Origin of the sequence: Halorussus pelagicus (assembly GCF_004087835.1) — an archaeon.
In the GTDB taxonomy this organism is placed as follows: domain Archaea; phylum Halobacteriota; class Halobacteria; order Halobacteriales; family Haladaptataceae; genus Halorussus; species Halorussus pelagicus.
Genome location: NZ_CP035119.1, coordinates 1623465 through 1681135, shown reverse-complemented (window position 1 = coordinate 1681135; position 57671 = coordinate 1623465). Strand labels below are relative to the sequence as shown.

Here is a 57671-nt window from a genome sequence, read left to right as displayed (position 1 = left end):
GGCGACGGCCGATTCGACCTTCGAGGCATCGACCGAGTGAGCGCGGACCGCCCCGCTCTGGGTGACGAACAGTAGTCTGACCAACTCGACGTTCTCGTCCCGGCATCGCTCGGCGACCGCGGAGGTTCCTGACATTGATTTCCCGTACTGCGAAAGAGATTTAGGTGGGCCTAAAAAATTTCGAAGCGTGAAGTCCCTCAGCGATTCCGACCGAACGGAAGCGCTCCTCATTTATAGTCTTTAGGTTAGCCTAAATTATAAAAATCGGGACGGATGGAAATACTTTTCAATTTTTAGGTCGGCCTAAAAGTTGTGACGCGACGAACTCCACCTCACGCACGTCGAGACGCACGGACGACGAACCGCGCCGAACCGCGCCTCGGGGCGACCCGAATCCCGCTGGGAGGCGGTTCGAGATGACCCGACCCGAGGCGTCGAACGAGCGACTGCTCGACCAGCAGGCCGACAGAGAGTCGAACGCGCGGAGCTATCCGCGATACCTCCCGATGGCGATCCGGGAGGCGAAGGGCGTCGAAGTCACCGACATGGAGGGAAACACCTACTACGACTGTCTGGCCGGAGCCGGGACCCTCCACCTCGGGCACAACCACCCCGTCGTGGTCGAGGCCATCGAGGACGCGATGGCGGCCGACCGGCCGATGCACACCCTCGACATCACGACGCCGGTCAAGGAAGCGTTCGTGGACACACTCTACGACAGCCTTCCCGACGAGTTCGCCGACTCCGCGAAGATTCAGTTCTGTAGCCCCGCGGGCACCGACGCGGTGGAGGCCGCGCTCAAACTCACCAAGACCGCGACGGGCAACCGCTCGGTCCTCGCGTTCCGCGGGGGCTACCACGGCATGACCTACGGTTCGCTCGGCCTGATGGGCGACACGGACCCCAAGGAGGAAATTTCGGGGACGATGGGCGACGTTCACCACCTGCCGTACCCCTACTCGTATCGGTGTCCGTTCGGCGTCGGCGAGGACGGCCACGAGGTCGCCGCAGAGTACGTCGAGCGCCTGCTGGCCGACCCCGAGCGCGGGTTCACTGACCCCGCCGCGATGGTCCTCGAACCCGTGCAGGGCGAGGGCGGGTCCGTCGCACCGCCCGCCGAGTGGCTTCAAGAGATGCGCCGCATCACGCGCGAACACGACGTACCGCTGGTCGTGGACGAGATTCAGTCGGGGCTGGGCAGGACCGGCGAACTCTACGACTTCCAGCGCGCCGGCATCACGCCCGACGTGGTGACGCTCTCGAAGGCGGTCGGCGGCGGTCTCCCGCTGGCGGTCACGCTCTACGACGAGGACTTAGACGAGTGGGAGTCGGGAGCACACACCGGCACCTTCCGAGGCAACCAGCTAGCGATGGCCGCCGGGAAAGCGACCATCGAGTATATCGTCGAAGAGGACCTGCCGAGCCACGCCGAGGAGATGGGCGCGCGCCTCCGGGACCACCTCGACGCCGCGGCCGAGGAGTTCGCCGCGGTCGGCGACGTTCGGGGCCGAGGGCTGATGCTCGGGATCGAAATGGTCGATAGCGCGGCCGAACCGGACGCTCTCGGCTCGCACCCGCCGGACCCCGACCTCGCCGAGGCGATTCAGTCGGCGTGTTTCGACCGCGGTCTCATCGTGGAGCGGGGCGGCCGCGAGGGCGCGACCGTCCGGTTTCTGCCGCCGCTGATAGTGTCGGCCGAGCAAATCGAGGACATCGGTCGCATCTTCCGGGAGTCGGTCCGGGCCGCCGTCTCGGACGAGACCGGCGGGTCGCCATGACGAGCGCGGACGAGTTGTTTCTCGGCACCGACGCCGGGAACGACGCCTACCGCGAGGCCGTCGAACGGGCCAGCGAAGCGGTCGTGGAGGCGTTCGCGGAGAACGCGACCCCCTACTCCGGGGAGAGTTCCGCGAGCCACGCCGACCGACTCTCGGCGGTCGAATGTCTTCCCGACGAAGGGCAGGGTCTCGACGCGACGCTGAACGGAGTCGCCGACCGCGTCCTGTCGCGCTCGGTCGGCGTCTCCGACCCGAAATGCGTCGCCCATCTCCACTGCCCGCCGCTGGTGCCCGCCTTGGCGGCCGAGACCGCGCTCGCGGCGACCAACCAGTCGCTGGACTCGTGGGACCAGAGTCCCGCCGCGACCCACGTCGAGCGCCGGATGGTCGAACAGCTCTGCGAGTTGTTCGGCTACGGTCCCGGCGGCGACGGCGTGTTCACCAGTGGCGGCACCCAGTCGAACTTTCAGGCGCTATTGCTGGCCCGCAACTGGTTCGCCCGCGAGCGGTACGGTCGCCGGGTAAAAGAGACGGGCTTGCCCCACCGTGCCAAGGCCATGCGTATCCTCTGCTCGGAGGCCGCCCACTTCACCGCCGAGCAGGCCGCCGCCCACCTCGGTCTCGGGGAGAACGCGGTCGTGACCGTCCCAACCGACGACGGATACCGGATGGACCCCGACGCGCTGGACGCGACGCTCGCGGACCTCCGGGAGCGCGACGAGGACCCGTTCGCGCTGGTCGGGACCGCCGGAACGACCGACTTCGGGAGCATCGACCCGCTCGACGCGCTTGCGGACCGCGCCGCGGAACACGGTCTCTGGTTCCATGTGGACGCGGCCTACGGCGGGGCGCTCGCGCTCTCGCCGACCCACCGCGAGAAGCTTGCCGGAATCGAGCGCGCCGACTCGCTGGCGGTCGATTTCCACAAGCTGTTCTACCAGCCCATCAGTTGCGGCGCGCTCCTGCTCGGAGACGGCGACCGCTTCGACCTCATCGAGCGGTCGGCCGAGTATCTCAACCCCGAGGAGGGCGACCTCGACGCGCCGAACCTCGTCTCGAAGTCGGTCCAGACCACCCGCCGGTTCGACGCGCTCAAACCCTACGTCACGTTCCGGGCGCTCGGCCGGGAACGACTCGCCGAACTGGTCGAGTCCACGCTCGACCTCGCCGACGACGCGGCCGCCATGCTCGCCGACGCGCCGGATTTCGAGGTGCTGAACGACCCGACGCTCAACGCGGTCGTCTTCCGGTATCGCCCCGAGGGCGTCGGCGACGAGCGCGCAGGGCGACTCAACGCCGCGATACGTGAGGCGTTGCTCCGGAGCGGCGACGCCGTGGTCGGCCGCACCGAGGTCGAGGGGACGACCAGTCTGAAACTCACGCTGTTGAACCCCAAGACGACGGTCGGCGACGTTGGCGACGTACTGGACGCGGTGCGGAATCGCGCGCGAACTATCACGGCCGCGGAGGCGACGCTTCAAGGATGAGACCCCGACGACCCAGCGACGACACGGAACCATGACCAGACGCCAAGCCCCACCTCGACCGGACGGACCGCCGCCGATTAGCCACGCGGAGTTGACCGACGCCGAGCGGACTGCGACGGCGGCGGGCGCGTACTACGCCGAACAGCACGACCTCGGCACGCCGGGCGACGAGGCGTATCTCCACGCGGTCGCGTCGGCCCGGCAGGCCATCTGCTTCCGAGTCCTCGGCGGACTGGCCCGCGAGACCCCCGACGGCGCGCCGACGCCGATAACGGTCGGGACCGACGACCCGACGCTCCCGGACGGTCCCGGTAGCCTGCTGGCGTCGATGGACTGGCCAACGCTCCGCCGCCGCGTTCCCGACCTCGGCGACGCCGAGCAAGTGTTACTCGTCCCGTTTCCGGCGTCCGACGCGCTGGTCGCGGTCCCCGTGGTCGCGCGCCGCGCGTTCGACCGATTCCGGTTCGGGGACTGGGCGGTCCGGTGCGGTCCCGACTCCGCGACTCCGGTGGGGTCGCCGGATACGCTCGTCACGATGCTCGACCGCGAGGGGTTCTTCCCGACGCCGACGGCGGCCGAGGAGTGTCGCGCGAACCTCGGGGATAGCGCGGCCAACCTCGCGCTCGCCACGCTCGCCCGGCGCGTTCTGTGGCAGGGGTTCGACGGCGCGCCGCGCCCGACCGACGCGCCCGACTGTCCGGCGGCGGAAGCGAGCGCCCCGTTCGACCGACTCACCGTGAGCGGCCACCCGCTCCATCCCGGAGCGAAGACCCGCCGGAACCTCTCGCCGACCGACGCGCTCTCGTTCGCGCCCGAGTTCACCGACGAGATTCCGCTCCGGTTCGTCGCCGTCCGGCGGGACCGCGCCCGCGAGGAGTCGGTCGGCGACCTGACGCTGACCGACCGACTGTACGAGCAGTTCTCCGGTCTCCGGGCGGCGGTTGCCGACGCCGTGCCCGATTCCGTCGGCGAGTACGCCGTCGTCGTCGTCCACCCGTGGCAGTTCCGGACCGTCGTCCACGACCGATACGCCGACGCGCGCCGCGCCGGAGTCGTCGTTCCGGTGTCGGACTACACTCGGCCAGCGACGCCGTTGCTCTCGCTCCGGACCGTGTCGCCCCACACGTCGGGGACGAGCGGGGAGACGCCGCCGCACCTCAAACTGGCACTGAACGTGCTGACGACCAGTTCCGTCCGAACGCTCTCGCCGCAGGCCGCGATAACCGGACCGCGAGCGTCGGCGCTACTGCGCTCGCTCTGCGAGCGCGAATCGTTCCGCTCGTTCGGCGTCCTCCAGGAACTCGCCTCGACGTGTTACCACCCGCCGGACGGTCCGCACGTCGAGGGAGACGGCTACGACGACGTTCGCAACCTCTCGGCGCTGGTCCGTCAGCGCCCGACGACGCACGAGTTGGTGAGCGACGACGAGGCGGTCGTGACGGCCGCGAGCCTACTGGCGCGCCCGCCGGACGGCGAGCAGTCGGTGCTGTCGGCGATGCTGGACGCCTACGCCTCCCAAACCGGTCACACCGAGCGACCGGCAGCGGTCGAGTCGTTCCTCCGGGAGTACCTCGACGCCGTCGTTCCGGGACCGCTCTCGCTGCTCGTGAAATACGGCGTCGGACTCGAAGCGCACCTCCAGAACAACTACGTGGTCTTTGACGAGGGGCGTCCGACCGCCTCGCTGATGAGCGACTTCGGGGCGGTCCGGATACACCAACCGCGACTCGCAGACAGGGAAATCGAACCCTATCCGGGGTCGGAGGTGTACGCCGACGACCCGGCGGTCGTCCGCGGGGAACTCTGGAACACGCTGGTCCAGCACCACCTCGGCGAGCTAATCGGGCGACTGTCGGAGACCGAACCCGTCGCCGCAGGGGACTGCTGGTCGCTGGTCCGCGAGCGGTGCGAGCGCGTCTTCGAGCGACTCGCCGCGGACGACAGCGTGCCCGAGTCGCGCGTTCGGTCGGACCGCGAGTCGCTGTTCGCCGACCGAATCGGACACATGTCGATGACCGAGACGTGGTTCCGCGACGAAGACAACTACCGACGGACGACGGTGCAGAATCCGCTGGCGACCGACGGCGCTCGGTGAGCAGTCTCGCCGTCTGCCCGACCCGCGACTGTAAAAAATAGAGGGGGAAACTTACCGCGAGGCGTCTCTCAGCGTCCGTCTTCCAGTTCGGCGATTCGGTCGTTCGCGCCTGAGATGTCCGCCAGCGACTCGCCGTCGTACAGGCGCTCGATGAGTTCGGCTTCCGCACCGTCGCCCCGCGCGTAGCGCCCGACGGTCTCGTCGATTTCTTCGCGCGGGACGAACACCACTCCGTCGTCGTTGCCGATGGCGACATCTCCCGGCCGGACCACCGCGCCGCCGACCTGCACCGGGACGTTAACGTCGCCGCCCAAACTCTCGCTCAGGCGCTGGACCGTTCTGTTGGTCCGCGCCCGCGCGAAGACGGGGAACCCGACCTCGGTTATCTCGGCGGTGTCGGTCACGGCACCGTCGATGACGACGCCTCTCGCGCCGTTAGCGACGGCCGCGTGGGTCGTGACCGCACCCCACGGTGCGTTCGTCTCGTGGCCGCCCATCTCGATGACGAGAACATCGGTCGGCCCGGCCAGTTCGATTGCTTTGTGTACCATCGTCCCATCGACCGGCGGAATCCTGACGGTCACCGCCGTTCCGACCAGTTCACCCGACGGAGCGGTGCCCATGAACTGAATCTCCGGCGAGGAGTGGCCGAAGTGTTTGTGATGGCCGAGTTCGTTCGGGTCAACTCGCTCTAGGGCGCGCAACTGCTCGTCGTCGGGGCGGTCGATGTCGCCAATCATCGGTCCTCCCTCCCGCTGGCCGCGTCGAGTCGCGTCACGAGCGGGTTGTCGATATCGACGTAGACCGACTCGTTTTCGAGGTCGAAGGCCAACTCGTCGCGGCCCTCGAACCGGGTGAGGAGGTTCGCCTTGCAGGGAATCCGACGGCGTTCGAGGAGCGCCGAGACGAGCGACGACTCGGGCGGTTCGTACTCCGCGAGCGACGACAGTTCCGCCCGGAGGTCTTCGAGGAGCGCCGTCTCGTCGGTGAGTCCCGCGACGCCGAGGGCGTTCACAACGCCGAAGGCGTTGTTGACGACGGTGTAGTACCGAATACACTCGTCGGCCACGTCGTCGGCACAGACCATATCGACCTGCTCGCGGAGTCCGGGGACCCACTCCTCGACTCGGTCGTATCTCGACTCGGGGAAGTAGAACCCCTCGTTGTCCCGGTAGTAGCCCGCAGTCGGCCAGCCGTCGCTGTCGAGTTCGACCAGCGTGTTCTGCTGGTGGGCCTCGAACCCGACGCCGAGTTCGAAGTACGACCAGAGCGTCGGGCGGAGTGTCACCGCGAGATACTTCCGGAACCACTCGCGGGCCGCCTCTTCTTCCGGTCGGCCCTCGTCGGCGGCGAGTCGCCGGACGACGCGCGCGAGCAGGGAGGGACCGTCCGGTCGGTCCTGACAGAGCGCCGCGACGGGCGCGACTCGCTCGGCGTCCGCGCCGCGGAAGGGGTTCTCGCGCAGGACCGTCTCGAACCCGGACTCGGAATCCTCCCCGATGTCGAGCGCGAGCGCCGCCGGGTCCTCCACGATGGTGAACCGCGGGAACCGCTCGGCCAGCAGGTCGCCGAACTCGGCGTCCACGAGGCGGGAGGCGAGGACGCCCTGACGGAGTTCCGCCCGCTTGGTCGTGCGCTCGGAGTTGGTAATCTGGACCGCGAGCGACCCCTTGACCATGAAGGGCGCGTCCGGACTCCAGAGCGTCCGAACCGAGGAAGTCGGGTAGAACGTCGGCCCGAACTGCCCGAGGTCGTCGAGGCGACCGGACTTCAGCGCCGCCTCGACGTGCGGTTCGGCGGCGAGGTAGTCGGCCTGCCACGGGTGGGTCGGGACGAGGACCCGACCCGCGTTGAGCGCGTCGGCGGCCTCCGGCGGCAGGTCGGCGTCACTCTCGCGGAGCGCGGACGCGACCCACTCGGCGGCGCTCTCCGGACGCGCCGACAGGTCGGTGACGACGGCCGGGTCCGCGGCGAAGTACCGCAGGCGGAACTCGCCGCCGAGTTCGGGAGCGTAGGTCGGCACCTCGTGGTCGGCGACTCCCTCGCGGCTCTTGGGCGTCGGGTGCATCTGGTGGCCGTAGACCAGCGACTGCTCGGTCTCGATGAACTCGGGTGCGAGGTCGGCGGGAATGTCCCACTCGCGGTCCCGGACGAACCGCTCGGTGGCCCGACGGGACGCGAAGACCCGCCGGAGCAGGTCGGTCCCCTCCGTCAGGTCCGCGCCCGGCGTTCCAAGCGCGAGTTCGCGGCGCACGAGCGCCGCGAGCGTCCCGGCGTCGAGCGAGGTCGGCGACTCCCCGTCGAGGGTGTACGCGGGAAGTTCGAAGAGGTGGCGTCCGGTCGCCGACCGGTACCGGAGCGGGGCGACCACCGTCGCGTCCTGTTCGGGAAGTTCGAGTCGGACGACACCGTCCGGCGCGTCGATACCGGACGGTGCGGTCGCTTCGTACGTTCCGGCGTCGGTCTCGCGCAGGTAACAGTTCAAAACAGCGTGGAGCGTCGCCGACTCGGCGTGTTCGGCGGGCGTCTCGCAGTATTCGCCCACGGTCGTCATTCGGCGGTCACCTCCGCCGTCGAGCGGTTGTCTCTCGCGGTCGGTCCTCCGAGCGCGGGCGAACCCCGCCGGTCGTCTACAGTGGCACGCATGGTACATTTCTTTAGGCTAGCCTAAAACTTAATAAGTAGCGTGATTTAGGACAGCCTAAATAGAGATTCGGACGGGGTTCCCGTTCCCGACGGGAGCGGGTTTATCCCACCCGTACTGTCGCCAGAGTCCAGATTTACAAGCTCTCGCCCCGATTTAGCCCGTCGCTTGGAAAACGGTCGCGCCGTGTATCGAGTCTCGAACCGAAGAATTATATACTTTTAGGCTAGCCAAAAAACCAATGGCAGGGCAATCGCAACACCGCGAGTGGTGCCGAATCGGACCGCATGGACAATCGTCGGCGTCGCCGGAGGCGTAGCATGGACCGCGTTGATGGAGTTACGGACGCGCTCCGCGAGGAAATCTGGACGGACGTGCAGAAAGACCTCCTCCAGAAAGTGTTCGCGGAGTTCATGTTCGAGGACGTACTCGTCCCCGCAAAGATCGATACCGTCCCGGCCGACGACGACGAACCCGACGACAGGTGGAACCGCTATCACCTCCGATTGAGCGACGAGGTGGAGTATCGGTTCGACGCCCAATCGCGGCCCCTCGACAGTTATCGAGTTCGGCGCGAGTCGATACATCGCCGCGAGAACCGCGGGGACTGGCGTCGCGCCACCGACCCGGTTCAGTTCCTGCTCGACGCCCGCGAGTACATCGGGGTCGCCGAATCGACCGCCGCCCACCTCGTCCGAGAGTTCGACAACACGCTCGTCGCGAACGCCCACATCCGCGCCCGAAAGACCGAGCGAACCGACGAATCGCTTCTCTCGCTCCCCTACGCGAGCATCGAGGGGGAGATGGAGGGCCACCCGTGGTACACCTACAACAAGGGCCGGGTCGGGTTCGACTACGAGGACTACCGCCAGTACGCTCCCGAGTCCAAGCAATCCCAACAGTTGTCGTGGGTCGCGGCGCGCAAGGACAGGGCGGTGTTCTCGTCGGTCGGCGGACTCGACCGCGAGCGGTTCCTCCGGGCGGAACTCGGCGACGACTACGACCGGTTCCAGGACCGACTCGCCGACGACGGACTCGACCCGGCGAACTACCACCTCCTGCCGGTTCACGACTGGCAGTGGAACGACAGCATCGTCCAACTGTTCGCCGAGGACATCGCCACGGACGCGCTCGTTCCGCTCGGAACCGCATCGGACGACTACCTCCCACAGCAGTCGATACGGACCTTCTCGAACGTCACGAACTCGGACAAACACCACGTAAAACTGCCGATACGGGTGTTGAACACGAACGTCTACCGGGGCATCTTGGGCGAGCAGGCCGAGGCCGCGCCGGGCGTGACCGAGTTCGTCAAATCGGTTCGAGACGACGACGCGTTCCTGCGCGACGACCTCGGGGTGTTGCTCCCCGGCGAGGTCGCCAGCGTCAACTACGAGCATCCGAAACTCAGCCAGTTAGAGAACGCGCCGTATCAGTACCACGAACTGCTGGCCTGCGTCTGGCGCGAGAGCGTCACGTCGCTCCTCCCGTCGGGCGAACCGCTGACGCTCGCGGCGCTCTACCACGAGGACTTCGACGGGACGCCGGTCGTCTCGAAACTCGTGGAGCGCTCGGGCCTGTCGCTGGAGGCGTGGCTCGACGAACTGCTGTCGGTCCTGCTCGAACCGATTCTCCACTACCTCTACAAGTACGGCGTGGTGTTCATGCCCCACGGCACGAACGTCGTCCTCGTCCACGAGGACGGACTGCCGGTGCGGGTCGCCATCAAGGACTTCGTGGACGAGGTGGGCATCGTGGACCGGGACTTCCCCGAACTGCTCGAACACCTCCCGACGGACCTGCGCGACGACGACCGGTACAAACACCACATCCTCCACCGGAGTCCGCCGCCCGCCCTCGCGGTCCGCATCGTCGGCACGCTGTTCGTCGGCGTCTTCCGGTACGTCGCCGACCTGCTGGCGCGCCACCACGGCTACGACGAGACGCGGTTCTGGCGGCAGGTCCGGTCGGCCGTCGAGTCGTACCACGACCGGTTCCCGGAACTGTCCGAGCGCTTCGAGCTGTTCGACCTGTTCAAGCCGCGGTTCACCAACTACTGTCTCAACCGCAACCGGATGGTCGATTACGGCTACGACGACACCAGCACGCGACCGAAAGTCCGGAGCCACGGCTCGATTGCCAACCCGCTCCACGAAGTCGGCGAGGAGTGAGTTCGACCGCACCGACCTGCGAGCGTCTGTTTCGGAAGCGTTCGCCCTCAATCGGAACGCTTTTCAATTTTTAGGTCGGCCTAAAAGATATGTCCCGAGAAAGAGACGGAAAACACGTATCGACGCGACGACAGTACCTGACGTACGGCGCTCTCGTCGGGAGCGGGCTGCTCGCGGGCTGTAGCGGCACGACAGACTCTGAGGACGAGTCCACCACGACCGGTGCGAGCGAGACGACCGCGACGCAGACGACGACCGAACCGGAGACGACGACCGAGGACACCAGTTACTCCGTGTCGATGGCACCGACCGGAGCCGTGACGTTCGAGTCGGTTCCGGAGACGTGGGTTCCCTACGGCGGAGACTACGCCGACATGGGCGTCGCGCTGGGGCAGGCCGACGGGATGACCGGCATCGGACAGTCCGGCGAATACTACACCGACGTGTACGACGAGTTGCCCGGCGTGAGCGTTGACGACGAGCGCATCGCGTCGAACGATTTGGTCGAGTCGGACATGTCGAAAGAGCTGTTCTACGAGATGGACAGCGACGTTCACGTCATCGACACCGGGATGCTGAGAAACTGGTTCGACTGGAGCCAGTCCGACATCGAGGAAATCAGCGGCAAGGTCGGGCCGTTCCTCGGAAACATGATTTTCCGGCGGTCCGACAGTTGGCACGACTACCGGTTCTACACGCTCTATCAGGCGTTCGAGAAGATGGCCGAACTGTTTCAGGAGCGAGAGCGCTACGAGGCGTTCGAGCGGCTTCACGAGGAGTTCGTCGGGAAGATTCAGTCCCGGATGCCGCCAGCGGACGAGCGCCCGAGCGTGTTCCTCACCTACGAGGGCACCGACGAACCCGAATCGTTCTCGCCGTATCGGCTCACCGACAAGGGCACGAGCAAGAAACAGTGGCGGGACCTCGGCGTCGCTGACGCGCTGTCGGGTACCGGCATCGAGAATCTTAGCACGGAAAACCGGAGCGAACTCGACTACGAGAACCTGCTCGAAATCGACCCGGACGTGCTGTTGATTCGGGGCCACGAGGGCAAATCCGCCTCGGAATTCCGCGATACCGTCCTCGGCTACATGGAGGACCACCCCGTCGGCAAGGAGCTAACGGCCGTCCAGAACGGCCGGGTCTACCGCGGCGGCTACCTCCGTCAGGGACCGATTCACAACCTCTTCCTGACCGAGCGCGCGGCCAAGCAACTCTACCCCGACGAGTTCGGCGCGGTGACGGGAGACAACGAGTTGTTCGACCGCCAGCGCGTCGCCGACATCGTCAACGGCGACATCTAACGGAGAGGACGATGCAGTTCTCACGCTCGGACGCGACCCCTCCCGGCGAGTCGTCGTTTTCGCCGCGAGACTCGCGCTCGAACCGATGCCGATGGAAATCGCCACATGAGTTCTGACTACGGCGACGAGGACGGCTCGCCCCTCGATTTCGAGCAGGCAAACGTCTCGCGGCCGCTGAGTCGCCTCTGCGTACGCTACGGCCGACCGAAGGCCCGCTGGCTCGCGGTCGGGTTGCTCGCCAGCGTCGTCTCGCACGGCGCGGCACTGGTCGTTCCGTTCGTCCTCGGGACGACCATCGACGCCGTGTTCAACCAGCAGGCGGCCTATGCGCTCCCGCTCGTCCCTCAGTCGTGGCTCCCGACGAGCGCCCACGGCCAGTTCCGACTTTCGGCGACGCTCGTCGGCGGCGCGCTCGTCCTCTCGGCGCTGTCGGCGTGGGTGCGGGGCTTCGCCATGAACTACTTCGCCCACGATGTCATGCTCGACATCCGGACCGACGCCTACGAGAAGCTCACTGACCTCGATATGTCGTTCTTCGACGACGCCGAGACGGGCGAACTCATGTCGATACTCAACAACGACACGACGAATCTGGAGCTGTTCCTCGACAACGCGCTCCGGGAGAGCGTCAGAATCGGCGTGATGGTCCTCGGCATCACGGGGCTGTTGGTGTATCTCAACCGACAGCTCGCGGCGATCACCCTCGCCGTCGTCCCGCTGTTGGCCGGGTTTACGTGGTGGTTCGTCCGCGCGGTCGAACCGCGCTACGCGACGTGGCGGACCGAAGTCGGGAACCTGAACACGAGACTGGAGAACGCACTCAGCGGAAGCCAGTTGGTCAAGACGGCCACGACCGAGGAGTACGAGCGCGAGCAAGTCGAGCGCGTCTCGCAGGACCTGTTCGACGCCGCGATGGACGCCATCAGACTGAGCGTCTTCTACCGGCCGGGGATGCGACTCCTGACCGGACTGCTCCTGTTCGTGACGTTCGTCGTCGGCGGTCTCTGGGTGTTCTCCGGTCCGCCGTTCCCGTTCGGCGGCGAACTCACCGTGGGCGACTTCGTGGTGTTCATCCTGCTCACCCAGCGACTCGTCACGCCGCTCGCGCAACTCTCGAACATCGTCGATTGGTACGAGAACGCGAAGGCGTCGGCCGCGCGAATCGGCGGCCTACTGGACGCTCCGGTCGGCGTTCGAGAGTCGCCGTCAGCGACCGCCCTCGAATCGGTGGACGGTCGAATCGAGTACGACGGCGTTTCGTTCGCGTACGACGACGAGCAAGTGCTTCGAGACGTGACGTTCGGCGTCGAACCGGGCCAGAAGGTCGCCATCGTCGGTCCGAGCGGGTCCGGAAAATCGACCGCCGCGAAACTCCTCGTGCGACTCTACGAAGCCGACGGCGGCGCGGTCCGCGTTGACGGGTCCGAGGTCGGCGACGTGACCCTCGACAGTCTCAGAGACGCCGTCGGCTACGTCAGCCAAGAGACGTTCCTCTTCGACGGCACCATCGCGGACAACATCAGATACGGGCAGTTCGACGCGAGCGACCAAGCGGTCCGGGACGCTGCCCGCGCCGCCGAAGCCCACGAGTTCATCGAGAGTCTCCCGGACGGGTACGAGACGCAGGTCGGCGAGCGCGGCGTCAAACTCTCAGGCGGCCAGCGCCAGCGAATCGCGCTCGCCCGAGTCATCCTACAGGACCCCGAAATTCTGGTTCTGGACGAGGCGACCGCGAGCGTTGACACCGAGACCGAACTCTCGATTCAGCGCTCGCTGGACGAGATCACCGCCGACCGGACGGCCGTCGTCATCGCACACCGCCTCTCGACGGTCAGGGACGCCGACGAAATTCTCGTCTTGGACGACGGAGAGATCGTCGAGCGAGGCGACCACGACGCGCTCCTCGAACGGGACGGACTGTACGCGACGCTGTGGTCGGTGCAGGCGGGTCGAAACGTCGAGTCGCCGCCGGACCTCGCGGGACCGTAGCGGAGTCGAGGCGACTTCGACGGAACACCCTTCGGGAGGAAACGTCCAGAAGACAGTTTTTGGGACGACCGAGACCGAGAATCCTTACGTCGGAGAATCGAGCGACCGCGCTACAGCGACCGCTTGGGGACGATTTCGGGGTCGGGCGTGTACGTCACCGCGGCGTCCACCTCGAACACGTCCGCGAGCAGTTGCTCGGTGACGACTTCGCGGGGCGGTCCCCAGTCGTAGGGTTCGCCGTCGTGGAGCGCGACGAGGTTGTCGGCGAAGCGCGCGGCCTGCGCGATGTCGTGGAGGACAACCGCGACCGTGACGTTCTCCTCCTCGTTGAGCGTCCGGACGACCTCCATCACGCGAAGTTGGTGGTGGAGGTCGAGGAACGTCGTCGGTTCGTCCAACAGGAGCACGTCGGTGTCCTGCGCGAGGACCATCGCAATCCACGCGAGTTGCTTCTGGCCGCCGCTCAGGCTACCGACCTCCTCGTCGCGGAGGTCCTCGACGCCCGCGAGTTCGATGGCGCGCTCGACGGCTTCGTGGTCTGCCTCGCTTACCGCGTCGAAGAACTCTCGATGGGGGTACCGACCGTGATACACGAGGTCTTCGACCGTGATGCTCCCCGGCGCGTCGTTCTCCTGAGAGAGCAGGCCGAGTTCGCGGGCCAGTTCCTTGTCGCCGTACTGGTGAATCTCGCGGCCGTCGAGGACGACCGTTCCGCGGTCGGGGTCGAGGTGATTCGAGAGCGCTTTCAGCATCGTACTCTTGCCCGACCCGTTCGGGCCGACGAGCGCCGTAATCTCTCCCTCGGGCACGTCGATGCGGTCGCACTCTACGACGGGTTCGTCGGTACCCGGATATCCGAGTGCGAGGTCTTCGGCGTGGAGCACGCTCGCCGAGGTTGACTTCCGGTCGGAGTCCCCGCCGTCGAAGACCTGTCTTTCGGCCCGTTGTCCGGTCTCGCGGTCTTCCGAGTCGATTTCCGGGGTCATCGGGCACCACCGTGTTTTGTCGTCCCGTCGGTCATGAATAAGCGAGAGTTTAGGTAGCCCTAAACAAAAGATTTTGCATTCAGGTCAGGGATTGTTCAGATTAGCTGGTTTATTGACTGGAACGGGCGTTTTACCCCTGTGAAGACACGCTCGACACCGACTCAGATTTCGTGCGTAATCGACTGAAATCGGAGGTCTGCCTCGAAGAGTGCGACCCGTAGCCACGGTGGACCATCAGCGAGAAACACCGCGTCACCGACGCGGTGGCTGTCCGACAGGTAACTCGCGGGAGCGCGTCGGTCGCCGACCGACGCGCTCCGGGCGCTCAGTCGGCGTAGAACGCGCTCAAAACGTCTTCGAGGTCAATCTCCTCCGCGGCGTCGGGCGTCGGAATCGGTTCCATCGCGTCGGCGTCGTCGGACGACCGGCGTTCGTCGGTATCAAGCGGTGAGTCTCCGGATTCGCGTAGCGAGGACTGGTCGCTCGTCACGGTTTGACTCCGTTGGAACGGTTCCGGCTCGTCTCACTTCAGAGTATCGCGTAATTAGTGATGCGGTGATGCGTAACAATCCGTGACGGACCCACCGACCGAGCCGATTCTGCGACATCACCGAAAGTCAGGCTTCCGGCCTCTCAGACGTTGGCGACCTGCTTCAGCACGTCCGGGGCCTCCTCCAGCGCGTCGTCCAGTTTCTCGGCGTCCGGGCCGCCGCCCTGCGCGAAGTCCGGCGGGCCGCCGCCCCCGCCGCCGACCTTTCGCGCGAGTTCGCCGACCACTTCGCCAGCGTTGACGCCGATGCCGTCAGGCACCGCGACGACGAAGGTCGCGCCGTCCGCGCCGCTTCCGATGACCGCGATTTTGCCCTCCTCGACGAGCGCGTTGGCGGTCGCTCGGAGTTCGTCCATGTCGCCGTCGAGGCGCTGGACCACCGCGGTCGCGTCGCCGACTTCGACCTCCTCGCCGCCTCCGCCGCCGGAGGCGCGGGCCTCGGCGAGTTGCTCTTTGAGGTCCTCTATCTGCTTGCCGCGGCCCTTCCACTCCTCGAAGAACCGTTCGGCGGTCTCGGGGACCTCCTCGGGAACCACGTCCAGCACGTCCGCGGCGTCGGACAGCGCTCGCTCGGTGCGCTGGGTCGCCTCGATGGCGGCCTCGCCCGCCGCGAAGGTGAGGCGTTCGACGCCGTCCTGCACGCGCTCGGTGTTCAGAATCTTGATGGTGCCCACGTCGCCCGTGCGCCGGACGTGGGTGCCGCCGCAGGCCTGCACGTCCTCGGAGACGTGAATGAGTCGGATGTTCTGGCCCGCGGGGATGCCGCCCTGATAGAGATCGAAGCCGTACTCCTCTTCGGCCTCGTGGCGGTTGGGCCACTCCTGTTGGACCGACGTGTTTTCCATCACGAGTTCGTTGGCGACCATCTCTATCTCCTCGCGGGTCTCGCGGTCGATGCGGTCGTAGTGGCGCACGTCGATGCGCGAGCTATCGATGCCCTTCTGGGCACCCGCCTGCCGGATGTGGTCGCCCAACACCTCGCGGGCCGCGTGGACGACGAGGTGGGTCGCGGTGTGGTGGCGCATCAACCGACGGCGACGCGCGCGGTCTATCTTCCCGCGGACGATGTCGCCCTTACCGACCGGTTCGTCGGTCCGGTGGAGGATGACGCCGTTTTCAGTCTGCACGTCGCTGACCTTCACGCTCGCCTCGTCGGTGGTCAGGGTCCCGTGGTCGGCGGGTTGGCCGCCGCCTTCGGGGTAGAACATCGTCTGGTCGAGAACGATATCGTACATCGTCTCACCGTCCTCGTCCTCGCGCTCGAACACGTCGAGGACGACGGCCTCGAAGTCGGTGCCGTACTGGTCCTCGTAGAACTGGCGCTCGGTCTCCGGCAGGTCGGCGAGTCTGTCGTCGGTCTCCTCCTCTTCCTCGACGGCCTGCCCGGAGTCGTGGCGGGAGGCGACGACGCTGTAGAAGTCGTCGGGTACCTCGACGCCGGTCCCGAACTCCGCGGCGATCTCCTCGACCATGTCCGGTTGGATGCCGTGGGAGTCGTAGAGTTCGACCAGTTCGTCGGTCGGAATCGGGTCGCCCTTTTCGGCGTACTCCTCGGCGAGCCGTTCGACCCGGCGACCGCCCTGTTCGAGCGTCTCGCGGTACTTCTCGACCTCGGTACGAACGATGTCCCGAACCGTGTCGCGGTTCTCGTACTCCAGTCGCTCGGCCTGCATGTCTACGAGTTCGTCGAGCGGCGCGTCCACGCCGACGCTGTCACAGAGGCGCTTGGTCCGCCGGAGAACCATCCGGGCGAGATAGCCCGTGCCGACGTTGCTCGGGACGATGCCGTCGCCGAGCATGTACGCCAGCGTCCGGCAGTGGTCCGCGATGGCGTAGATGTCTTCGAGGGGTTCGAGCAGGGTCTCTAACTCCGCGGTCGAAACGTCCAACTCGCGAGCGATGTTGTCGCGGGCGGCCTCCATATCCTCGGCCTCGTCGATGTCCATGTGGCCCGCCAGTTTCGACGCGCGGTGGACGAGCGTCTCTTCCTCCTCGGAGTGGTCGATGCCCGCGTTCTCCTTGAGGAACGAAATCATCTCGGGGTATATCGCCTCGTAGACGGTCGGCGTGCCCTGCGACATCCACGTCCAGCGTTCGAGACCGTAACCGGTGTCCACGATGTAGGTGTCCATCTTGGAGTACCGGTTGCCGTCCTTCATCTCGTAGTCGCCGTCGGGGTCCTGCTCCATCGACATGAAGACCAGCGTGGCAAGTTCCGCGCCCTTGTAGATGACCTCGATGGCGGGTCCGGCGTTGCCGCCGCCGACCCACGGGTCCTCGATGTACGTGATTTCGTCCAAGTCCGCGCCCATCGACTCGAAGAACTCGTCGCAATACTGGACCGTCTCGTCCTTCCAGTAGACCTCGCCCTGATAGGCGTACTGGTCGGGGTCTTCGAGGTCCTCGCGGGCGTTAAACGCGTGGTGGGCCATCATCTCGAAGGCCATCGTGTGTCGGCCCGTCTTGCCCACGTTGTCGATGTCCTGCATCCGGATGCAGGGCTGGCTAATCGTCAGCGGATTCGCGGGCGGCGGCGTCTCGCCGGAGGTGACGAGCGGCTGGAAGTCGTAGATTGACGCCTGCGTGAGTAGCACGTCGTCGCGCCAACGGTTCGCGGCCACGGGATAGGGGTCGATGCGCTCGTGGTCGTTCTCCTCGAAGAACGAGAGGAACGCCTCGCGCATCTCTTCGAGGGTGTACTCCTCGGCGAATCCGGGGTCGTCGATGAACTGGTAGGTCTCGCAGGGCGGTTCGCCGCACGTCGTTCGGTCGGGGTCGCGCGTCCAGAAGAAGTCACCGCACTCGGTACACTCCTTCCTGACGAATCCCTCCTCCTCGAAATAATCGAGGCGGTACTCCGCTTCGAGTTCGCTCATTATTATCCCTAATTCGCTAACGAACGGGTAAAACAGTTCCGCAAATCTACTATACTCCGGCGTTTCGAGTCGTCGGGAAAGCCCCCGCCTCGTCGGGCGTTTCGGCTCCCCGTGACGGCAAACGGCGAACGGTACCGCGTCGAAACGAACCAGCCGCTCCGAGCACGAGTTTCCGCCACAAACGCTTATGACTCCGCTCGTCGATATCCCGTTTTATGAGCAGCAGGGGTGCCGACGAAACCGACGACGGGAGAGTGACGCCAGCACCGGTCGAGAAGGCCTTGCGGACGGTTACGCCGTCTTTCCGGGGGCGACCGGACGCCGAGATGACCACCATCGGAATCGCGTACGGACTGGGGCTGGTCGTCCTGCTGATTCCGCTCCTGCCGTTCATCGTGGTCGTCTGGGTCGTCTCGAAAATCACGGGCTTTCTCGCCCGCAAAGCGCCGACCAACCGCGTTCCCTGACCGCCGACGGGACGGTCAGGCCGAAAAGACTACGCGGGTCGGTGCGCCAGTTTTCTCGACTCGTCGCGCTACGCGCTCACTGCGTTCCGGTGCCGATGAGGTCGAAGGGGTAGCCGTTGTCGTTCTCGTCGGCGTGTTCGTAGACGACGTGGGCCGCCGCAACGTCTTGGATGGCGAGACCGGTGCTGTCGAAGACGGTGATGCCGTCGTCGTCGGTCCGACCGTCGATGTCACCGACCACGATGTCGCCGACTTCGCCGTAAATGTCGTCGTCGGATAAGACGCCCTCGTGGTAGGGGACGTTGATTTCGCCCGAGTGGGTCGTCTGGGCGTGGTCGTCGATGACCAGTTTCGAGTCGAGCAGAATCTCGTCGGCGAGTTCGTGCTTGCCCTCGGCGTCGGCACCCATCGCGTTGACGTGGGTGTGTTCGCCGATGTCCTCGCGCGTCACGATGGGGTCCTCAACTGGCGTGACCGTCGAAAGCACGTCGCACTGGGCGGCCTCCTCGATGGAGCCAGCGCGCACGTCGAAGTCGTCCTCGAAATACTCGATGAAGTCGGCGACGCGCTCCTCGTCCAAGTCGCTGACGACGACTTCCTCGATGGGTCGGACCTCCGAGATGGCTTCGAGTTGGGTGTACGACTGGACGCCAGCGCCGATGACGCCCATCGTCGTCGCGTCCTCGACGGCGAGGTAGTCGGTGGCGACCGCGGCGGCCGCGCCGGTGCGCTTCATCGTGAGTTCGGTGCCGTCCATGATGGCCAGCGGGAAAGCGGTCTCGGGGTTCGAGTAGACCATCGTGCCCATCACGGTCGGCAGGTCGAAGTTCTCGGGGTTGTCCGGGTGGACGTTAACCCACTTGATACCGGCGGCGTCCCAGTCGTCGGCTTCGAGGTAGGCGGGCATCGACCGGAAGTCCCCGTTGTACTGGGGCAGGTCGATGTACGACTTCGCGGGCATCTGGGCGTCGCCGCGGGCGTACGCAGCGAACGCGTCCTCGATTGCCCGGATTACGTCCGGCATTTGGGTGTTCTCGTCTACGGCGTCCTGATTCAGCAGGAGCGTGTCCATACGTAGTTGGTCGTCGGCGTGTCGTTATAAAGTGTATGAACTACTCGTGGCGACGCGCGATGTCTGTCGTAAAGTCGTTCTGGGACGAGATTATCAACAAACTACTATTTTGCCCCCATTGGAAATATATGGAGAGGTAAATGGTAAAATTTATATTTTCTAAAGAAAATAAGAAAGTGGAGGTAACCATGATAGATGTAACCCCATTCTGCTTTGGCCCAGCCTGTGACAAGTGTCTCGAAGACTACGTCGTTTGCGCGTAGATAGCCGACTCTACATTTTTTGCGAACGAAATACACGCTTAGCCTCTCGTCTGCATCCACTGTCCTTGAAAAGCACTTAGAGATTTTCCCGCTACGTGTCGTTCGACGCACTCACAGTGTTTCGGTTCGACGGAAGCAGGAACTCGAAAGAAAACGCGGCGTGTCGTCAATTGCGTTCCATTCGACGTGAAGGCCGGTCGGTGCAACCGGCGGCCGGGAAACGGCGGAAGGCAGTTGGGCCGAGCTTACATCGCGCCGCCCATACCGCCCATGCCGCCCATGCCGCCGCCCATACCGCCAGCGCCACCTTCGTCGTCGCCCTTGTCGGTGGACAGGTCGCCAGCGGAGATGATGTCGTCTATCTTGAGCACGAGGTTCGCGGCCTCGGTGGCACTGGACACGCCTTGTTCCTTGGCGTGAGCAGGTTCGACGACGCCAGCGTCGAGAGTGTCCACGATGTCGCCGCTGTGGACGTTCAGGCCAGCGCGCTCGTCGCCGTTCTCGTGGGCCGAGCGCAGGTCCACGAGCGTGTCGATGGAGTCGAGACCCGCGTTTTCGGCGAGGACGCGCGGGACGAGTTCGAGGGAGTCAGCGAACGCCTCGACTGCGAGCTGTTCGCGCCCGGAGACGGAGTCGGCGAAGTCGCGGAGGCGACTGGCGACTTCGACCTCGATGGCACCGCCGCCAGCGACGACGCGGCCGTCCGAGACGGTCTGGGCCACTACGTCGAGGGCGTCGGTGACGCCGCGTTCGAGTTCGTCCACGACGTGGTCGGTCGAACCGCGGAGCAGGAGGGTAACGCCGTGACTGTTCTCGCCTTCGACGTAGAACAGCTCGTCGCCCTCGTCGCGGCTCACGTCGCCCTTGCCGAGGTCGTCGGCCGAGGCGCTGTCGAGGTCCGAGACGACGCTCGCGCCGAGGACTTCCTTGAGGAAGCCAACGTCGCTTTTCTTGACGCGGCGGACCGCGAGGATGCCTTCCTTGGCGAGGTAGTGCTGGGCCATGTCGTCGATGCCCTTCTGGCAGAAGACAACGTCAGCGCCGGTCTCGACGATCTTATCGACCTTGGCCTTGAGCTGTTCTTCTTCCTGATCGAGGAAGCTCTGAAGCTGGTCGGGGTCCTCGATGTTGACGCTGGTGTCCACGTCGGTCTCCTCGATTTCGACTGCCTCGTTGAGCAGGAGGATGTCGGCGTCCTCGGCGCTCGTAGGCATGTTGTCGTGGACGGGGTCCTTGCTGATGACCGCGCCCTTGAGGAGTTCGGACTCGCCCGACGAACGGCCGGTCTGGGTCTCGGTCTTGACGTATTCGAGGTCCACCGTGCCATCGACGGTGACCTGCTGGACCGCATCGACGATAATCTCGCTCAGGCGCTCTTTGTTGAGTTCCGCGCCCTTGCCGGTCATGGAGGTCTCGGCGACCTTCCGGAGGAGGTCTTCGTCGTCGGGTTCAACGTCCTCGGCGACGTTGTTGACCTCTTCGCGGGCCTTCTCGCTGGCGAGGTGGAAGCCCTTGATGATGGCCGTCGGATGAATGTCCTGTTCGAGGAGTTCCTCGGCGTTCTTGAGGAGTTCGCCGGTCACCGCGACGGCGGTCGTGGTGCCGTCGCCCGCTTCGTCCTCTTGGGTTTCGGCGACCTCGATGATCATCTCGGCCGTCGGGTTGTCGATGTCCATCTCCTTGAGGATGGTCACGCCGTCGTTCGTGATGGTCACGTCGCCCATCGAATCGACGAGCATCTTGTCCATCCCTTTCGGGCCGAGTGTCGAGCGAACCGCGTCAGCGACCGCGCGGGCGGCGCTGATGTTGTGTTCCTGCGCGTCTTTGTCCTTTACGCGCTGGGACTCGTCGCTCATTACGATCATCGGCTGGCCTTGCATTCGCTGTCCTCGCTGACTCATAGTACACCCATTGATTGATTGTGATTCTATATAAATGTTCGCTTCCTTGGCACTCGGTAACGTGATGGACTGTCGCACTATCACGGGGTAAATCGCCGAGCAGAACATCGGTACCGCGTGATAATCTGGGAAGAGTTCACACAGAAACATCGCCGACGCCCTCGCCCGCGAGGCGGGGATTTATATGCTACTTCTCGGCTCGCCCGGCCGAATTCGCCGCCTACCAATGAGAATAATTCACATCATACGAACCCGGACCGGTATTACGGTCTCGAACGTATATATCTAGAAATTATAAGCCTACTTAGTATAGGTCGCGGTCCCATTAGGTGATGACGACCGACAAAGGGCGACAGTCCAACGACGTATCGCGCCGGATGTTCCTGCTCGCGTCCGGTGCCGGGGTCACGACCGCGCTCGCCGGTTGTACCGGCGGCACCGACGACCAGAGTACGACCGAGTCGAGCGACGACTCCGAAAGCGGGGAGTCCACGACCGAGGCGACCGAGACCGAATCGGAGTCCGGCGGCATGGACACGTCGATGCTCACCGCGGAGGGGTCCTCGACGGTCTACCCCATCTCCAACAAGGGAAGCTCTTACTGGAACTCCAACGCGCCGTCCAGCGACGGCGAATACTGGGGGTCGAACGACGAAGGGTCAGTTCCCGGCTGGGACCAGATAGAGACGGACAAGCGTCTCGCGGACTACTTCGCCGGTCTCTACGGCTTCGAAGGCACGGACCAGCAGGCGACCCCGCCGTACGCGACGAGCGTCGCCCTGAGCCACTCCGGAACTGGGTGTAAGTCGGTTCGAGACGGACTCGTGGACATCGGCAACTCCTCGGGACCCATCACCGCCGAACTCGGCATTAGCGAGGAGAAACGCGACGCGAACTACGTCGATCACGTCGTCGGCCGCGACGGCCAGCCGGTCGTCGTGAGCAAGGACATCTGGGACGCGGGCGTCCAGAAACTTACCGGCGAGCAGGTCAAGAAAATCTACCAGAACGAGATTACCAACTGGAGCGAGGTTGGCGGTCCGGATCAGGAAATCTACTGCGTCGGCCGCGCCGAGGGGTCGGGGACAGACACCGCCTTCCGACTCAACATGCTCGGCGACGCCGAGGCCCCGATGCCGGGCGTCGATACTCGGAAGGGCCAGAACCAGCAGGTCAAGACGGTCGTCCAGCAGAACGATGGGGCCATCGCGTACATGGCGCTGGCGTTCACCGGCGAACAGGTCAAGCCCGTCGCCATCGAGTTCGAGGGCACCACGTACAAACCCGACAAGAGCGCGGACAACACCATCTTCGACAGCTCCTACCCGCTCAACCGGGACCTGCACATGTACACCAAGAAGACCGACGACACGTCGGACGGGACGGACATGCGCGAGGCCGCGTTCCTCAACATGTTCCTGACTGAGTTCGGGCAGAAAGTGTTCGTGGAGGCGAACAACTACATCCCGCTCCCCGAGAAGGACATCAAGAAGGAGAAGGCCAAACTCCCCGACCAAGCGTAGGGTAGCGCCCCGCCGGTGTGGCTTTCGTCGTTTCGTTTTCGAATGTTCCGATACTACTACACAACATGGCATCTGTGACTGACGCTGACTCGACCGGACTCCGCGAAGCGTTCGAGCGCAAACTGCTCGACGCCCGCGAGTCCGTCGAGGACGCAGAGAATACTGCGCTCGCGGCCGGTTCGGTGGGCTTACTCGCGCTGTTGGGGACGTTCGTCGGCTTTCTGGTGATGTCACCGCTGACGGTCGTCGCGCTCGCGGCGTTTCTGGCGACCGTGGCGTACGGCTGGCTTCGCCACCAAGCAGTGACCGCACACGCGCTGGCACTGGTGATGACCGTCTCGACGCTCCTGATTCTGGGACTCATCACCGTGTTCATCTTCCTCGAAGCGTGGCCCGCGTTCGAGTACGCGAGCGCCGAACTGTACGGCATCGAAATCCCCGGTCTTCGGCTGTTCACCGAGACCCTGTGGGACCCAGTGACCGAAGAGCGGTTCTCGCTCGTGCCGATGATTCACGGGACGGTCGTGGTGACGGTAATCGCCACGCTCGTCGCCGGTCCGCTCGGCGTCGCGGCCGCGCTGTTTATCAGCGAGGTCGCACCGCCGACGGTTCGAGAACTGGTCAAGCCCGCCATCGAGATTCTGGCGGGGATTCCCTCCATCGTCTACGGGTTCATCGGGTTCACCATCCTCAGCCCGTGGGCCAGCGACCAGTTCGCGCTCACCGGACAGGGGACCTACCTCTTCGTCGGCATCGTCGTCGGACTGATGTCGCTGCCGACAGTCGTCTCGGTCGCCGAGGACGCTCTCAACAGCGTGCCCGAGTCGATGAAGAGCGGGTCGCTCGCGCTCGGGACGACCGACTGGCAAACGATGTCCGCCATCACGCTCCCGGCGGCGTTCTCTGGGGTCTCGGCGGCGGTCCTGCTCGGCGTCGGCCGCGCCATCGGCGAGACGATGGCCGCGACCGTGATGCTCCGGAACAGCCCCGCGCTCCCCGAACCGATTTACAACGTGTTCTACGGCTACGAGACGCTCACCTCGCTCATCGCGGCGCGCTACGGTAGCTCGCACGGTCTCCAGTTCAACGCGCTGTTCGCGGCCGGGGTCGTCCTCTTCGTGACCGTTCTGTTCCTCAGCGTCGGGTCACAGCTAATCGAGAAACGCATGCAACGGAAACTCGGGGGTGACGAGTGATGAGTCGCATCGCCAATGACGACCGGAACGCCCTCGTCCGCGAGGGAACGACGGTTCCGGAACTCGTCGCGGCCGCGGCGGTCGGTCTCTCGGCCCTGCTGTTCGCGCTCGCGCTCGCGGCCAACTTCGAGATACTGACGATAACCGACTCGGTCGCTGGCGTCCCGATGGTGAGCGCGCTCGGCGCGCTTCTGGCGCTCCTCGGTCTGACCGTCGTCGGTTTCGGCGTCGGTTCGCGCGTCGGCGTCCTCTCGACCGAACCGCAGGCCGACGCCGGACTGGTCGCGGCCTCGGCGTTCGCGGGCATCTGGTTCGTCGTCGGCGGACTCGTCGGCTCCCAGACGTTCGGGTTCGGCTTCGTCGGGTGGTTCTTCGTCGCGTTCGCCGCGGCCGGACTCGCGTTCGCCGCGACGGTCGTCCCCCGCGAGGACATCGGTTCGACGCTCCCGGCGGGCGGACTGGCGCTCCTCGCGGGTCTCGTCTTCGTCACGGGAACCATCGGCCCGAACTGGTCGTGGGCACCCGGCGGACTCCGCGCGACGTTCTTCCCCCGGTTCGTCGTTCCCAGCGTCGTCCAGTTCTGCGCGCTGGTCACCGGATGGTCGGCGGCGAAAGCCTACGGCGGTTTCGGGGCGCGCGGCCGCCACGTCGGCGCGCACGTCCTCATCTACCTCAACGCGCTGGCCATCATCGCGGTCCTGTTCGGTCTCGTCGCGTACGTGACCGTCCGGGGGTTCCCCGGTCTCTTTCAGGGATTCGCGTTCGGTGCCGGTGTCGGTCCGGAGACGACGATTTCGCTCTTCGGCTTCAGCCACACCATCGTCTGGCCGGTCTCGTGGCCGTTCCTGATGAACGGCGTCTCGCTGTTGGCAGAGGTTGACGGTGTCCTGCCAGCCATCGTCGGCACGGTCTGGCTGGTCGTCGGCGCGGTGCTGTTCGCGGTGCCGCTCGGGGTCGGCGCGGCCGTCTTCCTGAGCGAGTACGCCGACCGAGGCCGGTTCACCGAGGTCGTCGAGATTGCGACCAACGGCCTGTGGAGTACGCCGAGCATCGTCTACGGCCTGTTCGGCTACGCCTTCCTCCTTCCCCGGTTCGGCGGCGAGAAGTCGCTGCTCTCGGGGATGCTCACGCTCGGGTTCATGCTCCTCCCGCTGGTGGTTATCACCGGCCGCGAGGCGATGCTCTCGGTGCCCGACGAGTACCGCGACGCCAGCGCCGCACTCGGCGTCTCGAAATGGCAGACCGTCCGGAGCGTCGTCCTCCCGGCCGCGATGCCCGGCGTCGTCACCGGCGTCATCCTCGGCGTCGGCCGGGTCGCTGGCGAAACCGCGCCAATCCTTCTGACGATGGCGGGCGGCACGTTCCTCCCGAAGGCCCAGACCGCCGACGTTATCGGCGGTTTCCAGTTCACCGCCGCGCCGCCGTTCGTGACGAATCCCGAACTCCTGCAAGCGACCAGCGCGCTTCCCTATCAGGTGTACGCGCTCGTCACGGCGGGCGTCGGCGGCCCGCTCGACAACCCCGACAACTTCGCGTGGGGACTCGTGTTGGTCCTGCTGGCGGTCGTGCTGTCGTTCTACGCGGTCGGCATCGCAACGAGGTACTACTTCCGGAAGCAACTCCACCAATGACAGAGACTACGCTCGATTCCACGACACGGACAGACAGTAGCACCGACACCTCGCCCTCGTCGGAGACCGAGGAGTCGCCCGTGACCGACCGGGCCGAGACCACCTCGGCGACCACCGCGCCGGAAAGGTCCGAATCGTCCGCGACGACCACCGTGCCCGAAAAGTCCGGGTCGTCCGCGACGACCACCGCGGGCGAATCCGAAGAGACCGTCCGCGAGGAGTGGTCCGACTACCAGTTCGACAGCGCTCCGAAGTTTTCGGTCACCGACCTCGATGTCCATTACGGCGACGACCACGCGCTCAAGGGCGTCTCAATGGACATCCCCGAGAAGAGCGTCACCGCACTTATCGGACCCTCGGGCTGTGGAAAATCGACGTTCCTCCGGTGTCTCAACCGGATGAACGACCGCATCAACTCTGCGCGCATCGATGGCTCGGTCGAACTCGACGGCCACGAAGTGTATCAGGACGGCGCGAATCTCGTGGAGTTGCGCAAGCGTGTCGGCATGGTGTTTCAGGCACCGAACCCGTTCCCGAAGTCGATTCGGGACAACGTCGCGTACGGCCCGCGCAAGCACGGTGAAATCAACGACGGCCTGCTCGACAAACTGCTCGGCCGCGCCGACGACCAGAAGGAAGACGAACTCGTGGAACGGTCGCTCAAGCAGGCCGCGCTCTGGGAAGAGGTGAGCGACCGACTGGACGACAACGCGCTCGGGCTGTCGGGAGGCCAGCAACAGCGCCTCTGCATCGGTCGGTGTCTCGCGGTTGACCCCGAGGTCATTCTGATGGACGAACCGGCCTCCGCGCTCGACCCCATCGCCACCGCCAAAATCGAAGACCTCATCGAGGAACTCTCTGAGGACTACACCGTCGTCGTCGTCACCCACAACATGCAACAGGCCGCCCGCATCTCCGACCAGACCGCGGTGTTTCTGACGGGTGGAGAACTCGTCGAGTACGGCGAGACCGACCAAATCTTCGAGAACCCCAACAGTCAGCGCGTCGAAGACTACATCACCGGGAAGTTCGGATAACGATGAGCAGTTCGACAACCGACACCGAAATCTCTCGGAAGGTCCAGTCGGTCGGCGGGTCGTCGTTCACCGTCTCGCTCCCCAAAGACTGGGCGACCGACCACGGTCTCGAAGCCGGAAACGAGGTGTTCCTCTACCCCCACGAGGACGGCACCCTGATACTCCGAACCTGCGAGCGCGGCGGGGGCGACGACGCACCCTCAGTCTCAGTCGGCGACCTGTCGAGCGATACGCTCCCGTGGGTCGTCGGTGCGCTCTACGTCGCTGGCGAGACCCGATTCGCGCTCCGCACCGACGGGCGGTTCACGTCGGCCGAGCGCCGGGCGATGACCGCCGCCGGGAACGACCTCGTCGGGTTGGAGGTCGCCGACGAATCGACCGATAGCGTCACTTTCCGCAGCATGCCCCGCTCCCAGCGACTCTCGCTGGGGCAGACCGTGCTGAACCTCCGATACGTCGCGCTCTCGATGCACCGGAGCGCCACGAGCGCGCTCCTCGACGCCGACGCCGACCGCGCCAGCGAAGTCCTCGACCAGTCGGCCGACGTGGACCGACAGTTCGCGCTCGTCAGCAGGTGCGTCGAGCGCCGAATCAGCCTCCCGCGCGGGCCGTCTCGTCCGGACGTTGACCGCCGGACCGCGTTGGACTACTTCGCCATCGCCCGCGAACTCGACGGCATCGCCTCCTGCGCCGAGCGCATCGCCACCGTCGCCAGCGAACTGGACGCGACGCCCACCGGGTCGCTGGAGGCGGACCTGACCGACTACGCCCGGCGCTCCCGGCGCGTCGTCGAGCGAGCGGTCGAGGCGACCATCAACGGGCGCTCGCTCGAAACCGCCTACGAGGCACTCGAACAGTGCGAAGCTCTCACCGCGGACCTCGACCTGTTGAATCCGCCTTCGGGCGAGTCCGACGAGATAGATTCCTACTACGTCGCGCTCCTGCTGGACGCGCTCGACCGGACGGCCGACCACGGCGGTAACGTCGCCGAGCGTGCGCTGAAGATGAGACTTCGGGCGGAGTAGTCGGGTCCGTTAGATTTTATCTCTCGTCGTATCGACGCACAACTGAGACTGTGCGTCGGTAACTCGCTCCAAAAACGCCGGGACTGGGATTTGAACCCAGAACCCCTAACGGGGACACGCTTTCCAGGCGTGCGCTTTGCCATTCGGCCATCCCGGCCCGTTCGGTGGTAGTTTCGTCTGGCGTTTAAACCCTTCCCTTTCCGTCGGTTGGGCGCGTCGGGGTCCTACCCGAACAGTCGCTCTTCGGCGACGTACGACAAGCCGGTCGCGCCGACGCCGACGGCCAGCGCCACGCCCGCCTTGACCGAAAGCGAGTAGCGATACCCCGTGAGGAGTTCGTACCCCTGTACGGCGACGAGAAAGGCCAGTAGGCCGATGACGCCCCAGAGGAGACTGGCCTTCACGCGGGGCCGAATCGGTCCCAACTCCACCGCCACGTCAGTCGCTGCTGGCGATGGCCTCGATTTCGACGCCGACGCCCTTCGGGAGGTTGCCCGCCTCGACCGCGCTCCGCGCTGGCGGATTGTCTTGGAAGTATTCCTTGTAAGCGTCGTTCATCTCGTCGAAGTCGTCGATGTCGTCGAGGAAGACGGTAACCTTCAGGACGTTCTGCATCGTCAGGCCCTCCTCTTCGAGGATGGCCTTGACGTTCTCTAGACTCTGGCGGGTCTGTACGGCGACTGCCTCGTCGTCGAGGAGATCGCCGTCGGGCGTCATCGGAATCTGGCCCGCGGTGAAGACCATATCGCCGTTAGTCGTCGCCTGACTATACGCACCGACTGCTTCGGGCGCGTCCTGTGTGCTAATGATGCGCTTCATACCGACCTCTTCGTGCGCTGGCACTTAAATATACGCGGGAACGCTACGCCAGCACTTCCACGTCGAACCCGTCGTCGCGGAGGGCGTCGAGCAACTGCTCGACGTGGTCGGGACCGCGGGTTTCGAGGTCCAGCTCCACCTCCGCGGCGTTCATGCCGATGTCCCGCGAGGTCCGGTCGTGCTGGATGCCGTAGATGTTCGCGCGCTCCGCGGAGATGATGTCGATGAGGTCGTCCAGCGCGCCGGGCCGGTCCTTGAGGACGGTCCGAATTTTGACGTACCGGCCGGTCTCGACCAGTCCGCGCATGATAACCGTCGTGAGCGTGTTCATGTCGATGTTGCCGCCACAGAGCGCCGGAACGATGAGTTCGTCCTCCTCGTAGTCGAACGCGCCCGAGAGCAGGGCCGCCAGCGCCACCGCGCCAGCGCCCTCTACCAGCGTCTTGGCGCGTTCGAGCAGGAGGGTCACGGCGACCGCGATTTCCGAGTCCGAGACCGTGACTATCTCGTCCACGCGCTCCTGAATCACCTCGAAGGGCTTCTCGCCGACGTTCCGCGTGGCGATGCCGTCCGCGATGGTGTCCACGGAGTCGAGGGTGTGAATCTCGCCCTTCTGGAGCGATTGGGCGGCGCTCGACGCGCCCTCGGCCTGCACGCCGACGACTCGTGCGTCGGGATTCTGCTCTTTGACCGCGGTCGCAATCCCGGCGATGAGACCGCCGCCGCCGATGGGGACGACCACGGTGTCGAGGTCCGGCAGGTCCTCCATGATTTCGAGACCGATGGTGCCCTGTCCGGCCATCACCATCTCGTCGTCGAATGCGTGGACGTAGGTCCGGCCCTCTGCCTCCTCGATTTCGTGGGCCTTCGCCTGGGCCTCGTTGTAGTCGTCGCCGTGGAGGACGACCGTCGCGCCGTAGTCGCGCGTCGCCTCGATTTTCGAGATGGGTGCGTTCTCGGGCATCACGATGGTCGAGTCTACGCCGCTCTTAGTCGCGGCCAACGCGACGCCTTGGGCGTGGTTGCCCGCGCTCGCCGTGACGACACCCGCGGACTTCTCGGCCTCCGAGAGCGTCTTGATACGGTTGGTCGCGCCGCGAATCTTGAACGACCCCGTGCGCTGGAACGTCTCCAGTTTCAGGTGGACCTCCGCGCCGGTCATGTCCGAGAAGGTGTGACTGTAGTCCAGCGGCGTCCGCCGGGCGGTCTCCTCGACCCGGACCCGCGCGTCGAGAACGTCCGAGAGGTCTATCATGTCGCTTTCTACTCGGGGTGTCTCTTTAACACTTTTTCTCAGTCTGGCTTGACGTCGATAGTTGCGACTGACGAACTGGAACAGGGGGAAAGGGGGAAAGGCGCGAAGCGTGTGACGCGCATCTGGTAGGTAGGGTGGCAGACACTTAAACCCACGGTGGACAGACTGAAAGTGAAACCGCCGTACTGCGTCGGGGTATTTCCGGTGTCTGACGGATGGCACACGCTCGCGTCAGACCTAAAGCTGACGGCCGTTGTTCCTGCCACGGAGTTAATAGTTTGCTCGTTTCGGGACGCGCATTTCGCTCCCGGAGGCAGTAACTCTACGCTTTTCCTTGGATTCGAATCGTTCGAGAATCGAACGGGCGGCATGGGATTTGAACCCATGACCTCTTGGTCCGGAACCAAGCGTTCTGTCCGCTGAACTAGCCGCCCTCACACGGTTGTACTCCGCTCGCGGCTTTAACGGTTGTGATAGCCGCAATTAGTCCTCGGCGACGGTGGTCTCGGTCGAAGTCGCGGCGTCGCGGTCGATAACGGCGTCTTTCCACGTCCCGCGGGTGAACCACACTGCCGCGCCGATAGCGCCGACGATGTGGCCGAGCGCGACGCCGATCCAGATACCGGTCGCGCCGAGACTCGTCTCGAACGCGAGGAAGTACACCGCGGGAACGCGGATGAGCCACAGCGTAACCAGCGAGAAGGCCATCGCGGTCTTGGTGTTGCCCGCGCCGCGGTAGGCACCGACCAGCACCTGAAAGACGCCGATAAAGGCGAACTCGACCGTCCGAATACGGAGGTATTCGGCAGCGTACTCGACCGTCTTGGCCGCCTCCGCGGTGCCGGTGGCCATGAACACTTTGACGATAGGTTCGGGGAACGCTGCCGCAAGTATCGCCAGCGCGAACATGACGACTGCGCCGACGTTCGCCGCAAGCCTGACCGCTCGCTCCGCTCGCTCGGCCTTGCCAGCGCCGAGGTTCTGGCCGACCACCGTGTTCGTCGCCTTACCGAGACCGACCGCGGGCAGGAAGACCAGCGAGATGAGCCGATTGCCGAGACCGTACGCCGCGATGACCGACGGCTCGAAGGTGACGATCATGACCGTCAGCATGACCATCGCCAGCGCGCCCGCGGACTGTTCGAGCGCCGACGGGATTCCGATGCGGACGATGTCCTCGATGTAGTCGATGTCCGGCGCAAGATGGCCGAGGCGAACGTCCGGCCCGGTGTCCGTGAAGAACAGCACGTAGACGCCGATGAGTCCGCCGACCGCGCGGGCGACGAGCGTAGCGATGGCCGCCCCGCGGATACCCAACTCCGGAACGAGGGCGGTTTCGATGCCGAGCGCCGGAATGGACCCGACGCCGAAGATGAGCAGAGGGTCGAGGACGACGTTCAGCACGACCGTGACCGCCATCACGCGCATCGGCGTCCGGGTGTCGCCGTAGCCGCGGAGAAGCGCGGAGAACGCCAGAAAGCCGAACATGAACGGTAATCCGAGGAAGAATATCTCCATGTACTGGACGGCCAGCGGGACGACTTGCGTGCCGGTGGCGGCGTCGCTCGGAAACAGCGCCAGCAGGGGTCCGGAACCGAAGTGGCCCACGACGCTCAGAATCGTGCCGATGAGGACGACGAACCCGAGCGTCTGCCCGGCGACTTCCCCGGCCGACCCGTCGCTGTCCGCGCCCATGTACTGGGCGACGAGGGTGCTCCCGGCGACGTTGAACCCGCCGCCGAACGCGATGAAGAAGAAGATGAGGGGGAACGCGAGGCTAATCGCACCGACCGCGTTGGCGGAGTAGCGCCCCAACCAGAAGGCGTCGCCCACGTTGTAGGCGACCTGCAACAACTGCGTGACGACGATGGGCCACGCCAAATGAAAGAGGGGACGCGCTAATCCGCCCTCCGTGATGTCGTCAGACTGCGTCGCTGTCACTGTGCAAGGCCAATACTGCTTAGGGTTTTAATGCTTCGAGTTGAAATTTCACTCAGTCGGGCGGAAAAGAGCGCGAAAAACGGACCGAGAGGTCCCGTAGAATCGTTCGGGGTCGTCAGGGCGTCTCGTTCGTTTCGAGCGCGAAGTCGTCGGTCGGATGGGCGGTACACGTCAGGATGTACCCCTTCTCGACCTCGTCCTCGCCGAGCGTCTCGTTGTTGGTGTGGCGGACGAAGTCGTGAGCGTCGCCGTCCTGCACCTTGCCACCGCACGAGAGACACTGACCCTGCCGACAGGCGTAGGGCAGGTCCCAGTCTTCGTCCTCGCCAGCGTCCAGTAGCGACTCGTTGCTGGCGACCTCGATAGTTTCGCCCTCGTTGACGTACTCGATGTCAAAGTATTCGACTTCGTCGTCGGGGATGGAGGCGGGGTCGAAGCCCTCCTCTTCCTCATCGTCACCTGCGAGTTCACCTTCGGCACCGCCGCCGCCGACCGCGACCGCGCCGCCACCGCCGCCGATAGAGCGATTCATCGGCTCGGGGAAATCGGTTTCCGGCACGGTCTCGGCCCGACGTTCGAGCACCTCTTGAGAGATATCGTCGGGGGTTGGCCACTCGGTACCCTTCGAATAGTGAAGGGCCACCACGATGAGGACGAGCGTAAGCCCGAGTCCCAGACCCAGTGCGTCTACCATGCGCGGGACTACGGAAGGGTGGTTTAACAGCATTGTGATTGCCAGCCGGAATTAGCCCGATAGTGTTGGGCTTCGGCCCGCGCTGGCGCGGCCTCATCGTGGGAGGTCGTGCCATCGTCGTACACTCTTTTACTGCTCCCCCCGGAGTTCCAAACGTGACCACCGAAATCGCCGTCGTCGTCTACGACGGCTTCGACGAACTGGACGCGGTCGCGCCCTACGAAGCGTTCTCGAACGCCGCGGCCCGCGGGTGTGACCTCGAAGTCAGTCTGCGGACGCTCGAACCCCGAGACGGGATTACGGCCAGCCACGGCCTCCGAATCGAGACCGACGGCCGCCTCGCCGACGCGGACCCGGACCTCGTCGTGGTCCCCGGCGGTGGATGGAACGACCGCGCGGACGCGAGCGCGTGGGCCGAAGCCGAGAAGGGCGACCTGCCCCGCGCGCTCGCGGACCTCCACGAGCGCGGCGTCGAACTCGCCGCGGTCTGTACCGGCGGGATGCTCCTCGCGGAAGCGGGGATACTCGACAGTCGGCCCGCGGTCACACACGCGAGCGCGCTCGACGACCTCGAAGCGACCGACGCCGAGGTCGTGGACGCCCGCGTGGTGGACGACGGCGACGTGCTGACCGCGGGCGGCGTGACCTCGGGATTGGACTTGGCGCTGCACCTCATCGCACGGCTCTGCGGCGAGGAAGTCGCCGAGCAGGTGGCGACGACCATCGAGTACGAGCCGCGCGGCGAGGTGTACGAGACCTGAATAGAGTCGATTTCGGTCGCGGCGCTACTCCTCGCGGCGCGCGACCTCGTGGCGACCGAAGCCGTACCGAAGCCGATTCGCCAGTCGCCGGGAGAACCGCCCCTCCTCGGCGGCGCGAGAGCCGAATCGCTCGCCGAGCGCCTGATAGATGAGCGGCACCGGAACCTCCTGTTCAAGGGCTTCTTGGACGGTCCACGTACCCGTCGAGCCACCGGCGATGAAGTCGTCCACGTCGCCGAGGTCGGTCCCCTCCTCGGCGAACGCCTCTTCGCAGAGTTCCAGTAGCCACGACCGAATCACGGCCCCGTTGTTCCACGTCCGGGCGACCGCTTCGAGGTCGAGGTCGTAGCGACCCTCCGCGAGCAACTCGAAGCCCTCGCCGTAGGCCTGCATCAGCGCGTACTCGACGCCGTTGTGGACCATCTTGACGTAGTGGCCCGACCCCGCGGGACCCATCCGGTCGTGGCCCGCCGGGCCGGTCGCCACGGCGTCGAAGACGGGGACCAGCTCCTCGTAGGCCCACTCCGGCCCGCCGACCATCAGCGAGAAACCCAGTTCCGCGCCCGCGGGACCGCCGGAGGTCCCGCAGTCGAGGTACGCCGCCGGAGTCTCCTCGGCCCGGCGCGTCGAGTCCTCGAAGTAGGAGTTACCGCCGTCCACGACCACGTCGTCGCCGTCGAGATGCGGTTCGAGGTCGTCCAGCGCGGCGTCCACGGCTTCCCCGGCGGGGACCATCAGCCAGATGCGCTTGTCCTCGCCCAGTCGCTCGGCGAGGTCTACCACGGAGTCGGCGGGGGTCGCGCCCGCCTCGGCCGCCGCCGCGACGGCCTCTTCGTCCAAGTCGAAGGCCACCACGTCGTGTCCCGCGTCGATTACTCGGTCCACGACGATGCGACCCATCCGGCCCAGTCCGATGACGCCCAGTTGCATGCGGGAGAATGGTCGGGGGTAGGAGGTAGGGGTTGCGGTTCTACTCGGCGGGGTCCGGCGTCGTTTCTTAGTGCCACTCTAACGGTTACGACTACTACTGCAGTTCGGTGGCGTCACAACAGGTGGGCGTTCAACAACAGGGATTCCCATCGGGGAAGTCTATCTCATCCGCGGTCATCACCGAACTCTCGTCCGTAATCCCCACGAAGAGTCCATAATACTCGTTCTCGTAGGAAAGATACGACTGGTTGCCAGCAACTCGATTTTCGAACGAGTAAACAGCCTCAGTTCGTTCTCCTTCGTCGTCCATACAAACTTGTACGGCGTCTTCCTCGATAGCTGTCCGGAGAAGTTTCTGCTCCGGTTCGGGAAGTTGGGAAAATTGCACCATAATTGCATCTTCCGGAATAGATTCCATGCGGTCAACGGCAATTGTTGCATCGTGCGGCATTCCTTGTCCAAAGAGACCACAGTCAGTGCTACAGCCAGCCATCGCACTAAATCCGATTGCGGTTCCGGATACGAGGACTTGACGGCGGTTGAGGGGCATGTTCACAGAAGATAGATAAGTAAATATATCCTCTTCGACCACCGCACTAACCTTCGTACTTATTTACTATATACTTATGTTCTGGTTTTTATAATACTGTCTATTATAAGTGCGTTCATTCATGCATTAATAACCTCGGAGCAGAGACGAGAACCTTTATCAGTACCCGTCCATTTCACTTTCGTATGAGGCTGACTGCGTCGGTAGTACGTTGAACTGTCCAGCGCAGCGGCGCGTCTTTCTCCGAGGACGACACCCCCGACAGAGTCAGCTATACCCACACCATGACTGACGTTCCCGACAGCTACGACCCCGAGCGAGTCGAACCGAAATGGCAAGAGGAGTGGCGCGGTTCCGAGGTCTACAACCCCGAGGGCGAACCGGACTACGTCATCGACACGCCGCCGCCGTACCCGACAGGTCAACTCCACCTCGGCCACGCGCTGGGGTGGAGTTACATGGACTTCGCCGCGCGATTCCACCGACTGCTGGGCGACGAGGTGTTGTTCCCGCAGGGCTGGGACTGCCACGGCCTGCCGACCGAGGTCAAGGTCGAGGAGGAAGAGGACATCCACCGGACCGACGTGCCCCGCGAGGAGTTCCGGGACCTCTGTGTTGAGTACACCGAGCGCCGCATCGACGGGATGAAGGAGACGATGCAGTCGCTCGGCTTCTCCCAAGACTGGTCGGCGGAGTACCGCACCATGGACGCCGACTACTGGGAGAAGACCCAGCGGTCGTTCGTAGAGATGTCCGGCGAGAACGACGAAGACGACTACATCTATCGGGACGAACACCCCGTCAACTGGTGTCCGCGGTGTGAGACCGCCATCGCCGACGCCGAGGTCGAGAACGTTGACCGCGAGGGGACGCTCCACTACGTCACCTTCCCCGGCGTAGACAACGACGACATCGAGATTGCGACCACGCGACCCGAACTGCTGGCGGCCTGCGTCGGCATGGCGGTCAGTCCCGACGACGAGCGGTACGAAGACCGCATCGGCGACACCTTCGAGGTCCCGCTGTTCGGTCACGAGGTCGAACTGCTGGCCGACGACGACGTTGACGGCGACTTCGGGACCGGCGCGGTCATGATTTGTACGTTCGGCGACAAACAGGACGTAGACTGGTGGGCCGAACACGACCTCGACCTGCGGCCGGTCTTCACGGAGGACGGCCGCCTCAACGAACTCGCCGGAGAGTACGGCGACATGACCATCGAGGACGCGAAAGGTGCGGTCGCCGACGACTTGGACGAGGCCGGATACCTCGAAGACACCGAACCCACCGACCAGTCGGTCGGCGCGTGCTGGCGCTGTGACACGCCCATCGAAATCCTCTCGAAGGAACAGTGGTTCGTCGAGGTCCGCCAAGACGAGATTCTGGAGAAGGCCGAGCAGGTCGAGTGGATTCCCGACCACATGTACGACCGTCTCGAAGACTGGACCGAGGGGATGGAGTGGGACTGGGTTATCTCCCGCCAGCGCGTGTTCGCCACGCCGATTCCCGCGTGGTTCTGCGGGAACGACGACTGCGACCACATCCACGTCGCCGACATTGAGGAACTACCCCTCGACCCCACTGAGACCGACCCCGCAGTCGGCGAGTGTCCGGAGTGTGGCGCGAGCGACTGGGAGGGCGAGACCGACGTGATGGATACGTGGATGGACTCCTCTATCTCGCCGATGCACGTTCAGGGCTGGCCGGACGCGGAGTTCACGCCGACCACGCTCCGCGAGCAGGGCCACGACATCATCCGGACGTGGGCGTTCTACACGCTCCTGCGGGTCACCGCGCTCGAAGACGAGATTCCCTGGGAGGAGTCGCTGGTCAACGGGATGGTCTTTGGCGACGACGGTCACAAGATGAGCAAGTCCCGCGGGAACGCAGTCGGTCCCGAGGAAGCCATCGAGGAGTACAGCGCCGACTCGGTCCGCCAAGCCCTCGCGCTGGGCGGCCAACCCGGTAGCGACATCCAGTTCCAGTGGAAGGAGGTCAAGTCTGCCTCCCGATTCCTCACGAAGTTCTGGAACATCTTCCAGTTCTCCGCGGGCCACTTCGACGAGGAGACGCCCGACATCAACGCGCCAGCGTACCGGGACGCCGACGAGTGGATTCTGTCGAAACTCTCGCGGACCGCCGAGGAAGTAGAGGCGGACATGGAGGCCTACCGCTTCGACGCCGCGCTCCGCAAACTCCGGGAGTTCGTCTGGAACGACCTCGCCGACGACTACCTCGAACTCGTGAAAGGTCGCCTCTACGAGGGTCGGCCCGGCGAGCGCGACGCCGCGCGCAAGGCGCTGTACACCGCGGTCTCGGCGTCGGTCCGCATGCTGTCGCCGTTCTCGCCGCACTTCGCCGAGGAACTGTACGACCACCTCCCCGGCACCGAAGGGAGCGTCCACGCCGCCTCGTGGCCCGACATCGAGTTCGAGGACCCCGAGGCCGAGGAGAAGGGCGACCTCATCGCCGAAGTCGCCAGCGAGATTCGCGCGTGGAAGTCCGACGCCGGGATGGCGCTCAACGCCGAACTCGACCGCATCGAGGTCTACTCCGACCTCGGCCGCGGATGGGACACCTACGACCTCAGCGAGGCGGTCAACGCGCCGGTCTACCCCGAAGCGGGCGAACCCAGTGTGGAACTCGTCCCGGTCGGCGTTGACCCCGACCACAGCACCATCGGCCCGCAGTTCCGCGACAAGGCCGGACAGGTCGTCGGCGCACTCGAATCGGCCGACCTGACCCAACTCAAGAATCAGAAGGAAATCGAGGGCGAGATTACCCTCACCGTTGACGGCGAGGAAGTCACCATCGAGGGCGACGCCGTCGGCATCGAAGAGGAGTACCGCGCCGAGAGCGGCGAGGAAGTCGAAGTGCTGGAGACCGACCACGCGACGGCGCTGGTCTTCCCCTGAGCGAGGTCTCCGGCAGTTCGTCGCAGTTGCGCTCGCGCTCGTAGCGCGAGAGCGTACGCCTGAAGCCCCAACTTTCTACACGGTGGCGTCGCAAACCGTCGCACGATGGCAACCTCGATGAGCCTCGCTCAGGTCGGCCTTCGACTGGTCGCGGGACTGTTACTCATCCTCGCAAACGGCTTTTTCGTCGCTATCGAGTTCGCGCTCACGCGGGTCAGACAGTACCCCGAAGCGGAGTTCGACACGCCTCGACTCCGCCGGGCGTGGGAGATGACCGACGAACTGGAGATATATCTCACGAGCTGTCAGGTCGGGATTACGGCGTCGAGCATCGCGGTCGGTATCGTCGCCGAACCCGCGCTGGCGGCCATCTTCGAACCGGTGTTCGCCAACACCGCGCTCGCGGGCATCGGGACCGGGGCCGCCCTCGCGTTCATCATCATCAATCTCGTCCACCTCACGCACGGCGAGCAGACGCCGACCTACCTCGGCGTCGAGCGGACCAAGATGGTCTGTCGGTACGGCGCGACCCCGCTCTACTGGTTCGCGCGAGTCATCCGGCCCATCATGGAAATCGGCGACACGGTGGCCAAGTGGACGCTCGCGCTCTTCGGCATCAAGATGACGGGCGCGTGGCTCGAAACCGAGGAGGAGGCCATCGAGACGCGCGCGCAACTCCACAGCCGACTCGACTCGGTGCTGGACCGCGGCGAACTCTCCGAGGAGCGCCACGATGAGGTCCTGAACGCGCTGGCGGCCGGGGACCAGACCGTCGGGTCCGAGATGGTCGATTCCGACGATATCGTCGCTCTCTCGACCGAGGACCCGATGGAGAAGAACCTCGACCGAATGTCCTCGTCGCCCCACACCCGGTATCCGCTCTTCGGGAGCGATGCCGACGACTTCCGAGGTATCGTCTACGTGCCCGCGGTTCTCGACCGAATCGACGCGTTGCGTGACGGGAATCTCGGACTGGAGGACGTTGCGGCACCGCCGATGACTCTCTCGGCCGCGACGAGCGTCAGCGACGCCATCGACCAGTTCCAAGCGGAGAGTCAGGAACTCGCGCTCGTCCTCTCGGAGGGCGAAGTCGTCGGTCTCCTGACGGCGACCGACGCGCTCGAAGCCGTAATGGGCGAAATCGAGGACCCGCTCGACGCCCGGAGTTCCCGTCCCGGCGCGGTGTCGAGCTGACCGGCGGTTTCGCGTCTGTTTTTCCGTCGCGGGCGCTCGGTGCGCACGCCACCTCTCGACGGCCGGAACCGTCGTCGTTTTCACCCCGACACCCCTCCACGGAGGCATGGACCCGCGAGTTCACGACCACGCCGAAGTGCTCGTAGACTGGAGCGCCCGCATCGAGGACGGCGACGATGTCGTCGTCCGCGTGGACGAGGGCGCACACGATTTGGCAGTCGCGGTCGCCGAGAAGTTGGGCGAGCGCGGCGCGAACTACCTCGCCACCTACATCTCCGACGAAGTGGAGTCGGCGTTCGTCGGCGCGCACGAGGGCGACTTCGACCACGACCCCGACTTCGAGCTATCGATGTTGGAGAAGGCCGATGCGGTCCTCTCGCTCAGGGCCAAGCGCAACACCGCCGCGAAAGGGGCCGCCCCCGGCGACAAGCGCGCGGCGTACAAGAAGTCTCGGACCGCCATCAAGGCCCAGCGGATGGACACCGACTGGGTCTCGACCATGCATCCGACCCGCGCCCACGCCCAGAACGCCGGGATGGGCTACGGCGAGTACAAGGACTTCGTCTACGACGCCATCCTGCGGGACTGGGAGAGTCTTGCCGACGAGATGGCGAACCTGAAAGACCTGCTCGACGCGGGGAGCGAGGTCCGACTCGTCAAGGAGGACACCGACCTCACGATGTCAATCGAGGGTCGGACCACGGTCAACAGCGCCGCGTCGGTCGCCTACGACTCGCACAACCTCCCGAGCGGCGAGGTGTTCACTGCACCCGAAGCCACCGAGGGCGAAGTCTACTTCGACGTGCCGATGACCCACGACGGCGCGCGCATCCGCGACGTACGCCTCACCTTCGAGGACGGCGAGGTCGTGGACTGGTCGGCGGAAGTCGGCGAGCGAGCGCTCGAAGACATCCTGACGACCGACGAGGGCGCGAAGCGCCTCGGCGAACTCGGCATCGGGATGAACCGCGGTATCGACCGCTTCACCGACTCCATTCTGTTCGACGAGAAGATGGGCGACACGGTCCACCTCGCGGTCGGGCGCGCGTACTCGTCGTGTCTCCCCGAGGGCCAGCAAGGCAACCAGAGCGCGGTCCACACCGACATGATTACCGACGTGAGCGAGGACTCCCGGATGGAAATCGACGGCGAAGTGATTCAGCGAAACGGGCGGTTCCGGTGGGAAGACGGCTTCGAGGGTTGAGTTCTGTCACTCCCCGCGAACCGTAAAGTACGCCGCGGCGGCGACCGCGGCCAGCGCGAGACCCACCGCGACCGGACTCGACTCGCCGCCGAACCGCCACCCGAAACCGACGTAGCCGACGACCGCGACGGCGGCGACGACGAGACCGACCAACTGGGCGGTTTTTGACTGACTTCTCGGATTCATGAGAAAGTGTTCGGTTTGGTTTTTGAAAAAAGTGTTCACGGTTTACCCGCATCGAAACCAAGCCCGGACGTGAGCCGGAAACCCGTCTTCCGCGTCGCAACTGTCGATGCCGCCGTCGCGTGGGTCGGAGGTACCGTCGCGCTCCCGGAAAGCGCGCGCTGGCCAGCGTTCGCCGGAGTCTCGCTGGCGGTCTCGTCGGCGGCTACCTCGCCGGGTTCGGGGAGGTGGTCGCCCAAACCGGGCACGCCGAGAGGCGCGCTCTGGCCGATCAACTACCTGCTAGCGACCGGCGCGCGATGGCTCCCGCCGGGCGCGGCCGAGCGCTACGATACGCTTTTGGGCGTCGGGACCGCGCTCGTGTACAGAACCGCTTACGCGGTCGCGGCCGGGACCGCGCCGGGTGGTGGAGAAAACATATCAGACGTATTTACTCTTCTTGAACCGACCACCGTTTCCCCTTTTTGTCTGCGAGGTCATGTCTTTCGAGAACCGTCAAGAGTGCCGAAATGTACCAATCCTTCGTTACACTGAGATCCGAGTTCTCGATGACTTTGTTCCGCAACTTTCCATTTGAGTTCTGTTCGGTAACGGCTTCTAATCCGTCGTACGTTGCTTCTAAGTCACGAACGATTTGCTGTACTATTTCCGCAGGAACCGGACCTTCTACTTCGACTAAATTTGGACTCTGTATTGACGTATCTTCTAACAATTTTTGTACTCCACCAACAGTTTCTGCTTCCATGACGACGCGGGTCTCTTCGTCTCTTGGGTCGCTTTTCGTCACACCGCTGTCAACTAATTAAATCTGATTAACTATTTCGATTTCACCAAACTGGTGTGGCTATTCAGCGCCACCACTCGCTTCTGCGCTCGTCGTAACTCGCGTCACGGAAGGGCGCGGGCCAGTCGGCGTCCGCCTCGAAGCCGAACCCGTACCCGAGCCAGTAGCCGACGTGCCACCCGACCGCCGCGGTGTCGATGTCGCTGAGCGTCACCCGCAGGTGGTCGTAGCGTTCGAGCGCGCCGTCGCCGTCGGGGTCGGTGCCCTGCACCCGGCCGCAGGAGCCGCTATCGCCGGTTCGACAGGGGAGGTCCCCGCTGAACGCCACGACGACATCGGCCGCAGAGCGGTTCTCCGTGAGCGCGAACGAGACGTTCTCGGGGACGGTCCCGTTCGCGCCCTCGGCGTAGTAGTCGAGCGCGCGCCGGACTTGCTCGCGGGCCGCCCCGGAGTCGTCGGCCCTCTCCGCATTGAGGTAGACCGTGAAGTTGGGGTCGGCCCACGGCATCCGGCGCTCGGTGGCGTTGGCCCGCGGGAGCGTCCGTAGTTGCGAGGTCGGAGCCATGACCGACTGCGGGCGGGCGCTGTGGTCCAGTCCGAGCGTGTGGCCGAGTTCGTGTTTCAGGATGAGCGCGGTCGATTGGTTCGAGTAGGAGCCGACAACCTCGATGGAGACAGGCGGGGAGGCCTGCACGTTGGCGGTAACGTAGGGCGCACACCCCGCGGGGTCCGTGACATTGGCGCACGACTCGATGGAATCGACGAACTCGATAACGATGACGGGGTCCGAGGCGTTCGGGTCGAGTTCGTAGTTGATGGGGAATCCGGCGAAGCGCGTATCGTTGCTCGACCAGAACTCGAGCGCGTCAGCGACGAGCGGCCGGAAGTCCCGCGATTCGTTCGCAGTGTTGTTGATAGCGACCGTCAGCGTCCTCTCGGCCCACGGGTTCGTCCGGTCCGGCGTCTCGTCGGGAGTCAGCGCCCGCGAGTCCGCCGACCCGTCTGCACCCGCCTCGGTGCCGGGGGGTTCGGTGGCGCATCCGGCCAGCACGAGGAGGGAAGCGACGAAGAGTGTCCGCCACATCGTCTTCGGGAGACTACGTTGTCACGTATCAAGGTTGGCGTCGGTTTCCTCGGGAGCGACCGCGACTCCGAGAGCGCAGGATTCGGATAACGATATAGGGACAGGTAGTCACCGTCGAACGACCGGCTTAACCGGGCGATGCGCTCCGATTCACGGCGTGGGGTCGAAGTAGTCGGCTACCTCCGCGCCGAACTCGTCGGCGAGTTCGGCGACCGCTTCGCCGACCAGCACGTCGTAGTCGTCCGCCAGCGCCGACTCGACGTGGACGCCGAGCGCCACGTCGAACAGCGCGTCGCTCTCCAGAAAGTCGGCGGCGGTCGAAAACTCGCGCTCGCGCTCGACGACGTAGCGGTCGCCGTCGATGAACGGCCCGTAGGTCTCCGGGTCGTTGTCGTATTTCTCGAAAAAGCCCTCGGCGTGCTGGCGGACGTGAACCGGCGGACCCTCGTGGCGCTCGACGGCGGGGCGCTCGGCGACTTCCAACTCCGCGAGCAGGACCGCCGACTCGTCGGCGAACGTCGCGGCCCGGAGCGCATCGAACCCGCGGCGGTCCAGTTCGTCGCAGACGCCGGACAGCGACTTCCGGAGTTGCGGATAGAGTTGGTCCTCGACCACGTCGGGCGCGTCGAAGCGCACCGCGACCGGGGTCGTCGCTCGACTCTCGACCTGCTCGCGGACTCCCTCGGCCGAGAGGGGGTCAGTCGGGTCGGGGAAAAAGAGTTCCTCACGAGGGTCGGCCAGCAGGTCACGGGCGTAGTGCTGGAGGCGCGCGACGTTCTCGGCGGCGCAGACCGCCGCCACGTTGCGCTCGGGGTCGGTCGGGTCCACGACGACCAGCGGGTCGTCGAACGTGGCGGTGGCGTGGTCCTCGGGGTCGAACCGAACCGGCGGGTGCCACTCGTCGGCCGCGGCCTCGACCGCGGCCCGGAAACTCCCGTACTCGACCACGAGCAGTTCGGTCAGGTAGCCCGAGAATCCCCGCGTCCGGAGGTCGCTCCCGTACGCGCCGATGCCCTTGAGAAACTGCTTGAACAGGCGCACCTCCCCGGCGAGGTCGGCGTCGATGCGCGCGTTCAGGTACTCGTTGTGGAACGGCGTCCGGTCCACCGCCGACTGAATCTCGGTCGCGGCGTCGAGGCGGTAACAGGGCACGAGGTCCACGTCGAAGCCGTCGTACTCGCCGGTGACGTAGGGGTGTTCGGCGTACTCCTCGCGGCCCTCCGGGAGGACAGCGTGGCCGACCTCAAGCCCGTAGGACTCCAAGTCCTCGCGGTCCACGTCGGCGGGAAATCGCACGAACAGGTCGATGTCTCGGTCGCCGCTTATCCACGTCCCGCGGGCGGTGCTCCCGACCTGAATCACGTCGCCCTCCGCGGGCAGGTCGTCGATGGCGTCGCGGGCGCGCTCGGTGAGCGCGGTCACGGCCGCCCGCATTCGCTCGCGTTCGCCCTCGTCGGGGTCGATTCGCTGGCCGACCGCCTCGGCTACCGCTTCGAAGTCGTCGTCCTCGCCGGTCATTGCCGGGAGATTCTCGACGCCCGGCCGAAAACGTGTCGTCTCGCCACGTTAACGGTTGTCTCGGCTCGGCCGAAAACGAAAGCCCTATCAAATCACTCGCGTCTACAAACGAATGCAGACAGAAGCCGTCGTAGCTCAGCTGGTAGAGCGCCACGCTGTTAACGTGGTGGTCCCAGGTTCGAGCCCTGGCGACGGCGCTTCTCTCTCGGATATTTAACGACTAGCGGTGTCTCTACGCAACGACGCACGGAGCATCGTCGGCGAGACTCCACCACGACGAACCGAAGTGATTTAAAGAATCGAGGTTTTAGCTGTACCCGAAGGGCCTGTAGCTAAGTCTGGTAAAGCACCCGGCTCATATTGGCGACTGGGACACCAGCGTCATGGGACACCGGGCGATTCCTTGGTTCGAATCCGAGCGGGCCCATTCCTCACCTCTCGTTTTCAGAACCTGAGAATCGCGTCTCGCCTTGATGTGGGTATCCAGCGTAGTGTAGCGTACGTCATGTCCACTCCACTAACCCAGCGATTCGACGTGCTTCGAGCGGCAATCGGACTGTTCGTCACGCTCGGCGTCGTCCTAACCGGCGTCGCGGGATACGCCCTGTTCGCACCATCGAACCTAAGCGTCTCGGCCGACGTGGCGGTCTCGGTGCTGTCGGGCGTCTCGCTCGTCGCGTTCGCGGCCGTACTGACCGCGTGGCTCAACCGTTCGACGGGCCGCCGAAAACGCCGCGGAAGCGCCTGAGCTGTTTTTCTCCGCCGTACCGCTATCGACGGTCATCGTCGTAGACCGACCCAGAGTCCGCCGATCGCAAGTACGAACACCGCAGTCGAGAGGTCGTAAGACCGGGACAGCACCGCCGAGACTGCAACCGACGACCCGCCGACGCCCGCGAGAAGCGCGCCGAGGACCGACCCGGTGCAACTCACGCAGGTCACGAGACCGAGCGCGCCACCGAGTAGGCCACGACCCGCGCGTGCCACCGCGGCGTACGCGAGGGTCGCCAATCCCGCGTAGCCGACGAGTTTGAACGGCACGAGCGAGAGGTGGACCGCACCGCCGGAGACGACGACGAGCGGTCCCCAACCGGGAATCGCCGCGGTGACCGTCAGCGACCCGAGACCCGCGCCCTCGCCCGTCGAGACGAGTCCGCCCGCGACACAGAGCGCGAGAAAGTACGCGACGCCGACCGCGAGCGCACCGAACTGCCACCGGTTCGTCGGACGGGGAATCTCGGCGTACAGCACCGCGAGAACCGCGGCGTTCGTCCAGACGAAGGGGTACGCCAGATACCGGACCGAGACCACTTCGGTCCCCGTGAGCGCGAGAAACGCGAGGACGACCACCGCCTCGGCGACCGTGAGCGCGACGAACGTCCGCGCGACTCGGGCCGGACGCCCGAGCGACCGGTCGGTGTTCGAGGCGGTGTCCGTGGACATCTCAGTTCTTGGTCGCCGACTTCGGTTCCGCGCTGACGTTGTAGAAGACTGCGATGAGCAGCAGGAACACCGCCTCGAACACGATGGAGGCGGTCAGCGGGAGCTTCACGCCGAAGAAGCCGAACAGCACGCGGAGTTCGATGGCGACCGGGATGCTGAACGCCACCAACACGAGCAGTCCCGCGCGGGTCATCCTCATGCTATCACCTCCGGGAGCGCCGCGAGGGCGGCGTCGAGATTCCCGGACACCCAAACGGGCACGCCCGGCACGTCACCCCACACTCCGGCGTCGCCCACGATGCCTGCCAGCGGGAGCGTGTAGGCCAGAATCACCAGCACGACCGCGATTGCGGTCCAGAGTCGGAGGTTATCGAGGACGACGGGGCTACCGCTGGCACCCGAGAGGGGCGCAGGGAGACTGTCGTCAACCGGGTTCTCGATGGGGTCCTCGATGGACGACAGCAGGATGTTAAACAGGAACAGCACCGCCGAGACGAACAGGAGCGTCCCGCCGAGCGCGATGCCCGCCTGAATCTCCTCGACGCTCCCGAGCATGGTCGAGAACTCGAAGTTCTGGTACTGCGGTTCGGCGGTCCGGCGCGGAATACCGGCCAGTCCGCCCCGGTGCATCGCGTTCGACATGAGGACCATGCCGACGAACCACAGGACGACCTGTAGGAGACCGATAGGTCGGCTGTAGAGGCGCTTGCCGGTCAGTTGCGGGACCAGCCAGTAGGACCCAGCCATCATCGTCAGTGCGACTGCGGTACCGACGGTCAGGTGGAAATGACCCGGCACCCACAGCGTGTTGTGGATGAGGTAGTTGATGTTCATCCCGGCGTTTATCATGCCGGAGAAGCCGCCAGCCGCGAACATCGCGCCAGCCAGCGCCATGCCGGTGAACGCGGGGTCGCGCCACGGAAGCGCGCCGAGCCACTTGATGTAGCCCTCACCGCCGCGCTGGCGCGCTCCGTGCTCGATGCTGGCGACGACAGTGAACGCGGTCAGCAGACTCGGCAACAGGAGGAACATCGTGTTCGTCATGGCGATGAACTTGAACCCCTCCGCGATGCCGGGGTCGAGATACTGGTGGTGGATGCCGACCGGCGTCGAGAGCAGAAGGAACAGCACGAACACGACCCGCGCGAGTGGGTCACTGAACAGTCGTCCGCCAGCCAGTTTCGGTAGGACGGTGTACCACAGCATGTACGCTGGCATCAGCCAGAAGTACACGACGGGGTGGCCGAAGAACCAGAACAGCGTCCGCGTGAGCAGGGGGTTGACGGTCTCGACCCACCCGAACGACCACGGGATGAGGAAAAACACCGTCGAGACGGCGACGCCGAGCGTGGCGAGATACCACATCAGCATCGTCGTCAGCACCATGAACGTCTGCAGCGGGATGCGCTCGTCGGGATTGTCGCCGCGCCAGTCGCGGTACGCGAGGAACCAGTCGGCCCCCGCCAGCCACGTCCCGACGATGAACATCGCCAGCCCGATGTAAAACAGCGGGTGGCCCATCAACGGCGCGTAGAAGGTGTACAGCACGTCCGCGCTCATGTCGATACTCGGAACCAGACCGGCGAGGATGGCGACCGCCGCGAACACCGCGCCGGTCGTCGTCAGACCGACCCACGCCCACGAGAGCCTGATATCGGGGAGCGGTCGCTCCAAGCTCTGGACGACCGCCCACGTAAACAGCCCCATCAGGAAGAAGATGGTGAACACGAGCGCCAACAAGACTCCGTGGCCCGTCAGGACGGTGTAGTAGTCCACCGAGTCGAGAATCCGGAGATAACCCGTCCGGTGGAGCGCCTGTACGAGACCGAACAGCGCCCCGATGCCCAGCGAGAGAAACGAGACGACGAGCGTTGCCTTGACAACCGACGCCTCCTCGGGATACCGGTCAACGAACGTCGCCATCTCAGGCACCTCCCTTCGTGCCGTTGAACTCGTCTTGCGGGACCACGTTCATCGTGCCCTCCATCGCGTGGTGGGCCGACCCGCAGTATTCGTTACAGAGGATGCCGTACTCTTTCGGTCCGCCGACTTCGACGGTGAACGTGGCGACCTGACCGGGAATCGCCATCGTGTTCCCGTTGGTGCCCACGACCTCGAAGCCGTGAATCACGTCCGCGGAAGTGACGTGAAACGTCACGGTGCTGTCGGCGGGCACCTCGATAGGTTCGGCAGTGCCCGGCCGGAACGCGAACTGCTGGGCGACCACGTACACGTCGTACTCGTTCGGCCCGGACTGGTAGACGCCGGGGTCGCTGAACTTCGGATGCTCGTCGAGCGCTTGGGGGTCTACCGTCCCGCCGTCGTCGTCGATCATCTCGACGCCCGCGCCGACCGCACCGTACGAGACGGTGGCGATGAAGCCGACGATGAGCAGGAGCGCCGCGGCGAGCCAGAACTTCTCGTATGCGTGTATTTCCATGCGTGAGTCACCTCCCAGTTATCCGACCACCGTTAGTCCCCTGCCGAGGAACTCCACGAAGTACATGAACACCCACATCACCGCCAGAATGACGAAGTAGCCGAGTATCAGTACCAGCGTTCCCACCGGGTCGAACTCGTCGTGGCCGATCTCGCGCTCGATGCTGTCGGGCGCAGAGCCGACGACGTATCCGCGCGGACGGTCGGGCACGTCCTCGCGGACCGCACTCTCTGTTTTCGGTTCTATCGACATAAGCGAGCGTACGAACAGGGAATATTTAATGAAGACATCCGATTCCCAGACCCTGAAAACGGGCGAAATCGGATTACTATGGCTACTACTATCGCTTCGTATGGAGCAGTCTCAACACCAGTTAAGTATTAAAAAGGTAGTGGCAGACCGTTCGGCTCGGAGTTTAACTGTCGTCTCGTTACTCGCGGTCGCTCCGGTCGCTCTATTCGCGCTCGGACGGAGTATGCTCGCGGTCGTCGCCGTCGTCAACGTCGGTCTCATCACCGGCAGTCTCTACCTGCTCACGTCGCCGACCGAGGGCGGCCACCACGACGGCGACCACGGCGACGACGAGACGACCGGCGTCGATGACCGCGAAGAGACCGTCGAAACCGACGACGCGACGGTCTAATCCCCATGATTGCGCCTCTCGGCCGCGCCGCGCTGGTCCCGCTTCACGGGCAGGGCGGCCCGCTCCCGACCGGAAATCTGGACGCCGCGGTGTTTCTCGTCGTCGGCTTCCTCGGCGGTGCCCACTGTCTCGGCATGTGTGGCCCGCTCGTGAGCGTCTACGCCGACCGCCTCCGCGCCCAAGAGGAGACCGACGGCGGCACGCTCACGCTTCGACAGGTCCGCCAACACGCCCTGTTCAATCTCGGTCGGACCGTCGGCTACGCCGCGGTCGGGGCGCTGTTGGCGTTCCTCGGCGCGGTCACGGTCGGCGCGATGGACCAGGTCCTCGCGGCCGGGACGAGCGTACAGGCGACGACCGCGGTCCTCGCCGGGGCGTTCATCGGAATCACGGGCGTCTCCTACGTCGGCGGGTCGGCGTCGCATCCGTCTCTCGGGCCGGTAGACGACCTGTTCGGTCGAGTGAGCGGCGTCCTGACTCGCCGAGTCGATGATTTCGTCGGCGACGCGCGAATCGCGGGACTCGGAGTGGTCCACGCGCTTCTCCCGTGTCCAATCACGTATCCGGCGTACGTCTACGCCTTCGCGCTCGGCGACCCAGTTCGCGGGGCCTTCCTGCTCGCGCTCGTCGGCGTCGGGACGTTCCCGACCCTGCTGGTGTACGGCACGGTCTTCGGATCGCTGTCGGCCAGCAAGCGCCTGCATCAAGTTCTCGGCGTCGCGTTCGTCGTCCTCGGCTATCTGATGGTCGCGCACGGACTGGCCCTGTTCGGCATCGACGTGCCGCGAGTGATGTTGCCGCTCCCCGCACCGGAGTACCAGCCTCTCGGATGATTACATGACCGAAACGACAGCGAACGACCGAGACGCCGACGCTCGTACCGGGACGCTCCCCGAGGAGTGTACGCTCTGTGGCCTGCCGACCGGCGACGCGCCGATTACGGACGACGCGCTCGCCGACGCCGACGAGTCGGTCCCCGGCGCGTACTGCTGTCGGGGCTGTCTGGAAATCGCGCGGACCGTAGACGACGTGGAGGCGGCGGACGCCGAGCAGGTCCGCGAGGAGCGCGGCGGTAGTGACGACGCGCCCGACGACGCCGACCACACCTACCTCGGCGTCGAGGGGATGCACTGTGCGACCTGCGAGACGTTCATCGAGTCGGCCGCGGCCGACGCCGAGGGCGTCCACGCCGCGGACGCGAGTTACGCCACCGACATGCTCCGGGTCGCCCACGACGAGGACGCCGACCTCGACGCGCTCGGGCGAACGCTCGACCGGTACGGCTACGCCGTCGGCGACCCCGAGCGAGGGACCGACGCCGACGACCGGGCCGACACCCAACTCGTTCGGTTTCTCATCGGCGGCGGCGTCTTCGGCATGATGGTGATGCTGTGGTACGTCCTCTTCCTGTACCCGACGTATCTCGGGTTCGAACCGCTGGTGGACCTCGGCGACCTCGCGGGACTCTATCTCTTCGGCAACGTCTGGCTGATGTCCTCGATTGTCCTGTTCTACACGGGCTATCCCATCCTGCGGGGCGCGGTCGTCAGTCTCCGGGCCGGACAGCCGAACATGGACTTGCTCGTCTCGCTCGCGGCGCTCAGTTCCTACGCCTACAGTTCGGTGGCGGTCGTCGTCGGCCGGACCCACGTCTACTTCGACGTGACCGTCGCCATCGTACTGGTCGTGACGGTGGGCAACTACTACGAGGACCGCATCAAGCGCAAAGCCGCCAGCGGGCTTTCGGAACTGACCAGCGCGCGCGTCAGCGAGGCGACGCGCCTGCGCGAGGACGCGACCGAATCGGTCCCCGTCGCGGACCTCGCGCCCGGCGAGCGCGTCCTCGTCCGTCCGGGCGAGCGCGTGCCCGTGGACGGTGAAGTTATCGAAGGCACCGCGGCGGTTGACGAGTCGCTCGTCACCGGCGAATCCCTCCCGGAGACCCGACGACCGGGCGATTCGCTCCTCGGGGGCACCGTCGTCACCGACGAACCGCTCGTGGTCGAGGTCGGCGACGAGGCCGAGAGTACGCTCGACAGGCTCGTGGACCTCCTCTGGGAGATTCAGAGCTCTCGCTCGGGCGTCCAGCGACTCGCCGACAAACTGGCGACGCTGTTCGTGCCGACGGTCCTCGTCCTCGCGGTGGCCGCGACCGGGTGGCGACTCGTCGGCGGCGCACCGGTCGCCGACGCCCTGCTCGCGGGGCTGACGGTCCTCATCGTCTCGTGTCCCTGCGCGCTCGGACTGGCGACGCCGCTGGCGGTCGCGTCGGGCATCCGCGAGGCGGCCGACAGCGGCGTCGTCGTCGCCTCCGACACCGTGTTCGAGTCCGCACCGGAGGCCGACGTGGTCGTCCTCGACAAGACCGGCACGCTAACCGACGGGCGAATGGCGGTCCGCGAGGTGGTCAGCGACGAGTCGGGCGTCGAGTCCGAGGACCTTCTCGCGCGGGCGGCGACGCTCGAACGCTACTCGGCGCACCCGATTGCGGAGGCAATCGTGGATGCGGTCGAGGGTTCCGAATCCGGGACCGCCGACGGCGAGAAGACCGACAGCAGTGAAACTGCGAGCGCCGAGCGTACCGCAACAGCGGACAGCACTGCGACCGCGACCGCAAACAGCACTGCGACCACGACCGCGGATAGCACTGCGACAGAAATCAACGCCGAGAACATCGAAACCCGCGACCGAGGCGTAACCGGCGAGGTGGCGGGTGAGTCGGTCGCGGTCGGCCATCCCGACATGTTGGCCGACGAGGGCTTCGCGGTCTCGTCGGCGCTCCGGCGTGCGGCCGACGACGCCCGCGCCGAGGGTCACGTCCCGGTCGCAGTCGGATGGGACGGCCGGGCGCGCGGCGTGGTGGTCGTCGGCGACAGTCCCCGAGAAGGGTGGCGCGAGGCGGTCGCCGACCTCGCGGCGGGCCGCGAAGTCGTCGTCCTCACGGGCGACGACGAGCGGGCGGCCGAGCAGTTCCGGGCCGAACCGACCGTCTCGGAGGTGTTCGCCGGGGTGCCGCCCGAGGCCAAAGCCGAGACCGTCGAGCGCCTGAAATCGCGGGGGACCGTGGCGATGGTCGGCGACGGAAGCAACGACGCGCCCGCGCTGGCGACCGCCGACCTCGGCGTGGCGCTCGGGAGTGGGACCGACCTCGCGGGCGACGCCGCCGACGCGGTGGTCGTGGACGGCGGTCTCGACGCCGTGGCCGCGGTGTTCGACGTGGCGCGCGGCACCAACCGCCGCATCCGTCACAATCTCGGTTGGGCGTTCCTCTACAACATTGTCGCGGTGCCGCTCGCACTGCTCGGCCTGCTGAACCCGCTGTTCGCCGCGCTGGCGATGGGAACGAGCAGTCTCGTCGTCGTGGCGAACTCCGCGCGGTCGCTCGGCACGGCGTCCCGAGCGAAAGACAGAAATTGATTGCTTTACCGTCTCGATGTAATTGCTTTAGCAATTCGTAGCGTTCCGAGAGCCGTCTTCGGTCACTCCTCGGGCGTCTCAACGTTCGTGAACTCGAAGCGCGCGCCGCCCGACTCGCTCTCGGTGAGTTCGCAGTGCCACTCGTGGGCGCTCACCAACTGCTCGACGACCGCGAGACCGAAGCCGATGCCGACGTTGCTGGTCGAGTAGCCGGGAGCGAACACCTCCTCGCGCTCCTCGGCGGGGATGCCCGGCCCGTCGTCCGCGACGTAGAAGCCGTCTTCGAGGTCGCCGACTCGAACCGAGACGTTCGGCCCGGCGTGTTCGGCGGCGTTGCGATACAGGTTCTCCAGCAGTTGCCGGAGTCGGGAGGGGTCGGCCAGAATCTCGCGGTCGGTCTCGACGGCGAGCGCGCCGTCCGGGTCCGTCTCGTCCCACCACTCGCGGGCCACCTCGCCGAGGGCCACGACCTCCGTCGTGTCCACGGAACCGCCGCGCCGGGTGACGACCAGCAGGGTCTCTATCATCTCCTCGATGCGGTCCAGCGCGCTCTCGACCTCACGGAACGACGAGGCGGCGTCCCCGTCGCCGCCGGGAGACTCGACGCCAGCAGACTCGACGCCCATGTCGAGGTATATCTGGGCGATTTCGAGCGGGTTACGAAGTTCGTGGGCGAGCATGCTGGCGAAGGCGTCGAGACGTTCGTTCCGCTCTTCGAGTTCGCGCTTGTGCTGGCGGCGCTCGCGCTCGCGCTCCACGCGGTCGAGCGCGGCCTCCGCGGTCGCGGCCAGCAGGTCCGCGAGCGTCCGGTCGTCGGCGTCGAACGCGCCGACCGCTCCGGAGACGACGGCGAGGACGCCGTGGTCGCCGAGCGGAATCCAGAGACCGCTCCGAATGGGTGCGTCGTCTCGGGAAGCCAGTTCGCTGTCGAGGTCGTCGATGGCGATGGTCTCGCCGTCGGCGAACGCCCGCCACGTAATCGCGTCGTCGCCGGGCCGGAAGGTCGGCAGGTCGCCGAAGATGTCGGTGACGTACTCCGAGACCGCCGCGGGACCGAGTTCGTTGTGTTCCTCGTCGTAAAGGTAGATTCCGGCCCCCCGAATCCCCAGCACGTCGGTCGTCGTCCGGAGGACCGACTCGGCGACGGCGTCGGCGGTCTCCAACGGCAGGAGTTCGCGGCTCGACCCGTGGAGCGCGGTCAGGGTCTCCTCGAAGCGCTTGCGCTCGGTGATGTCGCGGGTCACGCCGACTCGCTCGTGGCCGCCCGTCTCGGTCCGCCGGAGGACGAACGTCGTCTCGGCCGGAAAGCTCCCACCGTCGGCGGTGAACAGCGGATGCTCGATGGTGGCGGACCGCCGCTCGCCGTCGCGTATCTCTCGTTGGAGGGACGCGGCCTCGGCCGCGGTCTCGTCGTCGTAGAGTATCGCGGGGTCAGTTCCGATGAGTTGCTCGCGGTCGTAGCCGACCAGTTCGGCGAACGAGGAGTTCACCATCGAAAAGGTCCCGTCCGGGCCGACGATGTAGATGCCGTCCTCGACGGTCTCCACGATGGTCTCGTAGCGTTCGAGTTGTTGCTCGCGGTCCCGGCGGTGAATGGCGGTCGTGAGGATGTGAGCGATGCTCTGGACGAACTGCACGTCGTGGTCGGCGTAGTCGCACTCTTCGGTGTGGTGGGTCCCCAGAACTCCCCACGGGTCGTCGGGCGACCCGATGACGGTGCTGATGCCGCTGGTCACGTTGTGGGCGGTGAGCAGGTCGGGACCCGAAAACCGGTCCTCGGCCGCCATGTCCTCGACGACGACCGGCTCCTCGGAGACGAGGGTGTAGCCAGCCTGCGACCCGCGGTCGTCGGCGACCGTCGCGTCGCCGACGATTCCGTCCCGCCACCCGATGCCATTCCTGAGCAGGAGTTCGTCCTCGTCGGGATGGAGTTCCAGCACCTTGCAGTAGTCGTGACCGAGCGTCTCGCAGACGAGTTCGACCGCCTCGTCAAACAGCGCGTCGAGCGACCGGTCTTCGAGCGCGGCCTGCGAAAACTCCGCGACGGCGCGCTGTTGCTCGACGTGGTCCTGCAACTCTCGCTCGCGCTGGATGCGCTCGGACACGTCCTGAAAGTACACCGAGAGACCGGTCTCGGAGGGGTACGCCTGCACCTCGAACCACGTTTCGAGCGGCGGATAATACTCGACGAACGAGGCGGCTTGCTGGGTCTCCATCGCTCGCTCGTACTCCTGTTGGAACGTCGTATCGACCGCCTCGGAGAACACGTCCCAGACGCTCTCGCCGACGAGTTCGGTCTCGGACTGTCGGAGCAGGGTCTCGGCCTCCTCGTTGACGTAGGTGAAGCGCCACTCGTCGTCCAGCGCCAAGAAGGCGTCCGCGATTCGGCTGAACACCTCCGAGAGTTCGGTCTCCAGTTCCTCGTGGCGGCGTTCGAGTTCGAACTGACTCTCTTTGAGTTCGGTCACGTCCTCGGCCGCGCTGACGACTCGCCGAATCTCCTCGCCCTCCCGAACCGGGGCCGCGCTGACCGAGAGGTGGACACACCGCCCGCTCGGCCGTTCGACGACGACCTCCTCGTTGTAGACGGGGTCGCCGGTTTCGAGGACTCGCTCGATGGGATACTCCGCCTCCGCCAGCGGTTCGCCGTCGGCGTCGTAGACGGTCCACGTCCGTTCGCCGTCGCCTCCGGAGAGTTCGTCTTCGCCGACCCCGACCAGTTCGGCGGCCCGCTCGTTCGCTCGCAGGAGTTGTCCGTCGGCGTCTCGTACCGCGAACGCTATCGGACTCGTCTCGAAGATTTCCTCGGTGAGCGCCTCCTCCTCGCGGAGGCGTTCGGCCGACTCCCCCGCGTCGCTGGCTTCGCGGACGAAGCCGGTGAACAACTGCTCGCCGCCACTCTCGTGGACGAATCCCGAGACCGAGAGCCGAATCTCCTCGCCGTCGGCGGTCAGCCACGTCACCTCGTAGGTCTCGTCGTCCAGCGGGGTGCCGCCGTGGCCGTCGGTATAGCGGTCGAACCAGCCGTCGTATCGGTCCCGGAGGCGCTCGGGGACGAACGCGGCGAACTGCTGGCCGCGAATCTCCGCGGGCGCGTAGCCAAGCAGGTCCTCGACCGCGTCGTTTGCGTAGACGAGCGTCCCGCTCTCGTGGGCCGTGACCACGGCGTCGTTGGCCGACGCGACCATCCGCTCGAAGAAGTCGTCGCCGAAGTCGGGGGTGTTCGGCTCGCGGTCGCCCTCCTTCGCCTGTTCGGTGTGACCGCTCATGCTCTGGAAATCTCGTACCGCTGTTAGACGCTGCGTCGTCAATAGTCCACCGCCCGAATGGGAACTCCGGAGGGAAAGATCTACCACGAGTCGATCCTTCCGTCGAAGCGAGATGTCGCGCTGGCGCGAGGTCGTCCGCGAGGAACTGGCACGCTACCGCGAGCAGACGGAACTGGCCGTTGTCGAGCGACAAGACCTGCTCGACCAGTCTCGCTCCCGACTCGAAACGGAGTTTCCCGACAACAACACGCTCGGGCAATCGCTCAGCAAGACGGTTCGACAGCTCCGAAAGCGCGACGAGGTGGCCCAAATCTCGCCCGGAACCTACCGAATCCTCTCGCTGGACACGTCGTTCGTTCCGACGGCGAACCCACTGGGCGCGGAGGGCGAGCCAACGCCCGGCGACGCCGCGCCGAGCGACGACGCCGTGCCGACTTACACCGCAGCCGAGTACGAGACGACGGCGACAGGGCGGCGCGTCCACCCCGAGTTCCGCGAGACCGTCCTCGAGCGCTACGACGGGCGCTGTCCGGTCTCGGGCGTCGATTGCGCGGGACTGCTCGATGTGGCCCACATCCTCCCGTGGAGCGAGTTCGCCGACCGACGCGCGGAGTTCCGGAACGTGCTGGCGCTCGACAAGACCCACCACGCCGCGTTCGACCGCGGCCTGTTCACCCTCGACTCGACGTACCGACTCCGGGTCAACCCCGCGTTCGAGACCGACAGCGACCTGCTTCGCAGGACGCTGGTCGATAAAGACGGCGAGAAGATTCGATTCGGCGAGGCGGCCAAGCCGTCGCCGGAGTACCTCCGGACGCGAAACGAGCGCCTCGACTGGTCGCCGACGTAGCTCTCCGAGCGGTCGCTCGCCCGGTTGGTCGGAGCGTCAGACCGACGCTAGTCGCGCGATGTAGACCAGACTCAGTACGTGGTCGTCGATGTCGAGGTCCGCTGGACCGGGCTTGTCCGGGTCGAAGCTCTCGACCTCGGAGAACCCGCGCATGTACTCGCGCAGGTTCTCGCGCACCGGCTCGGTTATCCAATCGACGCTCTCGTAGTATTCTAAGGCGTTGCCGGTGTTCTCGAACCCGGCCTTGTTGATGAGGAAGTCGAGCCACTCGAACACGACGACTTCCGTGCTGTACTGGTCGGGCAGGGCGTCGAGATACGGCTTCTCGGGGAGCGCACCCGCCGCAGAGAACTGACTCTGCAACTGGACGAGTTCGTTTCGCTCGCTGTTGCGCAGCACCTCGTTGGGCGGTGCTGGCAGTTCCTCGCCGTCCTCGAACTCCTCGGGAGTCTCCCGGTTCGGGTCCGCGAGGCGACGCAGTTCGCGCAGGTCGTAATCTCCGGGCGTCGGCGGCATGATACTCGGGTACGTTCGGCTATCTCGGACAGTCCATTTAAACTTTCTTGCTATTTCACTGACGGCGCAAAGACAACTTCTCGACGTGGGCGGCTGAAGGGGCGTCGTCGTCGGGGAAACTTGGGGTTCTCTCTGGATGTTTCGTGGTGATTTCGAGACAGTTTCACGTTCGACTCGGCGCGTGCGGGCGTCGTCGTGAGCGAATGCGAACGACTGCTCGGAAGACGCGGTTTGTCTTCCGGTGCGGCCTCGCAGTGTGAGGCCGCGCCCATCCGCGCGAGGGACGAGCGAGCGAAGCGAGCGAGGAGGTTGGGGAGGTGTGAGGCCCGTGCGGGGCGGTGGCGGTGCGGTCTGATTGGCGTCGGCAGTAGCTAGCTTCTACTTGACGTTCTCCATCATCTCGCGGTAACACGATACTCTGCCCACGACCGCAACACCCTGCGAAAAAGGAACGAACCGCCCGATTCAGTTCCGGCGCTTCTGCACCGCGGCCACGAGTCCGACGACCGCGACCGCGAGACCGACGACCCCAGCGGTCTTCTTCTTGCCGCCGCCGTCGGTCTCGAACTCGACTTCGGTCCCCTCGTCGGCGTCGAACTCCGCTTCGGTCTCGAACTCGTCGAAGTCGGTCTGCTCGCTCCCGCCGCGGTTCTTGAACTTCCAGACCGCCAGTCCGACCCCGGCCGCAACCACGAGCAGGCCGAGGAGTTTGCCCTTCAGACCGCCCGACGATTCGGACTCGTCGGAATCGTCGTCGGACTGCTGGCCGGTCTCTGACCGCTCGCGGACCTCGGACTGGGTGGTTCTCGCCGACGAGTCGGTGGGGAACTGGTACTCCTCGATGAGGGCGGGCTTCTCCAGATTTATCTCCAAGATTGCCATGCGGAACTATTGGATAGTCGGATACGAATAGGTTGCGGCTACGAGGTGTCCGTTTGGTTGGCGGGTCGTCGGGGGGTCGGGAGTTGAGGGGCTTTCCGGACACTGACGCGGCGTTCCGGCGTCGAGTGGAAACAGGGGGAGTGACGAGAGCGCTATTTTTGGAGTGGAACTGAGAGAAGCTAGCGTCAGGCTTGAACAAATCAGACCGCAACCGCACAGCACCGCCCGCATCAGCCTCACGCCTCCCCAACTCCTCGCTCGGCCCGAACCCTTTCCGCGGTGGCCGTCGCAGGGCCGACATGGCCCGGTGCGCCGTCTGCGGTGCCGACGTGGAGAAGACCAATCCCGAGGAGACCGACTACCGCGAGGAGGAGTACGCCGTCG

50 protein-coding genes and 4 tRNA genes (2 of these 54 cut by a window edge) are annotated in these 57671 nt (G+C 65.4%); 24 read left to right on the top strand and 30 right to left on the bottom strand.

Going from position 1 to position 57671, the window contains the following annotated elements:
• Positions 1-135, bottom strand: partial view of a gamma-glutamylputrescine synthetase gene (gene glnA2 / locus EP007_RS08405; RefSeq protein WP_128477227.1) — the 5' portion only. 1206 nt of this gene lie to the left of the window's left edge; only the first 135 of its 1341 coding nucleotides appear in the window; the start codon lies at positions 133-135; its stop codon lies beyond the left edge, outside the window.
• A gap of 281 nt (positions 136-416) precedes the next feature.
• Between glnA2 and EP007_RS08400 the strand changes: the two genes are divergently transcribed.
• From EP007_RS08400 to EP007_RS08390, 3 genes are read left to right on the top strand one after another with little or no spacing between them, the layout of a single operon-like run.
• Positions 417-1778: a diaminobutyrate--2-oxoglutarate transaminase gene (locus EP007_RS08400; RefSeq protein ID WP_128477226.1), complete on the top strand. Its 1362-nt coding sequence runs from the start codon at positions 417-419 to the stop codon at positions 1776-1778.
• Positions 1775-3265: a pyridoxal phosphate-dependent decarboxylase family protein gene (locus EP007_RS08395; RefSeq protein WP_128477225.1), complete on the top strand. Its 1491-nt coding sequence runs from the start codon at positions 1775-1777 to the stop codon at positions 3263-3265. The genes EP007_RS08400 and EP007_RS08395 overlap by 4 nt, the downstream gene beginning before the upstream one ends.
• A 31-nt stretch (positions 3266-3296) precedes the next feature.
• Positions 3297-5360, top strand: coding sequence for an IucA/IucC family protein (locus tag EP007_RS08390; protein WP_128477224.1), 2064 nt, complete (start codon positions 3297-3299; stop codon positions 5358-5360).
• Between the two features lie 68 nt (positions 5361-5428).
• Here the strand turns inward: EP007_RS08390 and EP007_RS08385 are convergent, their stop codons facing one another.
• Positions 5429-6100, bottom strand: a complete 672-nt coding sequence (locus EP007_RS08385; protein ID WP_128477223.1) for an RraA family protein — start codon at positions 6098-6100, stop codon at positions 5429-5431.
• Positions 6097-7914, bottom strand: coding sequence for an IucA/IucC family protein (locus EP007_RS08380; protein ID WP_128477222.1), 1818 nt, complete (start codon positions 7912-7914; stop codon positions 6097-6099). The genes EP007_RS08385 and EP007_RS08380 overlap by 4 nt, the downstream gene beginning before the upstream one ends.
• A 410-nt stretch (positions 7915-8324) precedes the next feature.
• Between EP007_RS08380 and EP007_RS08375 the strand changes: the two genes are divergently transcribed.
• The 3 genes from EP007_RS08375 (at position 8325) to EP007_RS08365 (ending at position 13468) form a co-directional block, all read left to right on the top strand.
• Complete coding sequence (locus EP007_RS08375; RefSeq protein WP_128477221.1) at positions 8325-10175, top strand: IucA/IucC family protein; 1851 nt, start codon at positions 8325-8327, stop codon at positions 10173-10175.
• A gap of 89 nt (positions 10176-10264) precedes the next feature.
• A complete protein-coding gene (locus EP007_RS08370) occupies positions 10265-11479 on the top strand; it encodes an ABC transporter substrate-binding protein (RefSeq protein ID WP_128477220.1) in 1215 nt (404 codons plus the stop codon).
• 105 nt (positions 11480-11584) lie between these two features.
• A complete protein-coding gene (locus tag EP007_RS08365; RefSeq protein ID WP_128477219.1) occupies positions 11585-13468 on the top strand; it encodes an ABC transporter ATP-binding protein in 1884 nt (627 codons plus the stop codon).
• A gap of 110 nt (positions 13469-13578) precedes the next feature.
• On the opposite strand, the gene EP007_RS08360 is transcribed toward EP007_RS08365, so the two are convergent.
• The 3 genes from EP007_RS08360 to alaS form a co-directional block, all read right to left on the bottom strand.
• A complete protein-coding gene (locus EP007_RS08360) occupies positions 13579-14454 on the bottom strand; it encodes an ABC transporter ATP-binding protein (RefSeq protein ID WP_128477218.1) in 876 nt (291 codons plus the stop codon).
• A gap of 325 nt (positions 14455-14779) precedes the next feature.
• Entirely contained in the window at positions 14780-14944 is a 165-nt protein-coding gene (locus EP007_RS17405) for a hypothetical protein (RefSeq protein ID WP_166035493.1), read from the bottom strand.
• 143 nt (positions 14945-15087) lie between these two features.
• On the bottom strand, positions 15088-17880 hold the full coding sequence (gene alaS / locus EP007_RS08355) for an alanine--tRNA ligase (RefSeq protein ID WP_128477217.1): 2793 nt from the start codon (positions 17878-17880) through the stop codon (positions 15088-15090).
• Positions 17881-18095: 215 nt separating this feature from the next.
• On the opposite strand from alaS, the gene EP007_RS08350 reads away from it, so the two are divergent.
• Positions 18096-18347 (top strand): DUF7535 family protein, encoded by a 252-nt coding sequence (locus EP007_RS08350; protein WP_128477216.1) that lies wholly within the window; start codon positions 18096-18098, stop codon positions 18345-18347.
• A gap of 76 nt (positions 18348-18423) precedes the next feature.
• Here the strand turns inward: EP007_RS08350 and EP007_RS08345 are convergent, their stop codons facing one another.
• Together EP007_RS08345 and thsB are read right to left on the bottom strand one after the other, a co-directional pair.
• Positions 18424-19419 carry an ornithine cyclodeaminase family protein gene (locus EP007_RS08345; protein WP_128477215.1) on the bottom strand — a complete coding sequence of 332 codons (996 nt, stop codon included), beginning with the start codon at positions 19417-19419 and terminating at the stop codon, positions 18424-18426.
• Between the two features lie 508 nt (positions 19420-19927).
• Positions 19928-21583 carry a thermosome subunit beta gene (gene thsB / locus EP007_RS08340; protein WP_128477214.1) on the bottom strand — a complete coding sequence of 552 codons (1656 nt, stop codon included), beginning with the start codon at positions 21581-21583 and terminating at the stop codon, positions 19928-19930.
• 332 nt (positions 21584-21915) lie between these two features.
• Here thsB and EP007_RS08335 point away from each other — a divergent pair, with 332 nt between their 5' ends.
• From EP007_RS08335 to EP007_RS08315, 5 genes are all read left to right on the top strand, one after another.
• Positions 21916-23106: a PstS family phosphate ABC transporter substrate-binding protein gene (locus EP007_RS08335; protein WP_128477213.1), complete on the top strand. Its 1191-nt coding sequence runs from the start codon at positions 21916-21918 to the stop codon at positions 23104-23106.
• 65 nt (positions 23107-23171) lie between these two features.
• Positions 23172-24302 (top strand): phosphate ABC transporter permease subunit PstC, encoded by a 1131-nt coding sequence (gene pstC / locus EP007_RS08330; protein WP_128477212.1) that lies wholly within the window; start codon positions 23172-23174, stop codon positions 24300-24302.
• A gap of 8 nt (positions 24303-24310) precedes the next feature.
• Positions 24311-25933 (top strand): phosphate ABC transporter permease PstA, encoded by a 1623-nt coding sequence (gene pstA / locus EP007_RS08325; protein ID WP_394346049.1) that lies wholly within the window; start codon positions 24311-24313, stop codon positions 25931-25933.
• Positions 25930-26970, top strand: a complete 1041-nt coding sequence (gene pstB, locus EP007_RS08320; protein ID WP_128477210.1) for a phosphate ABC transporter ATP-binding protein PstB — start codon at positions 25930-25932, stop codon at positions 26968-26970. Before pstA ends, pstB begins: the two co-directional genes overlap by 4 nt.
• A gap of 2 nt (positions 26971-26972) precedes the next feature.
• Positions 26973-27995, top strand: coding sequence for a phosphate signaling complex PhoU family protein (locus EP007_RS08315; RefSeq protein WP_128477209.1), 1023 nt, complete (start codon positions 26973-26975; stop codon positions 27993-27995).
• A gap of 75 nt (positions 27996-28070) precedes the next feature.
• Here the strand turns inward: EP007_RS08315 and EP007_RS08310 are convergent.
• The 7 genes from EP007_RS08310 to EP007_RS08280 all read right to left on the bottom strand — a co-directional run bounded on the left by EP007_RS08310 (position 28071) and on the right by EP007_RS08280 (position 32704).
• Positions 28071-28152 (bottom strand) — tRNA-Ser (locus tag EP007_RS08310).
• Between the two features lie 67 nt (positions 28153-28219).
• A complete protein-coding gene (locus EP007_RS08305; RefSeq protein ID WP_394346039.1) occupies positions 28220-28432 on the bottom strand; it encodes a hypothetical protein in 213 nt (70 codons plus the stop codon).
• A gap of 1 nt (position 28433) precedes the next feature.
• Positions 28434-28814, bottom strand: coding sequence for a Rid family detoxifying hydrolase (locus EP007_RS08300; RefSeq protein WP_128477208.1), 381 nt, complete (start codon positions 28812-28814; stop codon positions 28434-28436).
• Between the two features lie 43 nt (positions 28815-28857).
• Positions 28858-30069, bottom strand: coding sequence for a threonine ammonia-lyase (gene ilvA, locus EP007_RS08295; protein WP_128477207.1), 1212 nt, complete (start codon positions 30067-30069; stop codon positions 28858-28860).
• A gap of 361 nt (positions 30070-30430) precedes the next feature.
• Positions 30431-30503 (bottom strand) — tRNA-Arg (locus EP007_RS08290).
• A 49-nt stretch (positions 30504-30552) separates the two neighbouring features.
• Positions 30553-32010, bottom strand: coding sequence for an MATE family efflux transporter (locus EP007_RS08285; protein ID WP_243700352.1), 1458 nt, complete (start codon positions 32008-32010; stop codon positions 30553-30555).
• Positions 32011-32125: 115 nt separating this feature from the next.
• Positions 32126-32704, bottom strand: a complete 579-nt coding sequence (locus EP007_RS08280) for a 2Fe-2S iron-sulfur cluster-binding protein (protein WP_128477206.1) — start codon at positions 32702-32704, stop codon at positions 32126-32128.
• A 155-nt stretch (positions 32705-32859) separates the two neighbouring features.
• Here EP007_RS08280 and EP007_RS08275 point away from each other — a divergent pair, with 155 nt between their 5' ends.
• The gene (locus EP007_RS08275; RefSeq protein ID WP_128477205.1) at positions 32860-33465 is read left to right on the top strand and encodes a DJ-1/PfpI family protein; all 606 of its coding nucleotides are present in this window, start codon (positions 32860-32862) and stop codon (positions 33463-33465) included.
• Positions 33466-33489: 24 nt separating this feature from the next.
• Here the strand turns inward: EP007_RS08275 and gnd are convergent, their stop codons facing one another.
• Positions 33490-34395, bottom strand: coding sequence for a phosphogluconate dehydrogenase (NAD(+)-dependent, decarboxylating) (gene gnd / locus EP007_RS08270; RefSeq protein WP_128477204.1), 906 nt, complete (start codon positions 34393-34395; stop codon positions 33490-33492).
• A gap of 130 nt (positions 34396-34525) precedes the next feature.
• On the bottom strand, positions 34526-34987 hold the full coding sequence (locus tag EP007_RS08265) for a hypothetical protein (protein WP_128477203.1): 462 nt from the start codon (positions 34985-34987) through the stop codon (positions 34526-34528).
• A gap of 242 nt (positions 34988-35229) precedes the next feature.
• Between EP007_RS08265 and EP007_RS08260 the strand changes: the two genes are divergently transcribed.
• The 3 genes from EP007_RS08260 (at position 35230) to EP007_RS08250 (ending at position 40258) form a co-directional block, all read left to right on the top strand.
• Positions 35230-37860 (top strand): valine--tRNA ligase, encoded by a 2631-nt coding sequence (locus EP007_RS08260; RefSeq protein ID WP_128477202.1) that lies wholly within the window; start codon positions 35230-35232, stop codon positions 37858-37860.
• 117 nt (positions 37861-37977) lie between these two features.
• Positions 37978-39054, top strand: a complete 1077-nt coding sequence (locus EP007_RS08255; protein ID WP_128478543.1) for a CNNM domain-containing protein — start codon at positions 37978-37980, stop codon at positions 39052-39054.
• Between the two features lie 106 nt (positions 39055-39160).
• Positions 39161-40258, top strand: coding sequence for an aminopeptidase (locus EP007_RS08250; RefSeq protein ID WP_128477201.1), 1098 nt, complete (start codon positions 39161-39163; stop codon positions 40256-40258).
• A 6-nt stretch (positions 40259-40264) separates the two neighbouring features.
• On the opposite strand, the gene EP007_RS08245 is transcribed toward EP007_RS08250, so the two are convergent.
• From EP007_RS08245 to cca, 5 genes are all read right to left on the bottom strand, one after another.
• Entirely contained in the window at positions 40265-40444 is a 180-nt protein-coding gene (locus EP007_RS08245; RefSeq protein ID WP_128477200.1) for a hypothetical protein, read from the bottom strand.
• Between the two features lie 35 nt (positions 40445-40479).
• A complete protein-coding gene (locus tag EP007_RS08240) occupies positions 40480-40689 on the bottom strand; it encodes a hypothetical protein (RefSeq protein ID WP_128477199.1) in 210 nt (69 codons plus the stop codon).
• Between the two features lie 182 nt (positions 40690-40871).
• The gene (locus tag EP007_RS08235) at positions 40872-41228 is read right to left on the bottom strand and encodes a hypothetical protein (RefSeq protein ID WP_128477198.1); all 357 of its coding nucleotides are present in this window, start codon (positions 41226-41228) and stop codon (positions 40872-40874) included.
• A 61-nt stretch (positions 41229-41289) separates the two neighbouring features.
• Entirely contained in the window at positions 41290-42309 is a 1020-nt protein-coding gene (locus EP007_RS08230) for a matrixin family metalloprotease (protein ID WP_128477197.1), read from the bottom strand.
• 150 nt (positions 42310-42459) lie between these two features.
• Positions 42460-43827, bottom strand: a complete 1368-nt coding sequence (gene cca / locus EP007_RS08225; protein ID WP_128477196.1) for a CCA tRNA nucleotidyltransferase — start codon at positions 43825-43827, stop codon at positions 42460-42462.
• Positions 43828-43951: 124 nt separating this feature from the next.
• On the opposite strand from cca, the gene EP007_RS08220 reads away from it, so the two are divergent.
• From EP007_RS08220 to EP007_RS08210, 3 genes are all read left to right on the top strand, one after another.
• Positions 43952-44024 (top strand) — tRNA-Asn (locus EP007_RS08220).
• 125 nt (positions 44025-44149) lie between these two features.
• Positions 44150-44254, top strand: a tRNA-Ile gene (locus tag EP007_RS08215).
• A 78-nt stretch (positions 44255-44332) separates the two neighbouring features.
• Positions 44333-44575 carry a hypothetical protein gene (locus tag EP007_RS08210; RefSeq protein ID WP_128477195.1) on the top strand — a complete coding sequence of 81 codons (243 nt, stop codon included), beginning with the start codon at positions 44333-44335 and terminating at the stop codon, positions 44573-44575.
• 32 nt (positions 44576-44607) lie between these two features.
• Here EP007_RS08210 and EP007_RS08205 read toward each other — a convergent pair whose 3' ends face one another.
• The 5 genes from EP007_RS08205 to EP007_RS08185 are packed head-to-tail and all read right to left on the bottom strand — an operon-like array spanning position 44608 to position 47962.
• A complete protein-coding gene (locus EP007_RS08205; protein WP_128477194.1) occupies positions 44608-45270 on the bottom strand; it encodes a DUF7546 family protein in 663 nt (220 codons plus the stop codon).
• 1 nt (position 45271) lies between these two features.
• Positions 45272-45469 (bottom strand): CbaC protein, encoded by a 198-nt coding sequence (locus EP007_RS08200; protein WP_128477193.1) that lies wholly within the window; start codon positions 45467-45469, stop codon positions 45272-45274.
• A complete protein-coding gene (locus tag EP007_RS08195) occupies positions 45466-47193 on the bottom strand; it encodes a b(o/a)3-type cytochrome-c oxidase subunit 1 (protein WP_128477192.1) in 1728 nt (575 codons plus the stop codon). Before EP007_RS08195 ends, EP007_RS08200 begins: the two co-directional genes overlap by 4 nt.
• Before the next feature lies 1 nt (position 47194).
• A complete protein-coding gene (locus EP007_RS08190; protein WP_128477191.1) occupies positions 47195-47710 on the bottom strand; it encodes a cytochrome c oxidase subunit II in 516 nt (171 codons plus the stop codon).
• An 18-nt stretch (positions 47711-47728) separates the two neighbouring features.
• Complete coding sequence (locus EP007_RS08185) at positions 47729-47962, bottom strand: hypothetical protein (RefSeq protein ID WP_208023475.1); 234 nt, start codon at positions 47960-47962, stop codon at positions 47729-47731.
• A 223-nt stretch (positions 47963-48185) separates the two neighbouring features.
• Here EP007_RS08185 and EP007_RS08180 point away from each other — a divergent pair, with 223 nt between their 5' ends.
• From EP007_RS08180 to EP007_RS08170, 3 genes are read left to right on the top strand one after another with little or no spacing between them, the layout of a single operon-like run.
• Positions 48186-48353, top strand: a complete 168-nt coding sequence (locus EP007_RS08180; protein WP_208023474.1) for a hypothetical protein — start codon at positions 48186-48188, stop codon at positions 48351-48353.
• 5 nt (positions 48354-48358) lie between these two features.
• Positions 48359-49186 (top strand): sulfite exporter TauE/SafE family protein, encoded by an 828-nt coding sequence (locus EP007_RS08175; protein WP_128477189.1) that lies wholly within the window; start codon positions 48359-48361, stop codon positions 49184-49186.
• 4 nt (positions 49187-49190) lie between these two features.
• Complete coding sequence (locus tag EP007_RS08170) at positions 49191-51770, top strand: heavy metal translocating P-type ATPase (RefSeq protein ID WP_128477188.1); 2580 nt, start codon at positions 49191-49193, stop codon at positions 51768-51770.
• Positions 51771-51832: 62 nt separating this feature from the next.
• On the opposite strand, the gene EP007_RS08165 is transcribed toward EP007_RS08170, so the two are convergent.
• Entirely contained in the window at positions 51833-55039 is a 3207-nt protein-coding gene (locus EP007_RS08165; RefSeq protein WP_128477187.1) for a PAS domain S-box protein, read from the bottom strand.
• A 112-nt stretch (positions 55040-55151) separates the two neighbouring features.
• Between EP007_RS08165 and EP007_RS08160 the strand changes: the two genes are divergently transcribed.
• Entirely contained in the window at positions 55152-55889 is a 738-nt protein-coding gene (locus EP007_RS08160; protein WP_243700351.1) for an HNH endonuclease, read from the top strand.
• 36 nt (positions 55890-55925) lie between these two features.
• Here the strand turns inward: EP007_RS08160 and EP007_RS08155 are convergent, their stop codons facing one another.
• Positions 55926-56405, bottom strand: coding sequence for a FlaD/FlaE family flagellar protein (locus tag EP007_RS08155; RefSeq protein WP_128477185.1), 480 nt, complete (start codon positions 56403-56405; stop codon positions 55926-55928).
• Positions 56406-56870: 465 nt separating this feature from the next.
• Positions 56871-57287, bottom strand: a complete 417-nt coding sequence (locus EP007_RS08150; protein WP_128477184.1) for a hypothetical protein — start codon at positions 57285-57287, stop codon at positions 56871-56873.
• A 299-nt stretch (positions 57288-57586) separates the two neighbouring features.
• Between EP007_RS08150 and EP007_RS08145 the strand changes: the two genes are divergently transcribed.
• Positions 57587-57671, top strand: partial view of a YHS domain-containing protein gene (locus EP007_RS08145; protein WP_128477183.1) — the beginning only. Its footprint extends 89 nt past the window's final position; 85 of the gene's 174 nt are visible here — the first part of the coding sequence; it begins with the start codon at positions 57587-57589; the stop codon falls past the right edge of the window.

Coding starts and splice junctions, on each gene's coding strand:
- EP007_RS08195 (WP_128477192.1), bottom strand. CDS start 47,193: ATGGCGACGTTCGTTGACCGGTATCCCGAGGAGGCGTCGGTTGTCAAG.
- EP007_RS08390 (WP_128477224.1), top strand. CDS start 3,297: ATGACCAGACGCCAAGCCCCACCTCGACCGGACGGACCGCCGCCGATT.
- EP007_RS08160 (WP_243700351.1), top strand. CDS start 55,152: ATGTCGCGCTGGCGCGAGGTCGTCCGCGAGGAACTGGCACGCTACCGC.
- EP007_RS08335 (WP_128477213.1), top strand. CDS start 21,916: ATGACGACCGACAAAGGGCGACAGTCCAACGACGTATCGCGCCGGATG.
- EP007_RS08360 (WP_128477218.1), bottom strand. CDS start 14,454: ATGACCCCGGAAATCGACTCGGAAGACCGCGAGACCGGACAACGGGCC.
- gnd (WP_128477204.1), bottom strand. CDS start 34,395: ATGCAACTGGGCGTCATCGGACTGGGCCGGATGGGTCGCATCGTCGTG.
- EP007_RS08345 (WP_128477215.1), bottom strand. CDS start 19,419: ATGGACACGCTCCTGCTGAATCAGGACGCCGTAGACGAGAACACCCAA.
- EP007_RS08205 (WP_128477194.1), bottom strand. CDS start 45,270: ATGTCCACGGACACCGCCTCGAACACCGACCGGTCGCTCGGGCGTCCG.
- EP007_RS08155 (WP_128477185.1), bottom strand. CDS start 56,405: ATGCCGCCGACGCCCGGAGATTACGACCTGCGCGAACTGCGTCGCCTC.
- EP007_RS08245 (WP_128477200.1), bottom strand. CDS start 40,444: ATGAATCCGAGAAGTCAGTCAAAAACCGCCCAGTTGGTCGGTCTCGTC.
- EP007_RS08375 (WP_128477221.1), top strand. CDS start 8,325: ATGGACCGCGTTGATGGAGTTACGGACGCGCTCCGCGAGGAAATCTGG.
- EP007_RS08200 (WP_128477193.1), bottom strand. CDS start 45,469: ATGAGGATGACCCGCGCGGGACTGCTCGTGTTGGTGGCGTTCAGCATC.
- alaS (WP_128477217.1), bottom strand. CDS start 17,880: ATGAGCGAACTCGAAGCGGAGTACCGCCTCGATTATTTCGAGGAGGAG.
- EP007_RS08250 (WP_128477201.1), top strand. CDS start 39,161: ATGGACCCGCGAGTTCACGACCACGCCGAAGTGCTCGTAGACTGGAGC.
- EP007_RS08165 (WP_128477187.1), bottom strand. CDS start 55,039: ATGAGCGGTCACACCGAACAGGCGAAGGAGGGCGACCGCGAGCCGAAC.
- EP007_RS08175 (WP_128477189.1), top strand. CDS start 48,359: ATGATTGCGCCTCTCGGCCGCGCCGCGCTGGTCCCGCTTCACGGGCAG.
- EP007_RS08190 (WP_128477191.1), bottom strand. CDS start 47,710: ATGGAAATACACGCATACGAGAAGTTCTGGCTCGCCGCGGCGCTCCTG.
- EP007_RS08170 (WP_128477188.1), top strand. CDS start 49,191: ATGACCGAAACGACAGCGAACGACCGAGACGCCGACGCTCGTACCGGG.
- EP007_RS08365 (WP_128477219.1), top strand. CDS start 11,585: ATGAGTTCTGACTACGGCGACGAGGACGGCTCGCCCCTCGATTTCGAG.
- EP007_RS08350 (WP_128477216.1), top strand. CDS start 18,096: ATGAGCAGCAGGGGTGCCGACGAAACCGACGACGGGAGAGTGACGCCA.
- EP007_RS08185 (WP_208023475.1), bottom strand. CDS start 47,962: ATGTCGATAGAACCGAAAACAGAGAGTGCGGTCCGCGAGGACGTGCCC.
- EP007_RS08315 (WP_128477209.1), top strand. CDS start 26,973: ATGAGCAGTTCGACAACCGACACCGAAATCTCTCGGAAGGTCCAGTCG.
- EP007_RS08380 (WP_128477222.1), bottom strand. CDS start 7,914: ATGACGACCGTGGGCGAATACTGCGAGACGCCCGCCGAACACGCCGAG.
- EP007_RS08300 (WP_128477208.1), bottom strand. CDS start 28,814: ATGAAGCGCATCATTAGCACACAGGACGCGCCCGAAGCAGTCGGTGCG.
- EP007_RS08255 (WP_128478543.1), top strand. CDS start 37,978: ATGAGCCTCGCTCAGGTCGGCCTTCGACTGGTCGCGGGACTGTTACTC.
- pstC (WP_128477212.1), top strand. CDS start 23,172: ATGGCATCTGTGACTGACGCTGACTCGACCGGACTCCGCGAAGCGTTC.
- EP007_RS08150 (WP_128477184.1), bottom strand. CDS start 57,287: ATGGCAATCTTGGAGATAAATCTGGAGAAGCCCGCCCTCATCGAGGAG.
- EP007_RS08230 (WP_128477197.1), bottom strand. CDS start 42,309: ATGTGGCGGACACTCTTCGTCGCTTCCCTCCTCGTGCTGGCCGGATGC.
- EP007_RS08180 (WP_208023474.1), top strand. CDS start 48,186: ATGCTCGCGGTCGTCGCCGTCGTCAACGTCGGTCTCATCACCGGCAGT.
- thsB (WP_128477214.1), bottom strand. CDS start 21,583: ATGAGTCAGCGAGGACAGCGAATGCAAGGCCAGCCGATGATCGTAATG.
- EP007_RS08385 (WP_128477223.1), bottom strand. CDS start 6,100: ATGATTGGCGACATCGACCGCCCCGACGACGAGCAGTTGCGCGCCCTA.
- ilvA (WP_128477207.1), bottom strand. CDS start 30,069: ATGATAGACCTCTCGGACGTTCTCGACGCGCGGGTCCGGGTCGAGGAG.
- EP007_RS08280 (WP_128477206.1), bottom strand. CDS start 32,704: ATGGTAGACGCACTGGGTCTGGGACTCGGGCTTACGCTCGTCCTCATC.
- pstB (WP_128477210.1), top strand. CDS start 25,930: ATGACAGAGACTACGCTCGATTCCACGACACGGACAGACAGTAGCACC.
- EP007_RS08395 (WP_128477225.1), top strand. CDS start 1,775: ATGACGAGCGCGGACGAGTTGTTTCTCGGCACCGACGCCGGGAACGAC.
- EP007_RS08370 (WP_128477220.1), top strand. CDS start 10,265: ATGTCCCGAGAAAGAGACGGAAAACACGTATCGACGCGACGACAGTAC.
- EP007_RS08260 (WP_128477202.1), top strand. CDS start 35,230: ATGACTGACGTTCCCGACAGCTACGACCCCGAGCGAGTCGAACCGAAA.
- EP007_RS08400 (WP_128477226.1), top strand. CDS start 417: ATGACCCGACCCGAGGCGTCGAACGAGCGACTGCTCGACCAGCAGGCC.
- cca (WP_128477196.1), bottom strand. CDS start 43,827: ATGACCGGCGAGGACGACGACTTCGAAGCGGTAGCCGAGGCGGTCGGC.
- EP007_RS08210 (WP_128477195.1), top strand. CDS start 44,333: ATGTCCACTCCACTAACCCAGCGATTCGACGTGCTTCGAGCGGCAATC.